The organism is Rhodococcus sp. DMF-1 (assembly GCF_021441945.1).
Classification (GTDB): domain Bacteria; phylum Actinomycetota; class Actinomycetes; order Mycobacteriales; family Mycobacteriaceae; genus Rhodococcus; species Rhodococcus ruber.
This window is the reverse complement of record NZ_CP090442.1, coordinates 910,345-968,015: the sequence shown is the minus strand read 5'-3', so window position 1 is coordinate 968,015 and position 57,671 is coordinate 910,345. Positions and strand designations below refer to the sequence as shown.

Sequence of the window (57,671 nt, the reverse complement as noted above, 5' to 3'; positions counted from 1 at the left end):
GGCGGCGGGTGTGGACCTGGTCGGACAGGTCGGCCCGCGAAGCTGACGGTGGTGCCCAGTACCCTGGCGCGGTGCCCGAACTCCCGAATGTGCCCGACCTGCTGCGCACCGCGGTGCACGCGCTGGGCGGCAAGGAACGGCGCAACCAGCTGACGATGGCGTCGGCCGTGGCGCATTCGCTGGACACCGGTGAGCACCTGGCCGTCCAGGCCGGCACCGGCACCGGTAAGTCGCTGGCCTATCTCGTGCCGGCGGTGCGGTATGCGGTGCAGACGGGCCGGACCGTGGTGGTCTCCACCGCGACGATCGCGCTGCAGCGTCAGCTGGTGGACCGGGACCTGCCGCGATTGGCCGACGCGCTGGCGACGGCGCTGGGTCGGCGTCCCCGGTTCGCGATTCTCAAGGGCCGCGGTAACTACCTGTGCCTGAACAAGATTCACACCGGTCTGGCGGAGGAGCCCCCGGCCGACGACCAGTTGTTCGATGCGTTCGCGCTGTCGCGGATCGGCCGGGAGGTGCGGCGGGTCACGGAGTGGTCGTCGACGACCGACACCGGCGACCGCGACGACCTCGTGCCGGGCGTGTCGGACCAGGCGTGGCGTCAGGTGAGTGTGAGCGCACGCGAGTGCCTGGGCAAGTCGCGGTGCCCGGTCGGTGAGGACTGCTTCGCGGAGATCGCCCGGGCCGAGGCCGGGCAGGTCGACGTTGTCGTCACCAACCACGCCCTGCTGGCGATCGACGCGATCAGCGGGCTGTCGATCCTCCCCGAGCACGACGTGGTGGTGGTCGACGAGGCGCACGAACTCGTGGACCGCGTCACCGGCGTCGCGACGGCCGAATTGTCCGGCGGCACCGTCTCGGCAGCTGCGCGGCGCTGCGTGAAATTGGTCGAGGACGCGGACGTGGACCGTCTCGAGGGGGCCGCGGAGAACTGGGAGGCGCTGCTCGAGGAGCTGCCGCCGGGACGGTGGGACGAGTTGCCCGACGGTGCGGGCGCGGCGCTGGCCGCGATCCGGGACGCGGCGTGGGCCGTGCGCACCGCACTGGGTCCGCCCAAGCCGGGGCTCGACGCCGAGGCCGCCGCCGCCCGCAACCAGGCGCTCGCGGACGTCGACGAGGTGCACGACTGCGCGGTGCGGGTGCTGACCGCCTTCGAGGAGACCGATCCCGCCGCGCGTCGGGACGTCGTCTGGCATGCCGCCGACGAGTTCCGCGGCAACACTCGGCACACGGTGCGGATGGCGCCGCTGTCCGTCGGCGGACTGCTGCGCTCCCGGCTGTTCGCCGAGGCGACGGTCGTGCTGACCTCGGCGACGTTGACGGTCGGCGGTTCGTTCGACGCGCTCGCCGTCAACTGGGGGCTGCCCCCGGAGTCGCCGGCCCGCAGCGACACGGGCGCAGCGTCGGGGACCGAACCGCCGTCCGACGACGGGGACCTGCGGTGGAACTCCCTGGATGTGGGATCACCGTTCGACCACGCCAAGTCCGGCATCCTGTACGTCGCCAGGCACCTGCCGCCGCCGGGCCGCGACGGGCTCTCCCCCGCGTACCTGGACGAGATCGCGGAGCTGGTCGCCGCGGCCGGCGGGCGCACGCTCGGACTCTTCTCGTCGATGCGCGCCGCGAAGGCGGCCGCGGAGGCGATGCGGGAGCGTCTGGACACACCCGTCCTGTGCCAGGGCGAGGACGCAACCGGCGCCTTGGTGGACAAGTTCGCGGCCGACGAACCGACGTCACTGTTCGGGACTCTGTCGCTGTGGCAGGGCGTGGACGTCCCGGGGCCGTCGCTCTCGCTCGTGATCCTGGACCGGATTCCGTTCCCGCGGCCGGACGACCCGCTGCTGGTGGCGCGGCAACGGGCCGTGGAGGCGCGCGGGGGCAACGGCTTCCTGTCGGTGGCGGCCACCCATGCGGCGTTGCTGCTCGCGCAGGGCGTCGGGCGGCTGCTGCGCAGCACGGATGACCGGGGGGTCGTGGCGGTGCTCGATCCCCGCCTGGCGACCGCCCGGTACGGCGGATACCTGCGCGCGTCGCTGCCACCGTTCTGGGAGACCGCGGACCCCGAGGTGGTGCGCAAGGCGCTCACCCGGCTGCGCGGCTGACCGAGCCGCGACGCGTCGGTTCCCCGATTCGTTCCCGGGATTCCCGGAATTTCCGGCTGTTTCGCGGCAGCATCGAAGCAGGCGCAGCGGCCGGATTCGAAGGCCGCAGGGACAGGGGGCTTTCGGATATGCCACAGGGCGTCGTCAAGTGGTTCGACGAGGAGAAGGGGTTCGGGTTCATCGCCCAGGACGGAGGTGGTCCCGACATCTTCGTCCACTACTCGGAGATCGCCGGCACGGGCTTCCGCTCGCTGACGGAGGGCCAGCGCGTGGAGTTCGAGGTCGGGCTGGGCGTGAAGGGACCTCAGGCGGAGAACGTCCGCCCGGTGTGAGAACCGGCGCCGCCGCCGCGGCGCGGCATTCAGACCCGCAGACCTACGTCGACGATGGCTTTGGCGACCGACCGCACGGGCGCCTGATTCCTGCGGGCGTGGCCGCGGATCAGCCGGAACGCCTCGTCCGGGGTGATTTTCCGGGCCTGCGCGATGACGCCCTTCGCCTGTTCGATGACGATGCGCGAATCGAGAGCGGTCTGCAGTTGCGCGTTCAACTGCTCGTGCTGCCGAAGCTTGTTGGCGTTGACGATGTAACCGGTGGCCATGTCGGCACACACCTGCGCCGCCGCGATCTCACGACCCGCCCAGTCGCGTGGTTCGCCCGCGTACATGTCGAGGGCGCCGATCTTCTCGTCCGCGAGCTGCATCGGGATCCCAGCCACCGCCGCGATCCCGTACTCGCGCGCCTTCTCTGCGAACTCCGGCCACAGGTCCTGGCGTTGCCGCACGTCGGCGACCGCGATGGGTTCGCCACGATCGAACGCGTACCGGCACGGTCCCACGCCGGTGTCCTCCTGGCAGCGTTCCATCTTCCCGACCACCTCCGCGGCCGCGGTGACGAACTGCAGCCGGCCCTCGCACTGCAGGCTCACCCCGCAACCGAGGAGGCCCAGAACGCCGGTCACTCCGTCGACGAGTTCGTCGAGCGCTGCCCCGACGTCGTAGGAGGTGGGCAGCCGGCGCGCGAATCGAGACAGTACCGCCATGAATTCGTCCTGGTCGAACACGCTGCGGTCCCTTCATCAGTACCCACAAATAGTGACATACATCACAGTGATCGGCTGGCGCCGTTCGGGTCACATGACATATCCTGATACACAGAGCGTCCGCCCCAGATCCCGGCGACGCTCTAATCGGAGCCGCCCCGACCCCCGGTGCTCCCCCTCTCGCTCTCCACGAATCGTGTGGACAAGTTCTCGGGAGAACACCGCGACACGTCGGCTGCTCGTCGTTCCACGTCGGTGTACCTCCTGGACACGATCCGCGAAGAAGGAACACCCATGGTTCACGTCGCCCCTTCCGCCACCCCCGCCGATGGCTCGCCGCTGCTCTCGGTGCCGGCGATCGTCGCCGGCGCGGGCACCCTCTCGTGCGGGCTCGTCGTCGCAATCAGCCATTCTCTCGCCCTCGGCGCCCTGGCGGCGCTCCTCACGGTCGCGACGGTCGCGGGCGCGGCCCTGATGATCCGCCCCTGACCACCCGATCCGACCGGCTCTGCCGAGCCCACCCGAGCAAGGAACCGATGAACCACCCCGATCACCTCGCCCACCGGAGCACCATCCCGGGTTCGGCGATGAGCACGGCCGAGATCAAGGCTCGTATCGACGCGATGTTCGCGGACGACCACACACGCGTCGACCGCACACCCGCCGCGACCCGGCGGCGCCCGGGATGGGCGTCGAGCCGGCGCGGCCCCAGAAGCTGACCACCGACGTTCTCCCGGCGTCGGTGGTCTCCGACCGGATCGCCGGCTTCCGGACAGCGCCGCAGGGGGGCGCTTCCGGAAGCCGGTGATCCGTCACTGTCGGGTCACGGTGCCGCGCACTCTCGGGTCACGGTGCCGCGCACTCTCGGGTCACGGTGCCGCGCACTCTCGGGTCACGGTGCCGCGCACTCTCGGGTCACGGTGCCGCGACGAGCGCGGGGTGATCCGCCACGTCCCACCTCATCGAGACCGAGGTGCCGTCGGGGACGGAGACGACATCGGTGTGCGACGTCAGAGTCCGGATCAGCGCGAGCCCATGGCCGCGGCAACTGTCGCCGGACGCCGGGGTCCGCCATCGGCCGTGATCGGTGACGACCACCTCGACGGAGTGCTCGTCGGGTCGGTACACGGCCTCCAGGTCGACCGCACCGCGGTGATCTCCGGGTCCGTCGGCGTACGCGTGCTCGACGACGTTGGCCAGCGCTTCGTAGCTGGCGAGCAGCACGTCCTGTCCGAGTTCGGCCTCGAGGTGGAGGCGGTCCAGCCACCGGTCCAGGGCCTGCCGGAGCATCGTCACCTGGCCCGGCTCGGCGCGGACCCCACGGTAGAACATCCCGGTCGATGTGAACGCCTGAGAGGCGTGTCGCGAGTGCATCCTCCTCCTCGAATTTCGATGCGTCCTCGGTCGGACGCATCCGGTGTATACCCACGGCGGCGCGGTCCCATACCTCGAAGCGAGCATGTGCGCACAGCGACGGCGACCGTCCCGGTCAGGCGGCAGGGGCGACCCGCGCCGGATAGACGAATCCGGGCAGTACCCGCCCGGCCACGGTCGCGACGCCGAGGACGACGAGGAGCGCCGGGACCAGCGTGGTTCCCACGTAGCCGATCCCCGGGTCAGTGAGCCCGATCGCGCCGGCACACACGGCGGCGGGCACGTGCGGCGCCCGCAGCAGCGCCATGGCGACGACCGCGAGGCCCGCCGAGACGGCGGCTCCGGCCTGCGACGGACCGGCAACGGCCGCGACGACGAGCGCCGCGGCCGCGGCCGCGGGGTAGGCGCGCACGATCGCTCCGGGCCGGGCGGCCGGGGTGCCGGGTGCGAGAGCGATGAGGGCTGCGGACGCGACGTACGGCAGCCCGAACACCGCCCAGTGTGCGAAATTCTCGAGGGCGGCGAGCGCGCCGGCCGCGCCGAGCGCGACCGCCCCCGGCGCGAGGGCGGCCGCCAGAGCACGGCCGGACCCGTCCGGTGCATCATCGAGCAGCGCGGGCATCCGACCAGGCTCCTTCCGCCTCGGGGGTGCGTCCGGGCAGAGTGCGTCCCAGGAATCCGCGGACGAGGTTCGCGATCTCCGGCCCGTGCGTCTCGAGGGCGAAGTGGCCTGCGTCGAGCAGGTGGATCTCCGCATCGGGGAGGTCGCGGGCGAATGCTTCCGCACCCGCGGGACCGAAGATTTCGTCGCCCCGACCCCACGTCACCAGGGTCGGCGGCCGCCAGGCGCGGAAGTACTCCTGGAACGCCGGGTACGCGTCGAGGTTGAACTGGTAGTCCCAGAACAACTGGAGCTGGATCTCCTTGTTGCCGGGTCGATCGAGGCCCATCTGGTCGAGCAGCCAGGCTTCCGGGGCGACCCGGTCGAGGCGGTCCTCGGGCACGCCGTGGACGTACTGCCACCGGGTCGCCTCCGGCTCGAGGAGGGCACGGACGGCGGGTTCGTGGGCGGTGCGGTCCTGCGCATGGGCGAAGAGGGGCTCCCAGAACGGGGTGAACCCTTCGCGGTAGGCGTTGCCGCTCTGGGTGATCAGCGCGGTGACGCGCTCGGGGTTCCCGGCCGCGATCCGCAGGCCGATCGGGGCGCCGTAGTCGTGGAGGTAGAGGGCGAAGCGGGTCAGCCCGATCCGGTCGAGCAGCGCGGCGGTGACCTGCGCGAGACGGTCGAAGCTGTAGTCGAACTCGTGGACAGGGGGCATCGCCGATCGCCCGAAGCCGATGTGGTCGGGGGCGACGAGGTGATACTCGTCGGCGAGCTCGCCGAGCAGATGCCGGAACATGTGCGAGCTGGACGGGAAGCCGTGCAGCAGAACGAGTGCGGGGGCGCCCGGGTCCCCGGCCTCGCGGTAGGAGACGTCGAGCCCGTCGATGGTTTCGGTGCGGTGACGGACGGCGGAAGCGGACATGAGTCCTCCTCGGATCGGTCGGAGAACGATCGTTCTCCAGTACGGGGTGTAGCGTAGAGAACGATGGTTCTCTACGCAAGAGGAGGGGCTCGATGGACGCGGACACCGCGCAGACCCGGCTGCTCGATGCCGCCGAGGAACTGTTCAACGAGCACGGCATCCAGGCCGTCGGCATGGACACGATCCGGTCCCGCTCCGGGGTGTCGCTCAAGCGGCTCTATCAGCTCTACCCCGCCAAGGACCGGCTCGTGGCGGCCGTACTGACCCGGCGTGATCACACCGTGCTGACGGATCTGCGCCGGTATGTCGACGCCCGCGCCGATCCGCGCGAGCGGGTTCTCGCGGTGTTCGACTTTCTCGAGGAATGGTTCGCCTGCAGCGACTTCCGCGGCTGCACGTTCATCAACACGTTCGGCGAACTCGGCGGCATCTCCGGCGACGTCGCCGAGATCGCCCGCGCGCACAAGGACGCGTTCCGGCGCTACCTGCGCGGACTCGTCGCGGACGCGGGTAGCCCCCCGGCACTGGGCGACCAGCTGGCGATCCTGGCCAACGGGGCCATGGCGACGGCGGCGATCTCCGGTTCCCCCGCCGTCGCCCGGCAGGCCCGCGACGCCGCACGCGTCCTGCTCGACGCGAGCGGCCCCCGAACCCCGAGCTGAGGACCAGCTAGGCGAGCACGACCTTGCCGAGTTCGACGTCCGACGCGAGCAGCTCGTGGTGCGGAAGCACCCGCACCGTGTAGCCGACCGACCCGGCCATCGGCAGCGCGACCTCGACCTCGAAGACCTCGCCCAGCGGATCCGTGCCCGTGTGCCGCATCGGCACCGTCACCACGTCGGACAGGGTGTCGTCGGGTCCGACCCGGCCGACGACCGCCTGCACGACCACGTCGCCGGCACGGAGACCACCGAGGTACACGTGGGCGGTCAGGGCCAGCTTGGACCCGATCTCCGGGATGTCCGGCAGTCCGGCGCTGTCGACCTGGGCCACCCGCACGGCCGGCCATGCGGCCTCGGCGCGGCGCCGGTAGTGGGCGAGCTGCCGCGCCCCGGCGAAGCCGTCGGCGACCGCCTCGCGTGCGGCGGCAGCGGCCGGCGCGTAGTACTGCACGGTGTAGTCCCGGACCATGCGGGAGGCGAGCACCTTCGGACCGAGGTTCTGGAGCGTGTGCCGCACCATTTCGATCCATCGCCTGGGTACACCGCTGCCGTCCCGGTCGTAGAACCGCGGCAGGACCGACCGCTCGAGCAACTCGTACAGGGCGCTGGCCTCGAGATCGTCCCGGCGATGTTCGTCCATCACCCCGTCCGCGGTGGGGATGGCCCAGCCGTTCTCACCGTCGTACATCTCGTCCCACCAGCCGTCGCGGATGGAGAGGTTGAGCCCGCCGTTGAGAGCCGACTTCATCCCGGACGTCCCGCATGCCTCGAGCGGACGCAGCGGATTGTTCAGCCACACGTCGCAGCCCCAGTAGAGATACCGGGCCATGGACATGTCGTAGTCCGGCAGGAAGACGATGCGGTGACGCACGTCGGCCGCATCGGCGAACCGCACCACCTGCTGGATCAGTGCCTTCCCGCCGTCGTCGGCGGGGTGACTCTTGCCGGCGACGACGAGTTGCACGGGACGGTCCTCGTCGAGCAGCAGGGCCCGCAGTCGTTCCGGGTCGCGCAGCATCAGGGTGAGCCGCTTGTAGGTCGGCACCCGGCGCGCGAACCCGACGGTGAGAACGTGCGGGTCGAACACCCCGTCCACCCAGCCGAGTTCGGCCTCGGTGGCGCCGCGCTGGAGCCAGGACCGGCGCAGCCGCCGGCGGATCTCCTCCACCAGTTGCGCACGCAACGTGTTACGGGTGACCCACAGCTCGCGCGGTTCGACCGTCTGCAGCAGTTCCCAGCCCTTGGCTTCCTCCACCCGGTCGGGACCGGCGAGGCGGTTGGCGAACTCGAGCCACTCCCGGGCGGCCCACGTGTGCGCGTGCACGCCGTTGGTCACCGACCCGATCGGGACTTCGCCTGCGTCGAAGCCGGGCCACAGGTCGACGAACATCTCGCGGCTGACCCGGCCGTGCAGCTTCGACACGCCGTTGCAGCGCTGGCCGAGCCGCAGACCGAGATGAGCCATGTTGAACACCCGCGAGTCCGATTCCCGGCCGAGGGCGAGGATGCGGTCCACTCCCAGGCCGGGCAGCAGCGCCGACTCGTTCTCGCCGTTCGGCCCGGAGAAGTAGTGCCGGACGAGTTCCGCCGGGAACCGGTCGATGCCCGCGGGCACCGGGGTGTGGGTGGTGAAGACGGTGCCGGCGCGTACGGCGGCGAGCGCCTCGTCGAAGTCCAGACCGGCGCCCGTGACCAGTTCGCGAATGCGTTCGGCACCCAGGAACCCGGCGTGTCCCTCGTTCATGTGGAACACCTCGGGATCGGGCAGTCCCGCGATGCGGGTGTAGGCCCGGACGGCGCGTACTCCGCCGACCCCGGCCAGGATCTCCTGCTTGATGCGATGGTCCTGGTCGCCGCCGTAGAGACGGTCGGTAACCCCGCGCAGTTCCTCGTCGTTCTCGGCGATGTCCGAGTCGAGCAGCAGCAACGGAACGCGACCGACCTGGGCGATCCACACTCGGGCGGTGAGGGTGCGATGGCCGGGCATCGCGGCCTGGATCAGCGCGGGGGTGCCGTCCGCCTCGGTCAGCAGCCGCAACGGCAGCCCCTGCGGGTCGTAGTTCGGGTAGTGCTCGCTCTGCCATCCGTCGGCGGTCAGGGACTGCCGGAAGTAGCCGGAACGGTAGAGCAGGCCGACACCGATGAGCGGCAGTCCGAGGTCCGAGGCCGCCTTGAGGTGGTCACCGGCCAGGATGCCGAGTCCGCCGGAGTAGTTCGGCAGGACCTCGGAAACACCGAACTCCATGGAGAAGTAGGCGATGCCGGACGGCAGCCGGGTGCCCTCGTTCTGTTCGTGCTGGTACCAGCGCGGTCTCGCGAGATAGTCGTCGAGATCGGCCGACTCGGCGTCGAGCCGTGCGAGGAACTCCTCGTCCGCGGCGAGCGCGTCGAGACGGGCCGGCGGCACTTCGCCGAGCATCCGCACCGGGTCCTGCTCGACGCGACGCCACAGGCCGGGATCGATCGAGGCGAACAGGTCCTGCGTGGGTGTGTGCCACGACCAGCGCAGGTTGACGGCGAGCGGGCCCAGCCCGGCCAGCCGCTGGGGAAGGTGGGCTCGTACGGTGAACCGACGCAAGGCTCTCACCCCGGGAAGACTACCGACAATCCGCCGTCCGCGAAGACCGGCAAATGCGGCAGACGTCCGGCGGCCGGGCCGGGTGTCCGGCGAACAGGCCGGGGACGTTTCCGTGCCGCGCCTCGAAGGGGCGGTTCGTGTCGGCGGCAGGACTCGGACGAGGGCGCCGATGCCCCTCCCGTTTAGTCGCGTCGGCGCCGGGTAACAGCTGTCTGGGAGCTCCGGCGACGTTACGCGTCGCACGAGGGGACGGCGGTGCGCCCCTCCATTACGGTTGGAGACGGGCCGCGTCCGACGGGCTCGTCAGCAGTCCGTGCAAGGGAACGGAGCCAGCGTGACAGACGGAACGGAGCGAGCGTGACAGGTCGAATCGGAGCCAGCGCAACAGGACGGCTCGGCATCGACGATGTCCGTCCCGACATCTCGGGCGGGCGACATCCGGTCAAGGCCGTCGTCGGGGAGGTGCTTCCCGTGTCGGCGGTCGTGTGGCGCGAGGGTCACGACGCCGTCGCCGCCACCCTGGCCGTGCGCGGGCCGGGCTCGGACCCGGAAAGCGAGGGAAAGCTGATCCGGATTCCGATGGTTCCCGGCGAAGCACCCGACACCTTCCACGCCGTATTCACCCCCACCAGTCCGGGACTGTGGACCTACCGCGTCGAGGCCTGGAGCGACCCGGTCACCACGTGGCGGCACGCGGTGGACGCGAAGGTCGCCGCCGGGCAGGGCCCGGAAGACCTGGCGAACGACATCGAGATCGGCGCCCGGCTGTTCGAGAAGGCCGCCAAGACCGCGCCGCGCCCCAACCGGCCGGCCCTGCTCGCCGTCGCCGCGGCGCTGCGTTCGGAGCGGCCGCTGGCCGACCGGATCGCGCCCGCCTTCGCCGCCGACATCACCGAGATCCTGCGGGCCAATCCCCTGCGCGAGCTGGTCACCCGCGGGAAGGCATACACCGCCGTCGTCGACCGGGAACGGGCACTGTTCGGTTCCTGGTACGAATTCTTTCCCCGCTCGACGGGCGGCTGGAACGAGGACGGCACACCCCGGCACGGCACCTTCGCCACCGCCGCGGCGGAGCTGCCGCGGGTCGCCGCGATGGGATTCGACGTGGTGTATCTGCCGCCCATCCATCCCATCGGCAAGATCAACCGGAAGGGACCGAACAACACCCTCACCGCCGGCCCGGACGACGTGGGCTCGCCCTGGGCCATCGGTTCCGACGAGGGCGGCCACGACGCGATCCACCCCCAGCTCGGCACGGAGGACGACTTCCGCGCCTTCGTCGCCCGTGCGCGCGAACTGGATCTCGAGGTCGCTCTCGACCTGGCGTTGCAGTGCGCCCCGGACCACCCGTGGGCGAAGGAGCACCCCGAGTGGTTCACGGTCCTGCCGGACGGCACGATCGCCTATGCGGAGAACCCGCCCAAGAAGTACCAGGACATCTATCCGGTCAACTTCGACAACGATCCGGACGGCATCTACGCCGAGGTACTGCGCGTGGTGCGGCACTGGATCAGCTTCGGCGTCAAGATCTTCCGCGTCGACAACCCGCACACCAAGCCACCGAACTTCTGGGAGTGGCTGATCGCCGAGGTCAAGCGCACCGACCCCGACGTGCTGTTCCTGTCCGAGGCGTTCACCCGGCCCGCCCGCATGTACGGGCTCGCCCGACGCGGGTTCACGCAGTCCTACACGTACTTCACGTGGCGCGTCGCCAAGTGGGAGCTGACCGAGTTCGGCCAGGAGATCGCGGCGAAGGCGGACGAGGCGCGTCCGAACCTGTTCGTCAACACCCCCGACATCCTCCACGAGACCCTGCAGCACGGCGGCCCCGGGATGTTCGCGCTGCGCGCGGCACTGGCCGCCACGCTCGCACCGTCGTGGGGGGTGTACTCCGGTTACGAACTCTACGAGCACATCCCGCTGCGACCGGGCAGCGAGGAGTATCTCGACTCGGAGAAGTACCAGCTACGTCCGCGACGGTTCGACGAGGCCCGCCGTCGCGGTGAATCGCTCGAGCCGTGGATCGCCACGCTCAACCGCATCCGGCGGGCCCACCCGGCTCTGCAGCAGCTGCGCAACATCCACTTCCACCACATCGACAACGACGCCCTGATCGCGTATTCGAAATTCGATCCCCGGACCGGGGATTCGGTCCTCGCCGTGATCAACCTCAATCCCTTCGGGGCCGAGCAGGGCACCATCTGGCTGGACATGCCGGCGCTCGGTCACGAATGGCACGACCAGCTCACGGTGTTCGACGAGGTGTCCGGCGCGCAGTACTCGTGGGGTCAGGCCAACTTCGTCCGGCTCGAACCCTGGCGCGCCGTCGCGCACATTCTGGCGTTGCCGCCGATCGGGGTGCCGACGCGAACCACCCTCGCCTACAGGAGGAACTCGTGACCGTGCCCCCGATTCGTCGCCACTCCCCCAGCCCGCACGACCTGGCCCGGCTGACGGCCGGCGAGCACCACGATCCGCACTCGGTGCTCGGCGCCCATCCACACCCCGAAGGCACGATCATCCGGGCTCTGCGCCCGCAGGCGGAGAAGGTGGCGGTGCGCATCGGCGGCATCGATCATCCCCTCGAGCCCCTCGGTCACGATGTCTTCAGCGCGCTCGTCCCGGTGCACGACCTGTCGGACTACCGCCTCGTGGTGACCTACCCGTTCGAGCACACCGTCGTCGTCGCGGACCCGTACCGCTTCCTGCCCACGCTCGGGGAGTTGGACCTGCACCTGTTCGCCGAGGGCCGGCACGAGCGGCTGTGGGAGATCCTCGGGGCGCATCAGCGTTCGTACGAGACCCCCGACGGCCCGGTCCGGGGCACGTCGTTCGCGGTGTGGGCGCCCGGCGCGCGGGGCGTCACGGTCGTCGGCGACTTCGACGGCTGGGGCGGCCGGCTCGCGCCGATGCGGGTCCTCGGTTCCAGCGGCGTGTGGGAACTGTTCCTGCCCGACGTGGAGCCGGGTGCGCTGTACAAGTTCCGGATCCACGGCCGCGACGGCTCGGTCCAGGACAAGGCCGACCCGATGGCGTTCGCCACCGAGGTACCCCCGGCGACGGCCTCGGTGGTGCACCGGAGCAGCTACGAGTGGGGCGACGACGCCTGGCTCGCCGCCCGGGCCGAATCCCGCCCGTGGCAGGAGCCGATGAGCGTCTACGAGGTGCACCTCGGCTCGTGGCGGCCCGGTCTCGGGTACCGCGAGCTGGCCGACCAGCTCGCCGAGTACGTCGCGGCGGCCGGTTTCACCCATGTCGAGCTGCTGCCGGTCGCCGAGCACCCCTTCGGCGGCTCGTGGGGCTACCAGGTCACGTCGTACTACGCACCCACTGCGCGATTCGGCACGCCCGACGAGTTCCGTGCGTTCGTCGACCGGCTGCACGCCGCCGGCATCGGCGTGATCGTGGACTGGGTGCCCGCCCACTTCCCGAAGGACGAGTGGGCGCTGGCCCGGTTCGACGGCAGCGCCCTCTACGAACATCCGGATCCGCACCGCGGCGAACAGCTGGACTGGGGCACGTACGTGTTCGACTTCGGTCGCCGGGAGGTGCGCAACTTCCTCGTCGCCAACGCGCTGTACTGGATCGACGAGTTCCACATCGACGGCCTGCGCGTCGACGCGGTCGCCTCGATGCTCTACCTCGACTACTCGCGGCCCGAGGGCGGCTGGACCCCCAACGTGTACGGCGGCCGGGAGAATCTCGAAGCGGTGGCCTTCCTGCAGGAGATGAACGCGACCGTGCACAAGCTCCACCCCGGCGTCGTCACGGTCGCCGAGGAGTCCACGGCCTGGCCCGGCGTCACCCGGCCGACCCATGCGGGCGGTCTCGGGTTCTCCATGAAATGGAACATGGGCTGGATGCACGACACTCTCGGATACATCGGCCGGGACCCGGTGCATCGCACGTACCACCACCACGAGATCACCTTCTCCCTGGTGTACGCCTGGAGTGAGAACTTCGTCCTGCCCATCAGCCACGACGAGGTCGTGCACGGCAAGGGCACGCTCTGGACCCGGATGCCGGGCGGCGACCGGGAACAGGCCGCCGGCCTGCGCGGACTGCTCGCATACATGTGGGCGCACCCCGGCAAGCAACTGCTGTTCATGGGACAGGAGTTCGGCCAGACCGCGGAGTGGTCCGAGGAACGGGGCCTGGACTGGTGGCAGCTCGACGATCCGCACAACGGGCCGCTGCACCAGGGCGTCCACCAGCTCGTCACCGACCTCAACCGGATCTACCGGGAACACCCCGCCCTCTGGACGCTGGACACCTCACCGAGCGGGTACTCGTGGATCGACGCCAACGACTCGGCGAACAACGTGCTGAGTTTCCTCCGGCACGGGAGCGACGGTTCGGTCGTGGCGTGCTTGTTCAACTTCTCCGGATCGACCCATTCGGACTATCGTGTCGGACTACCCGAAACAGGACAGTGGTCGGAGATCCTCAACACGGATTCGACGGCTTACCAGGGCAACGGCATCGGCAACCTCGGTGCCGTGACGGCCACGGCACGCTCCTGGCACGGGCGCCCGGCGTCGGCGGAGGTGACGCTGCCTGCTTACGGTGCGATCTGGCTGACGCTGCAGCGGTGACCGCCGTCCTCGGACGACAGGAGAAGACCAGGTGACTCGGACGCGGCTGCCGTTCCGCCTCGCGGTACCGGCGCTGGCCGTGATGGTGCTCGCCGGATGTGCCGCTCGTATCGAGGGCACCGCCGTCTCCATCTACGACAACCCGTTCTCCGTGGCCGGTCTGCCGGTCTCCTCGGGCCCCAGTGGTCCGCGGCCCGGCGCCACGGATGCGCCGGTGACGATCGAGAACTCGGACGGCGGGGACGTCGACGTGCTCGCCGGCAACGCCGTCGCCGACATCGAGGCCTACTGGACCGAGGAGTTCCCCCGCATCGCGCGAGGCGCGTTCGAGGCCGTCGGCACGATCGTCTCGTGGGATCCCGACGAGCGCGGCCCGAGATTCTGCGGGGAATCCACGTTCGAATTCGTCAACGCCGCATACTGCAACCGCGACGACGTCATCGGCTGGGACCGCACCTACCTGATGCCGCAGCTCATCGAGACGTTCGGTCCCATGGCGGCCGTGACGGTGCTCGCCCACGAGTACGGTCACGCCGTGCAGTTCAAGGCCGGAACGGTTGCCGAGGACGATCCGGGCATCGTGTTCGAACAGCAGGCGGACTGCTTCGCGGGCGCCTTCATGCGGCACGTCGCCGCCGGCAACTCGGAGCACTTCCGGCTCAACACCTCGGACGGGCTGAACTCGGTGCTGGCGTCGATGGTGTCCTTCCGCGACAGCGATCCCAACGACCCGGGTGCGATCCACGGGTCGGCATTCGAACGTGTCACCGCGTTCCAGATCGGCTTCACCGACGGTGCGGGATCGTGCACCCGCATCGACGCCGCCGAGATCGAGTCCCGGCGCGCCGATCTACCGCAGTTCTTCGACAGCTCCGACGACGGCGAACTCCCCGTGACCGAGGAGTCGGTGGAGGCGCTGATGGCGTCGTTCCGCCGGGTGTTCGATCTGCCGCGGCAACCGGAACTGGACCTGACCGGGGCCGACCTCGGCTGCCCGGATGCGAAGCCCACGTCCCCGGTGTCGTACTGTCCCGCCACCAACACCATCGGCGTCGACGTCGAGGAACTTGCGGACCGCGGCACTCCGCTGCAGACCGGCGCCGGGGGCATCACGACCGACGTGCGAGGCGACTACGCCGCGTACGTCCTGCTCGCATCGCGCTATGCGCTGGCCGTGCAGAACGCCGCCGGTCAGGCGCTCGTCGAGCCTCGGACGGCGCTGCAGGCGGCCTGTCTCGCCGGTGTGATCAGCGCCGAACTGAGCCCCGACAGCACCGGCTCGCAACCGGCCGAGGACATGGTGTGGCTGTCACCGGGGGACCTGGACGAGGCCGTCTCCGGTCTGCTGGCCGACGGTCTCGCCGCCAGCGATGTCAACGGCAACACCGTGCCGAGCGGGTTCTCCCGGGTCGACGCGTTCCGGACGGGGGTTCTCGGCGGGGAGGCCGCCTGTTCCGGGCGCTACCACTGAGCCGCCACCGCCGAGCCGCCGCCACCGAACAGTGTGCAGTGGGCGATCCGGAAAGCCGGAGCGCCCACCGCACGGGGAGAATTCAGTACAGCGCCGACGCCAGCTTGCGCCGCGCCGCGACAACGAACGGCTCTGCCGGGTCGAACAGCTCGAACAATTCGAGCAGCCGCGCACGGGCCGCGTTCCTCTCGTCACCCGCGCTGCGGGCCACGAACCCGATCAGCCGCGCGAACGCAGCCTCGGGCTGCTGCGCGAACAGTTCCGCGTCGGCCGCAGCGAGCTGTGCATCGAGATCGGCCGGGGCGGCATCCGCCCGGGCGATCGCGTCGGCCGGCACAGTCTGCGCCCGGGCGAGGAACCGGACCTGCCGCAACGCGGCCAGAGCGTCGGCATTGGCGGGCTCGGAATTGAGGATCAGCTCGTACGCCGCTTCGGCACCCGCCAGGTCCCCCGCCTCGAGGGCCTGCTCGGCCGCGACGAATCGCGGGTCCTCCGCCGGTTCCTCCGCGACCTCCCCTCCGGGCGGGCCGGACAGCTTGCCGGCGACCGCGTCCTGGATGGCGGCAAGCCATTGCCGGAGCTGCGGTTCGGGCTGGACGCCCTGGAAGTCGGCGAGGGGTTGTCCCGCGGCGATCGCGACGACGGTCGGCACGGACTGCACGCCGAACGCCTGAGCGATCCGCGGGTTGGCGTCCACGTCGACCTTCGCGAGAACCCAGTTGCCGCCGCCCTCGTGCGCCAGCTTCTCGAGAACCGGTGAGAGCTGCTTGCACGGGCCACACCAGGTGGCCCACAGGTCCACGATGACCGGGACCTGCATCGAGCGCTGCAGCACCTCGGCCTCGAACGTGGCCTCGGTGACGTCGACGACGGGCGCGAGGCCGGTCGCGGCGGCGGCGCCGGAGTCGGACTGCGGCGGAGGTGGGGGGGCGGCGGCCCGCTCTTTGAGGGGCGCGAGATCCACCGCGCCGGACATTGCCGCGGCGGTCGCGGCGGAACGTGCTGACGGACGGGAACCTGGTCGAGTCACGGTGTCCAGTCTGTCACGTTCCGCGCGACAGGTGACAGCAGGTCAGGCGAGTGCGGGCGCGTCGGCCGGACGCGCCTGGGTGGACAACTCGGCGAGACGGCCGGTGCGCGCAGCCCACCACTCGAAGACGATCGTGCCGAACGGCGGGATGGAGGAGATCAGGGCCAGGCCGGTGGTGACCAGGTTCCACTTCAGCGCCCGTGCGGTGAGGAGAGCGACGAGGACGAAGGCGACGAACACGCCGCCGTGCAGCGGCCCGAAGATCTTCACGCCGATCTCGTTGCCGTTCTCCGGCAGGTACTTGAACGCCATACCGACGAGCAGGCCGGCCCAGGTGAAGGCCTCGAGGATTGCGACGAAGCGGAACCGCTTGGCCGGGGTGCTGAGATCGAAGAAGTTCGCCATGCACACCATTGTGCCGATCGCCTACGACGACCCGTCGTTGCTGTGAGAGACGTCACGGCCCCGACGCACTGCGTCGAGGCCGTGACAGGAGTAAGGAGCGGCGGGTTACGCCTTGGGGACGCGGACGATGAGGGCGTCGCCCTGGCCGCCGCCGCCGCACAGGGCCGCGGCCCCGACCCCGCCGCCGCGGCGGGCCAGCTCGAGGGCCAGGTGCAGCACGATCCGGGCCCCGGACATCCCCAGCGGGTGCCCCAGCGCGATCGCCCCGCCGTTGACGTTCACCCTGGCCGGGTCGATGCCCAGCTCACGGGCCGAGGCGATCCCCACCGCGGCGAACGCCTCGTTGATCTCCACCAGGTCCAGCTCGGCCGGCTCGAGGCCCTCCCGCGCGCAGGCCTTCGCGATCGCCCGCGCCGGCTGGGACTGCAGCGTCGAGTCCGGACCGGCGACCACCCCGTGCCGGCCGATCTCCGCGAGCCAGGACAGGCCGAGCTGTTCGGCCTTGGCCTTGGACATCACCACCACCGCGGCCGCGCCGTCGGAGATCTGCGAGGCCGAGCCGGCGGTGACGGTGCCGTCGGGGGCGAACGCCGGCCGCAGCGTCGCCAGGGACTCGGCGGTGGTGTCCGGGCGGATGCCCTCGTCGGCGGTGACCACGACCGGGTCGCCCTTGCGCTGCGGGATCGACACCGGCACGATCTCGTCGTCGAACAGCCCGTCCTTCTGCGCGCGGGCCGCCCGCTGGTGGCTGGCGGCGGCGAACGCGTCCTGCTCGGCGCGGGAGACGGCCGCCGCGCCGGTGTTGGCGGCCTCGGTCAGGGCACCCATGGCCTGGTCGGTGAAGATGTCGTGCAGCCCGTCGAAGGCCAGGTGGTCGCGCAGGGTCACATCGCCGTACTTGAACCCGGCGCGGGACTTCTCGAGCAGGTGCGGGGCCCGGCTCATCGACTCCTGGCCGCCGGCGACGACGACGTCGAACTCGCCGGCGCGGATGAGCTGGTCGGCCAGCGCGATCGCGTCGATGCCGGACAGGCACACCTTGTTCACGGTCAGGGCGGGCACATCCATCGGGATGCCGGCGGCGACGGCGGCCTGGCGGGCCGGGATCTGCCCGGCCCCGGCGGTGAGCACCTGCCCCATGATCACGTACTCGACCTGCTCGGGGGCGACCCCGGCCTTGGCCAGGGCCCCGGCGATGGCGACCCCGCCGAGGTCCGAGCCGGAGAAGTCCTTCAGGGCGCCCTGCAGACGCCCCATCGGGGTCCGGGCTCCGGCAACGATGACAGAACTGGTCACGAGGGTTCCTCCGGTGGTGGGGTCACGGCTCCTGCGCGGGGCTGCGGGCGGACGAGCCCCATCCCGGCGCATACTGATCTAACGTTAGCGCTAACGTCTTTATTCATGACTGAGACCTCCCCCACTTCGACTCCGCTCGCGGCTCTGAGCTCCGGGCTCGTGACCGCCATCGACCACGTCGGTATCGCCGTTCCCGACCTCGACGCCGCCCTCACCTGGTACGCCGAGAACCTCGGACTCGTCTCGACCCACGAGGAGGTCAACGAGGAGCAGGGCGTGCGCGAGGCGATGCTGTCGGTTCCCGGCTCGCCCGAGGGCGCGACCGCGATCCAGCTGCTCGCCCCGCTGAACGAGAACTCGACGATCGCGAAGTTCATCGACCGCAGCGGCCCGGGCCTGCAGCAGCTCGCCTACCGCGTCAGCGACATCGATGCCGTGTCCACCGAGCTCCGTGCCCGGGGGGTGCGCCTGCTGTACGACGCTCCGCGACGTGGCACCGCCGATTCGCGCATCAACTTCCTCCACCCCAAGGACGCCGGCGGCGTGCTCGTCGAACTCGTCGAACCCGCCGCACACGGATCGCACTGACAACCCGCGTCCCGCCCGGTCGACCCGCCCGGTGTGCGCTGCCGCAGCATTAGCACAGGGAGGCGGCACGCGCAGCTCCGGCTGCCGCGAGCAGGTAGATTGGCGCCATGGTCTTCGATCGCGATCGCACCCCCAGCCACCTGCCCTTCTCGATCGTGCGCAAGGGATTCGACCGCGACGAGGTGACCAACTACTTCGCCAGATTCGAAGCCGAGCTGCGCGTGACCGCGACGGACCGGGATGCGGCCGCCGCCCAGGCGCGCGACCTGGCGAGACAGTTGGAGAACGCTCGCAACGAGATCGACGAGTTGCGCAAGGATGTCGATCGTCTCTCGGTGCCGCCCACCACGGCCGAGGGTATGAGCGACCGAATCTCCCGCATGCTGCGCCTCGCCTCCGACGAGGCGTCCGAGCTGCGGGCCCGGGCCGAGGCCGATGCCGCCGAGATGATCTCCCTGGCCGAACAGGAAGGCATCCGGCTGCGCGGCGACTACGAGGCGATGATCGCCGAACTCGCCGAGCGGCGTAAGGCGTTCGAAGCCGAGCACGCCCGGACGATGTCCGAGGCACGTGCCCAGGCCGCCCGGATCGTCGCCGCCGCCGAAGCCGAGCGCGATCGTCTCGCGGCGGAGGCGGAGGCCAAGCGGGACCAGGTTCAGCAGGATTTCGAGATCGCCATGAGCGAGCGCCGCAGCAAGGTCCTCGGCGCTCTCGACGAACTCGAACGATCCAGCAAGGCCGAGGCCGAACAGCGTCTCGAGATCGCATCACGCGAGGCGGCACGCCGGCTCGAGATCGCCACCGAACAGTCCGAACGGAAGATCGCCAACGCCCGCGATCTGACCGAGGAACTGCGGGTGCTGCGTGGCCGCATCCTCAGCCAGCTGGACGGTGTGCGCGGTCAGCTCGAGGCGGTGCCCTCGATGCTGGCTGCTGTGACGCGCGAAGGTGAGCTGCTCGACCGCGACCGGGACGCGTCCACCACCGACGGCGACACCGATGCGACCACGGAGATCGCCACCGAAGAATCCGAGAAGGAACCGGCCACCAAGGAACTGCCGGCGACGGCCGGCACGTCCGAGGACAGCGACCGGAAGAGCGGGCCGGGCGAACAGGGGAAGCGGTCCGGCAACGAAGCACCTGCGACCGACCGGCTCGGCCGGTCACCCGCGGTGGCCAGCAAGGTCCGCAACTGAGCCGACGTCAGGACCGCGACGGCGAGCCGTCAGGACCACGACGGCGAGCCGTCAGGACCACGACGGCGAGCCGTCAGGACCACCGTCGGGTCGGTCCGCGGGTGCCGCGGCCGGACCAGCAGCCGTTGTGCCAGTGCCGGCGTTCGTCTGCTCCCCCTATGTCGTCGGTGGGCCAGGCGACCACGTGCGGCGTTCCCGGCGCGATCTCGTGATCGCATCCGGGGCACCGGTACGCCTTCGTTGCTCGCGAGCCGGGGACGGTGCGCACGGTGTAACGCTCGGATTCCGCACCCCACGGGCCCGATTCGGTGCGGGACGTCGCCCCGGAGAACGCCGACGCGCCGGTCTCGGGCCGGCGCCTGCGCTGTGATCGGGGGGTATTGCGGCGCGGCATCTCAGAACAGCCGGAACTCGTTGCTCTCGGTGCCGCGCAGCGCCTCGTAGTCGAGCACGAGGCAGCGGATACCGCGGTCGGTGGCCAGGGTCTTGGCCTGCGGCTTGATCTGTTGTGCCGCGAAGACACCGCTGACCGGCGCGAGCAGCGGGTCCCGGTTGAGCAGCTCGAGATACCGCGTGAGCTGTTCGACGCCGTCGATCTCGCCTCGCCTCTTGATCTCGACGGCCACCGTGCCGCCGTCCGCGTCCCGGCACAGCAGGTCCACCGGACCGATGGCCGTCGGGTACTCACGCCGGACGAGGGTGTAGCCGCGCCCGAGGGTTTCGACGTGCTCGGCGAGCAGTTCCTGCAAGTGCGCCTCCACACCGTCCTTGATCAGGCCGGGATCCACGCCCAGCTCGTGGCTGGAATCGTGCTCGATCTCCTCGATGGTGATGCGCAGCTGCTCACCCGCCTTGTTGGTCACCACCCACAGAGCGTTCGCACCTTCCGCGGACTCCTCGACCAGCCAACACGGCGGACTCATCCAGTTCAGGGGCTTGTAGGCGCGGTCGTCGGCGTGCACACTGACCGATCCGTCGGCTTTGACCAGGAGCAGCCGACGCGCCATCGGCAGGTGTGCCGTCAGACGTCCGATGTAGTCGACTCGACAGCGGGCAATCACAAGGCGCACGTTGCCACCCTAGAGGATCGCCCCGGACTACTCTCGAACGACCATGCCTCGCACTCGTCGCATCTCGCCACTCGGCTCACCGCTGCTCGGCGCACCCGCGGAATCCGTCCAGCGCCAACGTGTTCGCGTGCAGACGTTGCTCACCCTGCTGTTGCTCGGCACGAACATCGCGGGTGCTGCGATCACGGCGGTACTGATCAATGTCGTCATCCCGGGTCCCTCGGTGCTGCGCCCGGAGTTCGTCGTCGTCACCGGTGTCGTCGCGCCGGTGTACGTCGTGGGGGCGATCGTCCTGGGAACGATCGTCGGGACGCGACGCGGGCTCGCACAACTGCGCTGGATCCTCGAGGACCGGGATCCCTCGCCGGAGGAACGTCGCGCCACGATGCGGTTACCGATGCGGCTCACCGCCCAGCAGGGCGCGTTCTGGGCCCTGGGACTGGTGCTGTTCGCGACCGCCTTCGGGGTGCTCGATCCGCGCACCATCCCGAAGGTCGCGTTCACCATTGCTCTCGCGGGACTGACGGTCTGTGGCTTCGTCTTCCTCTTCAGCGAGTTCGCACTGCGACCGATCGCCGCCCGGGCCCTCGAGGCCGGCGCGACCCCGCGGCGCCGTCTCACCGGCACCAGCGGACGCATCATGGTGGCGTGGGTGCTGGGCAGCGCCGTTCCCGTCATCGGGTTGATGCTCGTCGCGGTCTTCAGCTTCGTCCGTCCCGTGTCGCCCGTCCGCTTCGCGGTGACGATCCTGACGATCGGCGGACTGGCGTTGGTGTTGGGATCGCTGCTGATGTTCCTCACCGCCCGGCGAAGCATCGCGCCGATCGAGTCCGTGCGGGCGGGCATGGCCCGCATCGAGGGGGGCGACCTCGATGCGGAGGTCGTCGTCTACGACGGGACGGAACTGGGCGAATTGCAGGCCGGATTCAATCGCATGGCCGACGGCCTGCGTGAGCGCGAACGGATCCGCGACGTCTTCGGCCGGCACGTCGGGCAGGACGTCGCCCGGGCGGCGCTGGCCTCGTCACCGCGGCTCGGCGGCGAAGAACGTGATGTCGCGGTGCTGTTCATCGACATCATCGGTTCGACGGCAATGGCTGCAGATCGTCCGCCGACCGAGGTCGTACAGTTGCTCAACCGCTTCTTCGAAGTCGTGGTCGAGGAGGTCCACCGCGTCGGCGGTTTCGTCAACAAGTTCGAGGGCGACGCGGCACTGGCCATTTTCGGCGCCCCGGTGGCAATGGACGATCCGCCAGGCAACGCCCTGGTGGCCGCCCGGACGATGGCACATCGACTGCGCACCGACGTCCCCGAGTGCGAGGCGGGGATCGGGGTCGCAGCCGGACTCGCAGTGGCCGGAAACGTAGGGGCTCACGAGAGGTTCGAGTACACGGTCATCGGCGATCCGGTGAACGAAGCTGCGCGACTCTCGGATCTGGCCAAGACGATCCCCGGCCACGTCGTCGCCTCGTCCCGGGCAGTAGAGGCGGCCGCCGATCACGAGCGCACGAGATGGGCGCCGAAAGGTGAAGTGACCCTGCGCGGGCGGTCGGAAGTGACCCGACTGGCGGTGCCGTCGGCGGACTGACCCCGCCGGCATTTCCAGGGCTTTCGGTGGTCCCGGCGGACCCGGAAATGCCGGAAGCCCCCCGACGAGGTCGGGGGGCTTCCGGTAACGGGTGTTCGGCGGTGTCCTACTCTCCCACACCCTGTCGGGTGCAGTACCATCGGCGCAGACAGGCTTAGCTTCCGGGTTCGGAATGGGACCGGGCGTTTCCCTGTCGCTATGGCCGCCGTAACTCTGCGAAACGTCACGCATCAGAGTTCTCGAATACCCTTGTCGGGCTTCGGTATCTGATGTGTGTGCTGTTTCAGATACCGCACAGTGGACGCGTAGCTTCTTCGTGGTAAGTCCTCGGCCTATTAGTACCGGTCACCTGCATGCGTTGCCGCACTTCCAGTTCCGGCCTATCAACCCGGTGGTCTGCCGGGGGCCTTACCCCCTCGAGGGGGTGAGAAACCTCATCTTGGAACAGGCTTCCCGCTTAGATGCTTTCAGCGGTTATCCCTTCCGAACGTAGCCAACCAGCCGTGCCCCTGGCGGGACAACTGGCACACCAGAGGTTCGTCCGTCCCGGTCCTCTCGTACTAGGGACAGCCTTCCTCAAGTTTCTAACGCGCGCGGCGGATAGAGACCGAACTGTCTCACGACGTTCTAAACCCAGCTCGCGTGCCGCTTTAATGGGCGAACAGCCCAACCCTTGGGACCTACTCCAGCCCCAGGATGCGACGAGCCGACATCGAGGTGCCAAACCATCCCGTCGATATGGACTCTTGGGGAAGATCAGCCTGTTATCCCCGGGGTACCTTTTATCCGTTGAGCGACACTGCTTCCACATGCCGGTGCCGGATCACTAGTCCCGACTTTCGTCCCTGCTCGACCTGTCGGTCTCACAGTCAAGCTCCCTTGTGCACTTGCACTCGACACCTGATTGCCAACCAGGCTGAGGGAACCTTTGGGCGCCTCCGTTACATTTTGGGAGGCAACCGCCCCAGTTAAACTACCCACCAGGCACTGTCCCTGAACCCGATCAGGGTCCGAGGTTAGAGGTCCAATACGATCAGAGTGGTATTTCAACAACGACTCCACGGTAACTGGCGTCACCGCTTCACAGTCTCCCACCTATCCTACACAAACCGAACCGAACACCAATACCAAGCTGTAGTGAAGGTCCCGGGGTCTTTTCGTCCTGCCGCGCGTAACGAGCATCTTTACTCGTAATGCAATTTCGCCGAGTCTGTGGTTGAGACAGCAGAGAAGTCGTTACGCCATTCGTGCAGGTCGGAACTTACCCGACAAGGAATTTCGCTACCTTAGGATGGTTATAGTTACCACCGCCGTTTACTGGGGCTTAAATTCTCAGCTTCGCGGATCGCTCCGCTGACCGGTCCTCTTAACCTTCCAGCACCGGGCAGGCGTCAGTCCGTATACCTCGTCTTACGACTTCGCACGGACCTGTGTTTTTAGTAAACAGTCGCTTCTCTCTGGTCTCTGCGACCACCCCCAGCTCCGACCGCGAAGGTCTTCACCAGGGCTGGTCCCCCTTCTCCCGAAGTTACGGGGGCATTTTGCCGAGTTCCTTAACCACAGTTCTCTCGATCGCCTCGGTATTCTCTACCTGACCACCTGTGTCGGTTTGGGGTACGGGCCGTGTGAAAGCTCGCTAGAGGCTTTTCTCGGCAGCATAGGATCATGGAATTCGCCTCATTCGGCTACGCATCACCTCTCAGGCTCGTGCGACACGGATTTGCCTATGTCACGCCCTACAGGCTTACACCGGTACAACCACTGACCGGCCCCACTACCTTCCTGCGTCACCCCATCGCTTGGCTACTACCACCGAAGGTCCCGTGCAGCAGGATCCCGTCTCCCGAAGGAGATCGATCACCCTTTGGACGGTTAGTACCGATGATTCACCAGGGGCGCGTTCACACGGGTACGGGAATATCAACCCGTTGTCCATCGACTACGCCTGTCGGCCTCGCCTTAGGTCCCGACTCACCCTGGGCGGATTAACCTGGCCCAGGAACCCTTGGTCATTCGGCGGACGAGTTTCTCACTCGTCTTTCGCTACTCATGCCTGCATTCTCACTCGCGCCGCCTCCACACCTGGATCACTCCGGCGCTTCCCCGGCGGCACGACGCTCCCCTACCCACCCACACCACTGCACCCGTCTCCGCAGAAACGAGTGGGTGTTGTGTGAGTGCCGCGGCTTCGGCGGTGTACTTGAGCCCCGCTACATTGTCGGCGCAGAACCACTTGACCAGTGAGCTATTACGCACTCTTTCAAGGGTGGCTGCTTCTAAGCCAACCTCCTGGTTGTCTCAGCGATCCCACATCCTTTTCCACTTAGTACACGCTTAGGGGCCTTAGCCGGCGATCTGGGCTGTTTCCCTCTCGACTACGAAGCTTATCCCCCGCAGTCTCACTGCCGCGCTCTCACTCACCGGCATTCGGAGTTTGGCTGATTTCGGTAAGCTTGTGGGCCCCCTAGACCATCCAGTAGCTCTACCTCCGGTGAGAAACACGCGACGCTGCACCTAAATGCATTTCGGGGAGAACCAGCTATCACGGAGTTTGATTGGCCTTTCACCCCTACCCACAGCTCATCCCCTCAGTTTTCAACCTAAGTGGGTTCGGGCCTCCACGACGTCTTACCGTCGCTTCACCCTGGCCATGGGTAGATCACTCCGCTTCGGGTCTAGAACATGCCACTGATACGCCCTGTTCGGACTCGCTTTCGCTACGACTACCCCACACGGGTTAACCTCGCGACATGCCACTAACTCGCAGGCTCATTCTTCAAAAGGCACGCCGTCACCCCCAGCAGACCGAACTGCTCGAAGGCTCCGACGGATTGTAAGCGCACGGTTTCAGGTACTATTTCACTCCCCTCCCGGGGTACTTTTCACCTTTCCCTCACGGTACTAGTCCGCTATCGGTCACCAGGGAGTATTCAGGCTTATCGGGTGGTCCCGACAGATTCACAGCAGATTTCACGGGCCCGCTGCTACTCGGGCACCCTCCACGAGAGCCGGCATGTTTTCGTCTACGGGATTCTCACCCTCTACGACGGGCCGTTCCAGACCACTTCGACTAACACACCGGTTTCTTACTCTCGCCCACCATGACAGTGATGGGAAGAAGGGCCCCACGACCCCACGAGTGCAACGCCTGCCAGCTCTCACACACCCGCGGTTTAGCCTCTTCCGCTTTCGCTCGCCACTACTCACGGAATCACATGTTGTTTTCTCTTCCTGTGGGTACTGAGATGTTTCACTTCCCCACGTTCCCTCCACACGCCCTATATATTCAGGCGCGGGTAACACGACATCACTCGTGCTGGGTTTCCCCATTCGGAAATCCTCGGATCACAGCTCGGTTGACAGCTCCCCGAGGCATATCGCAGCCTCCCACGTCCTTCATCGGCTCCTGGTGCCAAGGCATCCACCGTACGCTCATAAACACTTACAACAAAGATGCTCGCGTCCACTGTGCAGTTCTCAAACAACACACAACACCCACTACTCACCCCACCGACCGGCAGAAGCTTTGACAGGCATCGTCGCTGATCGAACACTCGCGTGTTCTCTCAGGACCCAACAGTGCACCGATATAACCACCGCGACGGGAACATGTGATCCCCGCCGGCGCGGTGATGGTTGTCAGCGTTCCACCCATGAGCACCACCGGATTACGTGTGAATCCGAAATGGCTCTGCCTGCATGCGTTTACCGTCCCCGACTGCTCGGGGTGCACGAGGAGTTGCTCCTTAGAAAGGAGGTGATCCAGCCGCACCTTCCGGTACGGCTACCTTGTTACGACTTCGTCCCAATCGCCGATCCCACCTTCGACGGCTCCCTCCCACGAGGGGTTAGGCCACCGGCTTCGGGTGTTACCGACTTTCATGACGTGACGGGCGGTGTGTACAAGGCCCGGGAACGTATTCACCGCAGCGTTGCTGATCTGCGATTACTAGCGACTCCGACTTCACGGGGTCGAGTTGCAGACCCCGATCCGAACTGAGACCGGCTTTAAGGGATTCGCTCCACCTCGCGGTATCGCAGCCCTCTGTACCGGCCATTGTAGCATGTGTGAAGCCCTGGACATAAGGGGCATGATGACTTGACGTCGTCCCCACCTTCCTCCGAGTTGACCCCGGCAGTCTCCTGCGAGTCCCCACCATTACGTGCTGGCAACACAGGACAAGGGTTGCGCTCGTTGCGGGACTTAACCCAACATCTCACGACACGAGCTGACGACAGCCATGCACCACCTGTACACCGACCACAAGGGAAACCCCATCTCTGGGGCGGTCCGGTGTATGTCAAACCCAGGTAAGGTTCTTCGCGTTGCATCGAATTAATCCACATGCTCCGCCGCTTGTGCGGGCCCCCGTCAATTCCTTTGAGTTTTAGCCTTGCGGCCGTACTCCCCAGGCGGGGCGCTTAATGCGTTAGCTACGGCACGGATCCCGTGGAAGGAAACCCACACCTAGCGCCCACCGTTTACGGCGTGGACTACCAGGGTATCTAATCCTGTTCGCTACCCACGCTTTCGCTCCTCAGCGTCAGTTACTGCCCAGAGACCCGCCTTCGCCACCGGTGTTCCTCCTGATATCTGCGCATTTCACCGCTACACCAGGAATTCCAGTCTCCCCTGCAGTACTCAAGTCTGCCCGTATCGCCTGCAAGCCCGCAGTTGAGCTGCGGGTTTTCACAGACGACGCGACAAACCGCCTACGAGCTCTTTACGCCCAGTAATTCCGGACAACGCTCGCACCCTACGTATTACCGCGGCTGCTGGCACGTAGTTGGCCGGTGCTTCTTCTGTACCTACCGTCACTTGCGCTTCGTCGGTACTGAAAGAGGTTTACAACCCGAAGGCCGTCATCCCTCACGCGGCGTCGCTGCATCAGGCTTGCGCCCATTGTGCAATATTCCCCACTGCTGCCTCCCGTAGGAGTCTGGGCCGTGTCTCAGTCCCAGTGTGGCCGGTCGCCCTCTCAGGCCGGCTACCCGTCGTCGCCTTGGTGGGCCGTTACCCCACCAACAAGCTGATAGGCCGCGGGCCCATCCTGCACCGGAAGACCTTTCCACCCCGGAACATGCATCCCGAGGTCCTATCCGGTATTAGACCCAGTTTCCCAGGCTTATCCCGAAGTGCAGGGCAGATCACCCACGTGTTACTCACCCGTTCGCCACTAATCCACCCAGCAAGCTGGGCTTCATCGTTCGACTTGCATGTGTTAAGCACGCCGCCAGCGTTCGTCCTGAGCCAGGATCAAACTCTCCGTTGAAGACTCTCAATCAAACCCCGAAGGGCCGATCAGCCATAAGCGTAGAGCCGAATCACTAGCAAAAAACTCAAACTAGCAAAAACACTGACCACCACAGACGGAAGAATGCGGCAGCCAGCAACAACCACCCCACAAAAGTGAAGTGGCCGCACCAAAATAATTTGGCACTGACATTCATCGGCACACTGTTGAGTTCTCAAAGAACACGCACACACCATCACCCCGCGAACCAACGTCCGCGGCGCTCCGGGGCAACCGTTCCAGCCTACCCACACCACCCGCCGGGAACAAACCCGACGCACTCGGTGGGATCGGCAACGGCCCAGAACCCTACCAGAAGATTCCGAACCGAACAATCAGGCGCCTGCGTCCAACCTCGTTGTCCCGAGCCCCTGCGGGCCGGGTCGGTGTCCGTGTCGCTCTGACCTGCAATAAGTTACGGGACGAATAACTGGACGCCAAATCCGCTGGTCAAGCTCGTAGGCGGTGCCGTTTCCCCAGGTGGCAGACCGCCTCCGGCACCCTCGCCGCGTTGCCCGTTCCCAGTGATGCGCGGCACACTCGACTCCGGAGGCGGAGCTCGCTCGTTGCGATGCATGAAATGCCTTGGCGCACAACCACTTTCGAGGCATCGAGATCAGGATTCGGAGTTCACCCGTTCGATGACGCCCCCGAGTTCCTCGATGATCTCCACGAACCTCGGGTAGCCGCGATCGATGTGGTACACGTCGTGCACCTCGGTCACGCCGTCGGCGCACAGTCCGGCCAGGACCAATCCGGCGCCGGCCCGGATGTCCGACGACCACACCGGCGCGCTCGACAGTTCCTCGACTCCGCGGACCACGGCGTGATGTCCGTCGGTGCGAGCGTCGGCCCCGAGGCGGATCATCTCCTCGACGAACCGGAACCGCGCCTCGAAGACGTTCTCCGTGATCATCGACGTTCCGTCGGCGACTGCCGCGAGACCGATCGCCATGGGCTGAAGGTCGGTGGGGAATCCCGGATACGGCAGGGTCGCGAAGTTGACCGCTCGGGGACGGTCGTGCTGGACGACCCGGAAGCCGTCGACTTCGGGGGTCACCTCCGCACCGGTGGCACGGAGCTTGTCGAGCACGAGGCTCAGGTGCTTCGGGTTGACACCCCGCACGCGCACGTCGCCGCGCGTCATCGCCGCCGCGATCCCCCATGTCGCCGCGACGATGCGATCGCCGATGACACGGTGGGTGGTGGGTTCGAGACGCGAAACGCCCGTGATCGTCAGTGTCGAGGTGCCGGCCCCGGAGATGCGGGCCCCCATCTGAACGAGCATGTTGCACAGGTCGACGATCTCCGGCTCGCGGGCCGCATTGTCGATCGTGGTCTCGCCGTTCGCCAGGACGGCGGCCATCAGGATGTTCTCGGTGGCCCCGACCGACGGAAACGCCAGCCGGATCGCGTTGCCGTGCAGGGCGTCGGCCTCGGCCACCACACAGCCGCGCTCGATGGTGCTGTGCGCCCCCAGCAGTCGGAGCCCCGTCTGGTGCATGTCGAGGGGGCGTGAACCGATGGCGTCACCGCCCGGCAGCGCGACGACGGCCTTGCGGCATCGGGCCACCAACGGTCCGAGGACACACACCGACGCCCGGAACTGCCGGACGGCGGCGAAATCGGCCTGGTACTTCGGCTGTGCGGGTGTCGTGATGCGCGCCTCGTCGCCCTCGAGCTCGACCTCGCACCCGAGCCCGCGCAGGACCTCGGCCATCAGCGGGACGTCGAGGATGTCCGGGCAATTGGTGATGACGCTCGTCCCCTCCGCCAAGAGGGCGGCTGCCATCAGCTTGAGCACGCTGTTCTTGGCGCCCCCGACGACGACCTCACCGACAAGCCGGTTACCACCGGAGACAAGAAAGCGATCACTCACAACGCCACAGCCTATCGACCACACTGCGGGAATACGGGAGCGGTACCGTGACCTGCATGGCTGTCCATCTCACACGGATCTACACCCGCACCGGCGACGACGGTACGACGGGCCTCAGCGACTTCTCCCGGGTATCGAAGAACGACCCGAGACTGATCGCGTACGCGGACTGCGACGAGACGAACGCGGCGCTCGGTGTGGCGCTGGCCTCGGCCGACGTACCGGAGCGGATCGCACCTGTCCTGCGCCAGATCCAGAACGACCTGTTCGACGCCGGAGCAGACCTGTCGACCCCGGTGGTACCCGAGCCGAAGTATCCGCCGCTGCGGATCACCCAGGCGTACATCGATCGGCTCGAACGCTGGTGCGACGAGTTCAACGAGGGTCTGGCGCCGCTCGATTCCTTCATACTTCCCGGCGGCACCGTGTTGGCGGCCCAGCTGCACACGGCGCGGACGGTGGCACGGCGGGCGGAGCGCTCGGCCTGGGCGGCGGTGGCCGCTCATCCGGACGATACGAATGTGCTGCCGGCGAAGTACCTCAACCGGCTGTCGGATCTGCTCTTCATCCTCGGCCGGGTCGCGAACCCGGGCGGGGATGTGCTCTGGAAGCCGGGCGCGGGCGCGTGAAGAACGGTCGGCCGGGCGTCAGTTCGGCCGACCGCGCACGGACCGGTCCGACGGACGGGATTCGATCCAGGACAGGAAGGCGGTCAGCGCGCCGCTGTCGAGTGCAATCTCGAAACTGCTTGCGCCGTCCTGGACTTCGAGGATCACGATGTCCTCGGTCATGATGTCGTACTCGCTGCCCTCGGGCGCTCGACGATTGCGTACCTCGACGCCCTGCCGGGCCAGCCGCGAGTCCGGACCCGGACGCAGGCTCGAGAGCTTGTAGAAGACGAGCGTGCGCTCGCCGTAACGGATGACGCCGTGCCGCCACCCGGCGCCGGCGCCGTTGGGCAGCCGGCGCAGTATCGCTGCGGTACCCCCGCCCCGCAGGGTGAGGAGGCGATACAGAAAAGCCGCGACGGCAACCGCGAGCAGTATCACCAGAACGATGAGAACAATCATTCCAACTGACACTGCTCGTCGGCTCCGTCGCGGCTTGTCGTATCCGTCAGGCCCGCTCGACGGCCCGGAGTCGGCCCCGGGCTGCCGCGATCTCGGCCTCGTCCTGGCTGTCGCTCAGCACGGCGCGCGCGGACTCGACGTCGATGTTCTCCGTCAGCTCCGCAGCCTCCGCGAGGATCGTCACCGTCGTGGCGGTCACCGAGAGGAAACCGCCGTGCACGGCCGCGACGACCCGATCGCCGTCGGCGGTGGTGATGGAGACGACACCGCCTTCCACGAGCTGGCCGAGGACCGGCTCGTGGCCCGGCATGACACCGATCTCGCCCTCGGTCGTCTGGGCGCTGACCAGCCGGGCGGTGCCCGACCAGAGGCGCTCCTCGACGGCAACGAGGTCCACGGTCATTTCAGCCATCGCGGACTACTTCCCGGCGATCTTCTTGGCAGCGGCCTCGACGTCGTCGAGTCCACCGCAGCTGTTGAACGCCTGCTCGGGCAGGTGGTCGAACTCACCCTTGGTGACGCGGTCGAACGCCTCGATGGTGTCACGCAGCGGCACCACGGAGCCGGGCTCGCCGGTGAACTTCTCAGCGACGATGAAGTTCTGGCCGAGGAACTTCTGGATACGACGGGCGCGGCCGACGAGGACCTTGTCCTCCTCGGAGAGCTCGTCCATGCCGAGGATGGCGATGATGTCCTGCAGCTCCTTGTACTTCTGCAGGATCCGCTTGACCTCGTTGGCGACCCGGAAGTGCTCGGCACCGACGATGCCGGGCTCGAGGATGCGCGAGGTCGACGTCAGCGGGTCCACGGCGGGGTAGATACCCATCTGCGAGATCGGACGCGAGAGCTCGGTGGTCGCATCGAGGTGCGCGAACGTCGTGGCCGGCGCCGGGTCGGTGTAGTCGTCGGCGGGCACGTAGATCGCCTGCAGCGAGGTGATCGAACGACCACGGGTCGAGGTGATGCGCTCCTGGAGCTCACCCATCTCGTCCGCGAGCGTCGGCTGGTAACCCACGGCCGACGGCATGCGGCCGAGCAGCGTCGAGACCTCGGAGCCGGCCTGCGTGAAGCGGAAGATGTTGTCGATGAACAGCAGCACGTCCTGGCCCTGGACATCGCGGAAGTACTCCGCCATGGTCAGCGCGGACAGGGCGACGCGCATACGCGTTCCCGGCGGCTCGTCCATCTGGCCGAAGACGAGGGCGGTGTCCTGGAGGACGCCCATCTCCTCCATCTCGAGGTGGAGGTCGGTGCCCTCACGGGTGCGCTCGCCGACGCCGGCGAACACCGACGTGCCGGAGAACTCACGCGCGATACGGGTGATCATCTCCTGGATCAGAACGGTCTTGCCGACGCCGGCACCACCGAACAGACCGATCTTGCCGCCCTTGACGTACGGGGTCAGCAGGTCGATGACCTTGATGCCGGTCTCGAGGATCTCGGTCTTGCCCTCGAGCTGGTCGAAGGCCGGCGGCTTGCGGTGGATGCCCCACTGCTCGCCGTCGCGTCCGGTGCCCGGGGCGTCCAGGCAGTCACCGAGGGCGTTGAACACGTGGCCCTTGACGACGTCGCCGACCGGCACCGAGATCGGGCGGCCCGTGTCGACGACCGTGGTGCCGCGCACCAGGCCGTCGGTGGGCTGCATGGAGATCGTGCGCACCAGGTTGTCACCCAGGTGCTGCGCGACCTCGAAGGTCAGGGTCTTCGCCACGGACGGCAGAGTGACCTCTGCGTGCAGGGCGTTGAACAGATCGGGAACGGCACCACGCGGGAACTCGACGTCCACGACGGGCCCGATGACCCGAACGACGCGGCCGGCAGTGGCCGAGGCCGCCCCCGCCCCGTAGTTATCGGTTGCTGCTGCGGTCATGTGCTTAGTCACTTCCTGCACTCGAGGCGAGCGCGTTGGCACCGCCGACGATCTCGCTGATTTCCTGGGTGATCTGGGCCTGGCGGGCCTGGTTGGCCTGACGGCTGAGGGTGTTCACCAGTTCCGTGGCGTTGTCGGTGGCCGCCTTCATGGCGGTACGCCGTGCGGCCGACTCCGACGCCGCGGCATCGAGCAGCGACGCGAAGATGCGGGTGCTGATGTACTTCGGCAGCAGGGCCGCGAGCAGCGTCGAGGCCTCCGGCTCGAAGTTGTAGCCGGGCCGCGGACCGCCGTTGCTGCCGACGTGCCGGCCGTCGGTGAGCATGTCCTCGCCGAGGTCGATCTCGTCCTCGGTGACGGTCACCTCGAGCGGCGCCATGCGGCGCACCTCGGGGCTCTGGGTCAGCATCGAGACGAAGCGGGTGTAGACGATGTGCAGTTCGTCGACGCCCTCGATCGTGCCCTCACCGTTCGGCGCGGGAACCTCGTTGCCGGAGCCCGCCATGAACAGCTCCACCAGGTGACGGCTCGCCTTGGCCGCATCGGTGTAGCGCGGCTCCTGGGAGAACCCGGTCCACGCCCCCGCGACCGGCCGGCCGCGGAAGGTGTAGTAGCTCAGGCCCTTGGCACCGAGCACGTAGAGCACCGGCTCCTTGCCCTCGCTGACCAGCAGCTGACGCAGCTCCTCGGCCTCCTTGAGGACGTTGGCGTTGTAGCCACCGGCCATACCGCGGTCGCTGGTGACGACCAGGACCGCAGCACGCCTCGGGTTGGGCCGCTCGTTGAGCAGGGGGTGATCCAGCGACGCGGACGCACTCGCCAGCTCGGAGAGCACCTTGGTGATCTCCTCGGCGTACGGCTTGGACGCTGCCACTCGGGCCTGAGCCTTCGTGATCCGCGACGTCGCGATCAGCTCCTGCGCCTTGGTGATCTTCTTGGTCGAGTTGACCGACTTGATCCGCGAGCGGAGCTCGCGCAGGCTTGCCATTCGTCGATCACACTCCCTTCACAGGACGCTGGGTCATGGTCTCCACGCTCACTTGCGAACAGTGGTGCGCTTGACGGAAACCTGCTCCTGCTCGACCTCGTCGGCGCCCAGGGCCTCGGCCTCGGCCTCGTTCACGACGCGGGTTCCGTCGGAGGCGATGAAGCCCTCCTTGAACTTGTTGGTCGCGGCGAGCAGCGCGGAGGCGGACTCGTCGGTCAGCGCCTTGCCGCCGGCGATCTGCTCGTAGACACCCGACGCGCTGTGGTGCAGGTCCTCGAGCAGCTCGGTCTCGAAGCGGCGCACGTCACCGACGGGCACCGAGTCGTAGACACCCTGACCGGCGAGGTAGATCGACACGATCTGGTCCTCGACGGCGACCGGGGCGTACTGGTCCTGCTTGAGGAGCTCGACCAGACGCTGGCCGCGCTCGAGCTGCGCCTTCGACGCCGCGTCGAGGTCGGAGGCGAAGGCGGCGAACGCTTCGAGCTCGCGGAACTGCGCAAGCTCGAGACGCAGCGAGCCGGAGACCTTCTTCATGCCCTTGGTCTGCGCGGCGCCACCGACTCGGGAAACCGAGATACCGACGTTGATGGCGGGACGGATGCCCTTGTTGAACAGGTCGGACTCGAGGAAGACCTGGCCGTCGGTGATGGAGATGACGTTGGTCGGAATGTAGGCCGAGACGTCGTTGGCCTTGGTCTCGATGATCGGCAGGGCGGTCAGAGAACCGCCGCCGAGCTCGTCGGACAGCTTGGCCGAGCGCTCCAGCAGACGCGAGTGCAGGTAGAACACGTCGCCCGGGTAGGCCTCACGTCCCGGCGGGCGGCGCAGCAGCAGGGAGATGGCGCGGTACGCCTCGGCCTGCTTGGTGAGGTCGTCGAACACGATGAGCACGTGCTTGCCCTGGTACATCCAGTGCTGGCCGATGGCCGAACCGGTGTAGGGGGCGAGCCACTTGAAGCCGGCGGAGTCGGACGCGGGGGCCGCGACGATGGTGGTGTACTCCATCGCGCCGTGCTCCTCGAGGGCAGCCTTGACGCCCGCGATGGTGGAGCCCTTCTGGCCGATCGCGACGTAGATGCAGCGGACCTGCTGCTTCGGGTCGCCGGTGGCCCAGTTGGCCTTCTGGTTCAGGATCGCGTCGACGCAGACGGCGGTCTTGCCCGTCTTGCGGTCACCGATGACCAGCTGGCGCTGGCCGCGGCCGATCGGGGTCATCGCGTCGATGGCCTTGATGCCGGTCTGCAGCGGCTCCTCGACCGGCTGGCGCTGCAGCACGGTCGCGGCCTGCAGCTCCAGGGCCCGGTTCTCGGTCGCCTCGATGTCGCCGAGGCCGTCGATCGGCTGACCCAGGGGGTTCACGACGCGGCCGAGGTAGCCGTCGCCGACCGGCACCGACAGAACGTCGCCGGTCCGCTTGACTTCCTGGCCCTCTTCGAGGTCCTGGTAGTCGCCGAGGATGACAGCACCGATCTCGGTGGCGTCGAGGTTCAGGGCCACGCCCAGCACACCGCCGGGGAACTCCAGCAGCTCGTTGGCCATCGCCGACGGCAGACCGCTGATGTGCGCGATGCCGTCACTGGTGTCGGCGACCACGCCGACCTCCTCGCGGGAGGCCTCCGGGGAGTAGCTCGCGGTGTAGTTGTCGATCGCGCTACGGATCTCGTCGGAGGAGATCGTCAGCTCCGCCATGTTCTTCCTGCTCTCGGTATCTGGTCTTCGAAAAGATCGCAATGTGTGTGTGTTCGGTAGTGGACTACGTGAGGCTCTTGCGCACTGCGGCGAGTCGACCCGCGGCGGTGCCGTCGATGACCTCGTCGCCCACCCGGACGACCAATCCACTGAGAAGCTCGGGAACCACCTCGACGTGCACCGTGACCGGCTTGCCGTACGTTCTGGTCAGGATACCGGTGAGCCGTTCGGTCTGCGCCGCGCTGAGGGGTGCCGCACTGCGCACATGGGCGACGGCGCGGTCCCGCTGGGTGGCGGCGAGGTTCGACAGTTCGTCGAACGCATCGGCCGGGGCCTTGCTCTTCAGCCGTCCGACGGCCTGCACGGCCAGGGCCTCGGTGATCGCGGTGGACTTGCCGTAGAGCAACCGCGAGAGGAACTCGCGCTTGGCCGCCAGCGGCTTGGTGCGATCGGAGAGGGCCTGCTCGAGCTCGGCGTTGCCGGCCACGATGCGACCGAGCCGGAACAGCTCGTCCTCGACGGTGTCGAGCTGGTTCTGGTCGGCCGCTGCCGTCAGGAGGGCTTCGCGACCCAGCTGAACGAGGGAGTTGGTCAGGTCGGACTGGGTCGACCAGTCCTGCCCTGCCGCCGCCTTCAGGGTCGCGAGGGTGACGGGCGAGACCTTGCTCCCGAAGACCCGCTCGGCCAGCGCCTGCCGGCCGGCTGCCGGGGCCGAGGCGTCGGCCAGCGCACTCCGCAGGGTGCGCTGATCGTCGAGCACCTCGACCACCGAGAACAGCTCGGAGCCGGCCTGCGCCGCAGCTGCAGTTGCGGCACCCGCGGCAGCGGATGCGGTGCTCGACGCCAACGCGCCCTGCAGCGCGGAACGCGTCTGAGCGAGTGCCTCACGGCTTGCTGCGTACATGGTGCTCACTTTCGGGATGCAGAGTCAGCGCTGAGGGAGTCGAGCTCGCTGAGGAAGCGGTCGATCGAGCCGGCACGCTTGACGTCGTCGGAGAGGGACTCCCCGATGACCTTCTCGGCCAGATCCACGGCGGTGCGGCCGAGATCACCGCGCAGCTCGGTCACGATCTGCTGGCGCTGGGCCTGCAGCTGGTTGTGACCGGCGGCGACGATGCGGTCGCTCTCCTCCTGGGCCTGAGCCTTCATGTCCGCGATGATCTGCTGGCCCTGGGCGCGGGCCTCCTCACGGATCTGCGCCGCCTCGGTGCGGGCCTCGGCGAGCTGCGCGCGGTACTGCTCGAGCGCGGCCTTTGCCTCGGCCTGAGCTTCCTCGGCCTTCTTGATGCCGCCTTCGATCAGCTCCGAACGCTCGTCGAGCACCTTCTGGAACAGCGGAAGCACGTACTTCCAGAAGACGAGCCCGACGATGATCAGGGCGACCAGCGACCAGACGATGTCGTACGTCGCGGGAAGCAGAGGATTCTGGTCCTCTGCCTCCGCCGCGAGCAACAGGATGCTGTCAGCCATGGTCGTCAGATCAGAAGATGAAGCCGGCGACGATACCGATCAGCGCCAGGGCCTCGGTGAACGCGATACCGAGGAACATGGTGGTGCGCAGCTGGCCGGCCATCTCGGGCTGGCGGGCCATGCCCTCGATCGCCTTGCCGACGACGATGCCGATGCCGATGCCGGGGCCGATGGCCGCGAGGCCGTAGCCGACCGCACCGAGACCGCTGATGGTGCTCTCCGTCTGGGCGAGGACGTCAACTGCCTGAAGCGCAACGCTCATTGGTGTTCCATTCCCTTTCTTGTGGCTCGGCCCCGGGGATCGGCAACCGAGTCAGTCTGTGTGTTGTGTGGGTAGTGCCGGTCGGCGTGCTAGTGCTCTTCGGCGTGCAGCGCGAGGTCGATGTACACCGCAGTCAACAGCGCGAAGATGTACGCCTGCAGGACGATCACCAGCAGCTCGAAGAAGGTGAACGCGATGCCACCGATCAGCGAGCCGATACCGAAGATCTTCATCGCGCCGTCGGCGCTGAAGAAGAAGAACTGGGTTGCGCTGAAGAACAGCACCAGCATGATGTGGCCGGCCAGCATGTTCGCCATGAGACGGATGGTGAGCGTGAACGGGCGCAGCAGGAACGTCGAGATGAACTCGATCGGGATGACCAGCACGTGCAGCGCGGGCGGCAGGTTCGGCACGACGATGCTGCTCTTGACGTAGCGGAAGAACCCGTACTTCTTGATGCCCACGTAGTTGAAGACGACGTAGGCGAGCGCGGCCAGGACGATCGGCATGCCGATACGCGCGTTCGACGAGATGTTCAGGAACGGGATGACCGACGTCAGGTTGAGACCGACCACGAGGAAGAAGATGGTCACGAGAACCGGAAGGAATCGGCGGCCCTGCTGCTTGCCGAGGATGTCCTCGGCGATGTTGATCCGCACGAAGTCGATCATGATCTCGGCGACGTTCTGCACACCGCGGGGCACGATCTTCGGGCTGCGCATCGCGAGCGCGAAGAACAGCGCCACGAGCACGGCCACGACGACGCGGATGAGCATCAGGCGGTCCATTTCGAAGGGGGTGCCTTCGAACAGAACTGCTGGGGGGAAGAAATCGGCTAGTGACGGCGCGTGGAATTCTCCGGCAGCCAAGGTGGTGACGCTCAGCGCTCTCTCCCGTAGTCGGCCGCAGGCATTGCCGTCTGCGGTTCGATCGGACATTGACGATCCAACAAGTCGACCAGGTCGGCTCGCGTATTCGCCAGCTGCTGTCGGCTCCCGATCGGGGCCAGCGTCTGTCGGTGTCGGCGACTCTCGTCGACTCGGCGGCCATTCGAACACGACCGCCTGCGAGGACACAACCGCACTCGACTCCTCGGGAATCGCAGGCAGTCGCACTCGCTTGGGACGACCTTATCAACACTTCTACGACGTTGTGTAGGCGGGTGCCCGTACCGCGAGGTCATTGACAACGACGGTACTACCGTTCGTCGTTGTTCCCCTGCTCAGCGCTACCGGCAGACTCCACGTAGAGCGCGCGCTGCGACAGCACGCCGTAGGTCTCGGCGCCCAGGACGACGAGCAGCGCGAAGACGATCGTGAGCACGAGCACGCCCTTGTCGTAGAAGTCGAGCGGCCTGAGCAGCATCATCACCACGATCGCGAGGATCAGCTTGAGCAGCCAGGTGCCCAGCAGCACCGCACCCGCCGTCGTCGCCGGAAGACGGGCGGTGAGCAGCACGCCGAGCGCGGTGAAGAGGATGAAGCCGCCGCCCACGGCAGCGCCGATCAGCGCACCCCACACGCCCGGCAGACCGGCGACGAGGCCACCGATCACGGTGGCGACGACCGTCAGCACGATGAGCCCGAGCACGCCGTACCGGACGGCGGCGCGCATCGGCGCGGAGGAATCGGGCAGGGCGGGCAAGGGCTGATCCGGGGAGGTCACGGGAGTCAAGCCTAACGGACCGGTCCCCGGCGCCGGCGTCGCCGGGGACGGCCGGCGTCGTCGTGACGCAGCGACGGCACCGCCGTGACGACCAGCGCGAACACCAGTCCACCCGCCATGAGCAGTACGACGGCCCGCCGGTCGAGCAGCGAGGAACCGACGGCCCCGAACGCGAGCACCCCGACCCACAGATAGATCAACAGCACCACCCGGCGGTGCGAGTGCCCGATCTGCAGCAGTCGATGGTGCAGGTGCATCTTGTCCGGGCTGAACGGGCTGACCCCGGCCCGGGTGCGCCGGACGACCGCCAGCAGCAGGTCGAGGATGGGGATGAACATGACCGCCCCCACGAGGATCAGCGGGGAGAGCAGGCCGAGCAGGTCGCGGGTGCCGTAGGCCGCCAAGGGGATGCGTCCCGACGCGCTCGTCGAGATCGCCGCCAGCATCAGGCCGATCAGCATCGATCCGGAGTCGCCCATGAAGATCCGGGCCGGCTGGAAGTTGTGCGGCAGGAAGCCGAGGCAGGCTCCCGCGAGGGCCGCGGCGATCAGGGCGGGCGGATACGCCCCCACATCCCCGCCCTGATCGTGCAGCAGCCCGACGGAGAACACACAGATCGCGACGGCCGCGATCAGCCCGAGACCGGCCGCGAGACCGTCGAGACCGTCGACGAAGTTCATCGCGTTGATCATCACCACCGCAACCAGGACGGTGAACAGTCCCGCCTGCAGCTGGTCGAGGATGAGGGTGCTGCCACCGAAGGGCTCGTAGATGACGATCCAGCTCACGCCCATGACGACGAGCACGCCCGCCGCCGTGACCTGCCCGACGAACTTGGTCAGCGCGTCGAGTCCCCAACGGTCGTCGATGATCCCGACGATCACGATGATGGTGCCCGAGACCAGCGCCGCTCCCATGTCGGGGGTGTACTCGAACCCTCGGGTCAGGGCGGGCAGTTGCTGGGCGAACAGCAGGCCCGCCACCAAGCCGAAGTACATTCCGACGCCGCCCAGCCGCGGTGTCGGCTGCACATGCACGTCCCGGTCCCGGGGCACCGCGACGGCGCCGAACCGGATCGCGGCGATCCGCACGGCCCCCGTCGAGAGGAAGGTGACGACCGCGGCGGTGAGGAGCACGAGCAGCAGCTCGCGGATGGGCACGCCGGCGCCGCGGCCCGATTGGGCCAGCACCAGGGATGCCGTGTCGGCGACAGTCACTTCGTCCGGTCCCCGCCGTCACTCCCCGCCGGTACGCAGCTGCGCCGGATCCTCGCCCAGCACCTCCGCGATGTCCTCGACCGCCACGGCCCCCTCGCGCAGCACGCGCGGACGATCGGCGGTCAGGTCGACGATGGTGGAGGCGACGGCGTGTTCGGCCGGGCCGCCGTCGAGGTACACGCTGGCCGATCCGCCGAGCTGGGCGCGCGCCTCGTCCACCGTGGTGGCCGGCGGCCGGCCGGAGACGTTCGCGCTCGACACCGCCAGGGGGCCCACCTCGCGCAGCAGCTCGAGCACCACGGGGTGCAGTGGCATGCGCAGCATCACGGTGCCGCGCGTGTCCCCGAGGTCCCACGCGAGCGAGGGAGCTTGGTGCACAACAAGACTCAGACCGCCGGGCCAGAATGCGCGGATCAGTTCCCGCGCCTGCGGGCGGACGGTGTTCACCAGGCCGTCGATCGTGTTCCACGACCCGACGAGCACCGGCACCGGCATGTCCCGGCCCCGGCCCTTGGCGCGCAGCAGGCCGGTCACCGCATCGCTGTCGAAGGCATCCGCCGCGAGCCCGTACACCGTGTCGGTGGGGACGACGACGAGCCTGCCGGCCTTCAGCGCGCCCTTGGCGGCCGTCAGGCCGGCGGCCCGGGAATCGGGGCTGTTGCAGTCGTAGACGGTGCTCACGGGTTCATCCTTCCACTGCGGCGAACGAGTCCGGCATCACACACCGGACTCCCCCTGCGCTCGGGCACGTCGCGCCTCCACGTCGGTCGGGACCCGGCGGGCGACGACGAACCGCGGCCGCCCCGCCAGATCCGGGTGCTCGGTCACCTCACCGAACACGCGGCGCTGCGCGAACAGCTCCGCGACCAGGGGCCCGTTGGTGTCGTCGTGCTCGATGCCGACCGCACCGCCGATGCGCAGCCACCGGGCGATGTTCGCGACCATCGGTTTGATCACCGACAGCCCGTCCGGGCCGCCGAACAGCGCCGAGTGCGGATCGTGCTCGATCACCTCGGGCGGGAGGTCGGTGCCCTCGGGGATGTAGGGCGGGTTCGACACCACGACGTCGACCCGGCCCTCGAGGGCGGTGAGCAGGTTGCGGTCCGTCACGTCTCCCTGATGCAGGAGGATCGGCGTGTCTCCTGCCGCCGCGCAGCGTTCCGCGTTCCGCCGCGCCCAGGCGAGGGCATGGGGCTCGAGTTCGACCGCGTGCACGATCGCGTCGGGCCGGGCGTGCGCGATCGCCAGCGCGAGGGCGCCCGAGCCGGTGCACAGGTCGAGCACGACCGGCGGATTCTCCTGCAGGCCCTCGAGGTGCGCCAGGGCCCAGGCCAGCAGTAGTTCGGTTTCGGGTCGCGGGACGAAGACGCCGGGACCCACCTCGATGTCGATCTCCCCCATTCCCGTGCTGCCGGTGATGTACTGCAACGGGATCCGCTTGGCGCGCTGCGCGATCATCGCCCGGTACGCGTCGACCATGGCCGGGTCGACGAGCGGCACGAGCCCGAGACGGGTGCGCTCGATGCCGAGCAGGTGCGCGGCGAGCAGTTCGGCGTCCACACGCGGACTGGGGACACCGGCTTCCTCGAGCACCGACACCGCTTCGAGGATCGCCAGGCGCAGGGGTTGACGAGTCACGGCGTACAGACTGCCATGCCGGTCACGCGACGGAAACGGACAGGTCACTCATCGGGTCGGTGTACGGCATGATCGGAATCGTCCGATTCGGACCAGGACTACGGAACTACGGAGAGGATCTTCCTGTGACGAAGTCGAAATTCACGGTTCGGGCAGCGTCCGTCGTCGCATTCGGTGCCGCCGGCGCCCTCGCGGCGCCCGGACTCGCGTCCGCGTCGCCGATCGACGTCCAACCCACCCCGCTGCTCTGCAGCTACGTCGCGCCGGTCCACAGCGTGACCGAGACGGACAGCGAGGCCCTCGAGGAGGGTCAGCTGTTCTTCGCGGTCGGCGAGCAGAAGGCGCAGAACGGGCAGCTCAACTGGGTCAACACGGCCACCTGGCAGACCGGGGGCGCCTCGTTGACCGCGTCGCCGCAGAGCAGCGAGGTTCCGGTCGCGCTCCTGAACACGGGGCCCGGCACGGTCGTGTCCGCCGTGTGGGGACCGCACCGGAACGCGAAGGGTGAGAACTGCTTCCTGCTTCCCGGCATCGACATCTCGCAGGTGCCCGGGGACGACGACCCGGGTGACGAGCCCGGCGAGCCCGCTCCGTAACGGACCGGTACCCGGCTCACGCGTCATTCCGCCGTGAGCCGGGCCTCCCGGTCGGCCGTGCCCAGTGCATCGAGCAGGGCGTCCATGTCGCCGTCGAGCACCGCGTCGAGGTTGTGGGCCTTGAAGCCGATGCGGTGATCGGTGATCCGGTTCTCGGGGAAGTTGTAGGTGCGGATGCGTTCGGAGCGGTCCACCGTGCGCACCTGGCTGGCCCGTCCCGCAGACGCCTCCGCCTCGGCGGCCTCCTCGGCCGCCGCCTGCAGCCGCGCGGCGAGGACCTGCATCGCCCGCGCCTTGTTCTGCAGCTGGGACCGCTCGTTCTGGCAGGTGACGACGATGCCCGTGGGCAGGTGCGTGATGCGCACCGCCGAGTCGGTGGTGTTGACGCCCTGACCGCCCTTGCCGGAGGAGCGGTACACGTCGATGCGCAGATCCGACTCGTCGATCTGGACTTGCTCCACCTCGTCCGGCTCGGGATAGATGAACACGCCGGCCGCGGAGGTGTGCACGCGGCCCTGGGACTCGGTGACGGGGACGCGCTGGACACGATGCACCCCGCCCTCGAACTTCAGGCGGGACCAGACACCGTCACGCACATCGCTCTTCGACTTGATCGACAGCGTCGCGTCCTTGTAGCCGCCGAGATCGGAGATGGTCGCGCCGAGGACCTCCACGCGCCAGCCGGCGCGTTCCGCGTACCGGATGTACATGCGGGCGAGGTCGGCGGCGAACAGCGCGGATTCCTCCCCGCCCTCCCCCGACTTGACCTCGAGCACGACGTCGTCCCCGTCGTGCGGGTCGCGGGGGGCGAGCAGGTCGGTGAGGGCCTTGTCGAGCTCGCCGACGCGTTCTTCGAGAGCCGGCACCTCGGCGGCGAACGCGGCGTCGTCCGCGGCCAGTTCCCGCGCGGCCTCGAGATCGTCGCGCGCGGCCCGCAGCTTGGTGTAGGTGGCCATGACGGGAGCGAGCTCGGCGAACCGCTTGCCGACCCTGCGCGCCGCCGCCGGGTCGTTGTGCAGCGCCGGGTCGGACAGCTGCTGCTCGAGTCCGGCGTGTTCGGCCAGGATGTCGTCGATGGCCGACGGCTTGGTCTGCCCCGCCATGTGATTCGCTCCACTCGTCCGTCGTGGCGGCCCGTGCCGCGCACGGATCCGGAGAAAAAAAGCCGACGCCCGGCCTGTGACTGAGACAGAACCGGGCGTCGGCGAGACAGCTACTGGTCGGCAGCGGCCTTCTTGGAGGCGCGCTTGCCGTAGCGAGCCTCGAAGCGGGCGACGCGTCCGCCGGTGTCGAGGATCTTCTGCTTGCCCGTGTAGAACGGGTGGCACTGCGAGCAGACCTCGACGGTGATCCGTCCCGACTCCGCGGTGCTGCGCGTCTCGAACGTGTTCCCGCAACCGCAGACGACGGTGGTCGTCCCGTAGTTGGGGTGGATTCCTGCCTTCATGGTGTCCCTTTCGTGGCCGCCGGGTCGCCTCCGCGGATCGAAGACGTGAACCGGGACCGGACTGAGCTGTTCGATTATGCCAAACGCAGGCCCGGGACGAGAAATTCCGTCCCGGGCATGCGCCGCCGCGGCCGCGGCGATCAGTCGTCGAGTGCTCCCGGCGCCGTCTTCGACACCTGCAGGAGGAACTCGATGTTGCTCTTGCTCTTCTTGAGCCGGTCGATGAGCAGATCGATGGCCTGGTGCGAGTCCAGGCCGGAGAGCACGCGGCGCAGCTTGTGCACCACCGCGAACTCGTCGGGGCTCATCAGCAGCTCGTCCTTGCGCGTGCCGGAGGGGTTGACGTCCACCGCCGGGAACACGCGTCGCTCGGCGATCTTGCGATCGAGCTTGAGCTCGGCGTTGCCGGTGCCCTTGAACTCCTCGAAGATCACCGTGTCGCCCGTCGAACCCGTCTCCACCATGGCCGTGGCGATGATGGTGAGCGAGCCGCCGTTCTCGATGTTGCGAGCCGCGCCCAGGAACCGCTTCGGCGGGTACAGGGCGGTCGAGTCGACACCACCGGAGAGGATGCGGCCCGACGCCGGCGACGAGTTGTTGTACGCGCGGCCGAGGCGGGTGATCGAGTCGAGCAGGACGACGACGTCGCGGCCCTGCTCGACGAGCCGCTTGGCACGCTCGATGGCCAGCTCGGCGACGGACGTGTGGTCCGACGGCGGCCGGTCGAAGGTCGAGGCGATGACCTCGCCCTTGACCGAACGCTGCATGTCGGTGACCTCTTCGGGCCGCTCGTCCACCAGCACGACCATCAGGTAGCACTCGGGATTGTTGGTCGTGATCGCGTTCGCGATGTCCTGCATCACCGTCGTCTTGCCGGCCTTCGGCGGCGAGACGATCAGGGCACGCTGGCCCTTGCCGATCGGCATGATCAGGTCGATCACGCGGGTGGTGAGGATGTTCGGGGTGGTCTCGAGCCGCAGCCGCTGGTTCGGGTACAGCGGGGTGAGCTTGTTGAACTCCGGGCGGCGCTTGGCGGCCTCGACGTCGCCGCCGTTGACCGTGTCGAGCCGGACCAGCGGGTTGAACTTCTGCCGCTGGTTGCCCTGCTCCCCCTCACGCGGCACGCGGACCGCGCCGGTGATGGCGTCGCCGCGGCGCAGGCCGTTCTTGCGCACCATGTTCATCGAGACGTACACGTCGTTGGGACCGGCCAGGTACCCGGAGGTCCGGACGAACGCGTAGTTGTCCAGGACGTCGAGGATTCCGGCGACCGGCTGCAGGACGTCGTCCTCGCGGATCTCGGGCTCGCGGGTGTCCCCGCCGGCCTCGCCGCGGTCGCGTCCGCGACGACGCTCCCGGAAGCGCCGGCCGCGGCGTCCGCGGCCGTCCTCGTCGTCGTCGCCACCCCGGCCGTCGCGGCCGTCCTGACGGGGACCCTGACCACGGTCCTCGCGGCGGCGTTCGCCCTGGTCACGCTGGCCGTCGCGCTGACCGCGCTCGCGGCGACCGCCGTCGGACGGTTCGGCCTTCTCCTCGGCGCGCGGCTTCTCGTCGGCTCGTGCCTCGGCGGCGTCCTTGGGTGCCTCGGTGGTGGCCGTCTCGGCGGCCTGGTCGCCACCTCGGCGACCGCGACGCTGACGACCCCGGCGGCCACCCTCGGCCTCGCCCTCGGCGGGCTGTTCCGCCGCGGCAGGCCGTTCGGGCGACGTCGTCGCAGCGGGCTGCGCCTGCGCCGACTCGGCGGCGGGGGCGGCAGTGTCCGCAGAGGCGGCGGTGTCGGCGCCGGCCGCGTCCTGGGCGGCACCACGGGCGCGACGAGTCCGGGCGGTCCGGGCGGGCTGTTCCGGCGCAGGAGCCGGCTCGGCGGCTCCGCCGCTCTGCCGCTCCTTGATCGCGGCGATGAGATCGCCCTTACGCATCCCGGAGGTTCCCTTGATGCCGAGTTCGGCCGCGAGGGTCCGCAGCTCGGCCAGCACCATGCCGGAGAGACCGGCACCACGCCGGCCGGCACGCGGTGCAGTCTGTGCAGGATCGGTGGCCTGCGCTCCCGCGGACGAATCCGTGGTATCGAGAACAGGCGTAGCGATCAGGTCCGTATCTGTCACGGAGATCCTTTCCTTCCCTCACTCGCGCCACGCAGAGTCGAGGGTTCGTTCCGCAGATCTGGCATCGATCTGGGATTGCCGTACGTGTTCACGGATCGAACGGTCGGCACGTCCGCCATCACGCCATCCTCCGGCAGATGCGGTCGGTCCGTCTCCCCGAAACGATGTCAGGAGAGGATCGATCCAGGATCGATCGCCCCGATGAATCTGGAGTGAATGCCCTGGAAAGCCAGCGACGGAAACGCACGACGTGCGGACTAAGCACAGAATAGCGACGAACTGTACGTTGAGCAAGGAGAACCCCCGGCCGTGTCGCCGGGGGTCGGCTCCCGACTCGACAGGCCCTGGGGCTCGGTCATACGACCTGCACGCCGTCCGCGACGTCGAGTTCGAGCACGGTCATGTCGTCCGCCTCCGCGGCCGCCCGCAGGTCCGCGGGGAGCGGCTCGGTCGTCAGGGCGAGCACCGTGGGACCGGCACCGGAGACCGCGGCGGGAATGCCCGCGGCACGCAGGGTGGCGATCCACTTGGTGGTCAGCGGCAGCGCCGGCGCGCGCTGCGCCTGGTGCAGCAGGTCCTCGGTCGCCGGCATCAGCAGGTCCGGCCGCTCGGTGAGGGCGACGACGGCGAGTGCCGCGCGACTGACGTTGAACGCCGCGTCGCGGTGCGGCACGAGATCCGGGAGCAGGCCGCGGGTGTGGGCGGTGGACGAGCGCGAGGACGGCACCAGCACGACGACCCGTATCGCCGGGTGGACCGCGAGCGGCACCGCGCGGTAGGTGCGTTGTTCGTCGCCGACGACCGACTCGCTCCACGACACGACCGCGCCCCCGAGAATGCTGGCGGAGGCATTGTCCGGGTGGCCCTCGAATTCGGAGGCGAGCTGGACGAGCTGCGACTCGTCGAGCACGCGCTCGGGCGCCACCTTGCGCACGAGCCCGTTGGCGGCCGCCAGACCCCCGACGGCGGCCGACGCCGACGAGCCCAGCCCCCGCGAATGCGGAATTACGTTGCGGCACAACACATCCAGGCCGTCCGCCCACACGCCGGCGGCTTCGAGGCCACGTTCGACCGCCCGCACCACCAGGTGCGACGGCCCCCACGGCACCTCTTCGGCGCCCTCGCCCTCGACGCGCACCTCGAGGCCCGATGCGGTTGTGGTGACGGTGATCTCGTCGTACAACCCGACGGCCAGCCCGAGCGAATCGAAACCCGGTCCCAGATTCGCACTCGAGGCCGGGACCCGGGCGGTCACGGAGATCCCGACGGGCAACGTCTGCGTCATGTCGTCTTTCCCAACGGAGGAGGGCGAGGCGGTCACTAGGCCAGCTCGAGCGCTGCGGCCACCGCGACCGGATCGACCGGGATCGGCTCCACCTGCGGCATCCCGAGCAGTGCCGTGTCGGGGTCCTTCAGACCGTTGCCGGTGACGGTGCACACCACCTTCAGCCCGGAATCGAGCCAGCCCTCCTTGCGGGCGGCGAGCAGTCCGGCGATCGAGGCGGCGGACGCCGGTTCGACGAACACGCCCTCGGTGGCGGCGACGAGCCGGTACGCCTCGAGGATCTCCTCGTCGGTGGCCGCCCGGAACGCACCCCCCGACTCCTCCTTGGCGGTCACGGCGCCGTTCCACGACGCCGGGGCGCCGATCCGGATGGCGGTGGCGATCGTCTCCGGGTCCTTGACGGGGGCACCGTGCACCAGCGGCGCCGCGCCCGCGGCCTGGACACCGAGCATGCGGGGCTTGCGGGTCGTGAGACCGTCCGCGAAGTACTCGGTGTAGCCACGCCAGTAGGCGGTGATGTTGCCGGCGTTGCCGACCGGCAGCACGTGCACGTCGGGTGCGTCGCCGAGCGCGTCGGCGATCTCGAACGCCGCGGTCTTCTGCCCCTCGATGCGCACGGGGTTGACGGAGTTCACCAGGCCGATCGTGGGGAACTCGGCGGTGGTCTTGCGGGCGAGCTCGAGGCAGTCGTCGAAGTTGCCCTGGACCTGGATGATCTTTGCGCCGTACATGACCGCCTGGGCCAGCTTGCCCATCGCGATCTTGCCGTCCGGGACCAGCACCGCGCAGCCCATGCCGGCCTTGACGGCGTACGCGGCCGCGGACGCGGAGGTGTTGCCGGTGGAGGCACACAGCACGGCCTGCTGGCCGCGGGCGAGGGCGTCGGTGACGGCCATCGTCATGCCGCGGTCCTTGAACGAACCGGTCGGGTTCAGGCCCTCGACCTTCAGATGGACCTCGCACCCGGTCAGTTCCGAGAGGTGAGCGGCCGGCAGCAGCGGGGTGCCGCCCTCGCGGAGGGTGACGGTCTTCCAGTTGTCACCGATCGGGAGCCGGTCGCGGTACGCCTCGATCAGACCCGGCCACGGGGTGTGCACGGGGGTGGCGGTGTTCTTCTCGGGCGCGCTCATTCGGCGGATCCCTCCAGTCTCAGGACGCTGGTCACAGCGATCACGGATTCGAGTTGGTCGAGCGCTGCGACGGTGTCCGACAGCGCCTTGTCGGTGGCGCAGTGCGTCAGCACCACGAGGCGGGCCCCCTCGCCGGCGCCCTCCTGGCGCACGGCGGCGATACTCACGTCCCGCTTGGCGAACTCGGCGGCCACCGCCGAGAGCACACCCGCCCGGTCCGCGACCTGCAGGTTGACGTAGTAGCGGGTGACGATGTCGCTCATCGGGGCGATCTCGAGGTCCGCGTACCGTGATTCCCGCGGTCCCCGGCCCCCGTGCACCCGGTTGCGGGCAGCCATCACCAGGTCGCCCATCACGGCGGACGCGGTGGGCGAGCCGCCGGCGCCCTGGCCGTAGAACATCAGGCGGCCCGACGCCTCGGCCTCGACGACGACCGCGTTGAAGGCGCCGTTGACGGCGGCGAGGGGATGCTCACGCGGCACCAGCGCCGGGTAGACGCGCGCCGAGACCCGGTCCCGGCCGTCGGTGGTGATCCGCTCACAGATGGCCAGCAGCTTGACGGTGCAGTTCAGTGCCCGAGCGGTGGTCAGGTCGGCGGCGGTGATCTTCGAGATGCCCTCGCGGTAGACGTCGCCGGCGGTGACGCGGGTGTGGAACGCGATCGAGGCCAGGATCGCGGCCTTGGACGCGGCGTCGAAGCCCTCCACGTCCGCGGTCGGGTCGGCCTCGGCGTACCCGAGCCGGACCGCCTCGGCGAGCGTCTCGGCGTAGTCGGCGCCGGTCTCGTCCATGGCCGAGAGGATGTAGTTGGTGGTGCCGTTGACGATGCCGAGGACCCGGTTCACCCTGTCACCGGCGAGGGACTGGGTCAGGGGCCGGATGACCGGGATGGCGCCGGCGACGGCCGCCTCGAAGTACAGGTCCACGCGCTTGGCCTCGGCGGCCTCGGCGAGTTCGCCGGTGTACTCCGCGAGCAGCGCCTTGTTGGCGGTGACCACGGACTTGCCCGAGTCGAGAGCCGCGCGCACGAGCTTGCGCGGCAGCTCGATGCCGCCGATGACCTCCACCACGATGTCCACGTCGTCGCGGGTGATCAGACCCTCGGCGTCCGTGGTGAGCAGGTCCTGCGGGATGCCGCGGTCGTCGCGGACGGTGCGCACGGCCACCCCCCGCAGCTCGAGCGGCGCACCGATGCGCGCCTCGAGATCGGTGGCATCGTCGCGGATGATGCGCACGACCTCGGCTCCGACGGTGCCGTGCCCGAGCACAGCCACACCGATCGGGCGCTGCCCCGGTTCGCTGGTCACCGCTTCGGTCGTCACTCCGTAACCTCCAAGCTGAGCAGATCTTCCACGGTTTCCCGACGCAGGACGACGCGAGCGGCGCCGTCCTTGACCGCCACGACGGCGGGACGGGGCAGCAGGTTGTACCTGCTGGACATCGAGTAGCAGTATGCACCGGTCGCGGCGACGGCCAACAGGTCGCCGGCTTCGAGGTCGGCGGGCATCCAGGCATCGCGGATGACGATGTCGCCGCTCTCACAGTGCTTGCCGACGACGCGGGACACGACCGGCTCCCCGTCGCCGGCCCGCGACACCAGGCGGGCCTCGTACTCGGCCTGGTACAGCGAGGTGCGGATGTTGTCGCTCATGCCGCCGTCGACGCTGATGTAGCGGCGCACCTGGTGCGCGCCCACCGCGACGTCCTTGATGGTGCCCACCTCGTAGAGGGTCACGGTGCCGGGGCCGGCGATGGCGCGTCCGGGCTCGACGGCGAGGGTCGGCTCGGGCAGGCCGGCGAGCGTGGACTCGGTCTGCACGATGTGCCGCAGCTTGGCGGCGAGTTCCTCCACGGGGGGCGGGTCGTCGCTGGGCACGTAGGAGATGCCGAGGCCGCCGCCGAGGTCCACGATGTTCATCTGCGCGGTCTTGTCGACGCCGAATTCGTCGACGACGTCGCGCAGCAGGCCGATGACCCGGTGCGCCGCGAGTTCGAATCCGTCGACGTCGAAGATCTGCGAGCCGATGTGGCTGTGCAGGCCGACCAGGCGCAGGTGATCGCTCGCGAACACCTTGCGGACGGCGGCCATGGCCACTCCGCCGGCCAGGGACAGGCCGAACTTCTGGTCCTCGTGCGCGGTGGAGATGAACTCGTGGGTGTGCGCCTCGACGCCGACGGTGACGCGGATCAGCACGTCCTGCACCACGTCGAGTTCGCCGGCGACCGCGTCGAGCAGGTCGATCTCCGACATGGAGTCCAGCACGATGTGCCCGACGCCCGCGGCGACCGCGGTCCGCAGCTCGGCCACGGACTTGTTGTTGCCGTGCATGGCGATCTTCCCGGCCGGGAAGCCGGAGCGCAGCGCGACGGCGAGCTCACCGCCGGTCGAGACGTCGAGCGACAGGCCCTCCTGGTCGACCCAGCGCGCGATCTCGGTGCACAGGAACGCCTTCGACGCGTAGTGGACCTTCGCGCCCGGCCCGAACGCGGCCGCGATCTCCCGGCACCGGGAGCGGAAGTCGTCCTCGTCGACGACGAAGAGCGGGGTGCCGTACCGCGCGGCGAGCTCGGTCACGGGCACACCGGCGATCGTCATGACACCGTCGTCGCCGCGCCGGGCGTTGCGGGGCCACACGTTCGGGTGCAGCAGGTTCAGTTCGGCGGCGTTCGCCGGCCGCTCGGTCAGGCCCGGTGCGTGCGGGATCTCGGCGTGCCGGGGACCGGCGGGGTGCGCGTTCACATCCGCTCCGGGGCGCTGACGCCGAGCAGTCCGAGTCCGTTGGCGAGCACCTGGCGGGTCGCCGCGCACAGCGCGAGCCGCGCCGTGTGCAGCGGTCCCGGCTCCTCGTCGCCCTGCGGCAGGATGCGGCACGAGTCGTAGAAGCGGTGGTAGGCGCCGGCGAGTTCTTCGAGGTACCGCGCGACGCGGTGCGGTTCCCGCAGTTCGGCGGCCTTGGCGAGGATGCGCGGGTACTCGCCGATCGTGCGGATCAGCTCACCCTCGCGCTCGTGGTCGAGCAGCGACAGGTCGGCGCCCTCGGCGCCGAGACCGAGCTCCGCGGCGCCGCGCCCGATGGACGAGAGCCGGGCGTGCGCGTATTGGACGTAGTAGACCGGGTTCTCGTTGGTGGTGCTGGCCCACAGCTCGAGGTCGATGTCGATGCTCTGATCCACCGACGAGCGCACCAGCGCGTAGCGGGCCGCGTCGACGCCGATCGCCTCGACCAGGTCGTCGAGGGTGATGACCGTGCCGGCGCGTTTGCTCATCTTCACGGCGACGCCGCCGCGCACGAGGTTGACCATCTGCCCGATCATCACCTCGACGGTGTCCGGGTCGTCGCCGAATGCGGCGGCGGCGGCCTTGAGGCGGCCGATGTAGCCGTGGTGGTCCGCGCCGAGCATGTAGATGCACAGGTCGAAGCCGCGCGCCCGCTTGTCCTGGAAGTAGGCGATGTCCCCGGCGATGTAGGCGGCGTTGCCGTCGCTCTTGATGACGACGCGGTCCTTGTCGTCGCCGAAGTCGGTGCTCTTGAGCCACCAGGCGCCGTCCTGGTGGTAGAGGCTCCCGGAGGTCTTGAGCGTCTCGACGGCCTTCTCCACGGCACCCGACTCGAACAGGGAGTTCTCGTGGAAGTACACGTCGAAGTCGACACCGAACTCGTGCAGGGTGCGCTTGATGTGGGCGAACATCAGGTCCACGCCGATCGAGCGGAACACCTCGTGCCGTTCGGTCTCGGGCAGCGCGAGCGCGTCCGGGCGCTGCTGCAGCACGGCCTGCGCGATGTCGACGATGTACGCACCGGCGTACCCGTCCTCCGGCGCGGGCTGCCCCTGCGCCGCGGCGATGAGCGAGCGGGTGAACCGGTCGATCTGGGCGCCGTGGTCGTTGAAGTAGTACTCGCGGGTGACGTCGCCGCCCTGGGTGGTGAGGATCCGGCCGAGCGCGTCCCCGACCGCGGCCCAGCGGGTGCCGCCGAGGTGGATCGGGCCCGTCGGGTTCGCGGAGACGAACTCGAGGTTGATGCGGGTTCCGGCCAGCGTGTCCGCGTTGCCGTACGCGGCCGCGTGGGTGAGCACCTGGGCGACGATCGCGCCCTGGGCGTCGGCGGCGAGACGGATGTTCAGGAAGCCCGGTCCGGCCACCTCGGCCGACTCGATGCCGTCGGCGGCGGTGAGGGCCTCGGCCAGCCAGCCCGCGAGTTCCCGCGGATTCACGCCGGCCTTCTTCGCGACCTGCATCGCGACGTTGGTCGCGTAGTCGCCGTGCTCCGGGTTGCGGGGCCGCTCGACCGTCAGGGTCGCGGGCAGGACGGACACGTCGAGGTCACGCTCGGCGAGCACCCTCGCAGCGGTTCCGTGGAGCAGTTCGGCAAGGTCGGCAGGAGTCACGGGTCTCTATCCTATTGGCTCCGCCTCCCCCGCCGTGACGCCGGTCCGGCCTGTTGTCGCGGTCACCGCCCGGCCGCCGCGGGGACGTCCGCCCACCGTCCGCCCGTAGAGTTGACAGAGCACGCGCGGACCGAGCGTCGTGCGCCCCTCGTTGTCCATCCGTCGAAAGAGCACCCAACGATGCCCAGCGGTTCGGTAAGTGGCGGTCCCGGCAAGAAGTCCGGTGCCAAGTCTGCGAAGGCGATCAAGGCCGCCCAGAAGAAGAGCGGCGGTCGCGGCCTGCCCAAGCAGCGGCAGATCCCGTGGCTGCTGATCGGTGGGGTGGTCGCGGTGATCGCGCTGGTCGCGGTGATCGCCGCCAGCATCATCCCGAAGTACCAGGACTCCCAGGCGCTGGCGGCGTGGACGCCGTCCGAGTCGAATCAGGATCCGTCGACCGCGATCGAGGGGGTCGTGACGGTCGACTACCCCGCGGGCCAGCACATCGGGTCCACGCAGCGCGTGGCGTACGACCAGACCCCGCCGTTCGGTGGGCCGCACGACGCGATCTGGGCCACGTGCACCGGCACCGTGTACCCGGAGGCGATCCGCACCGAGAACGCCGTGCACTCCCTCGAGCACGGCGCGGTGTGGATCACCTACAACCCCGACCTGGTCGATCAGGCCGGCGTCGATGCGCTCGCGGCGAAGGTGGACGGCAAGTCCTACCTGATGATGTCGCCGTACCCTGGGCTCGACTCCCCCATCGCCCTGCAGTCGTGGGGGCATCAGCTGAAGGTGGACGCCGCCGACGACGAGCGGATCGATCACTTCATCGCGTCGCTGCGGCTCAACCGCTACACCTACCCGGAGGTCGGCGCGAGCTGCTCCACCCTGCCCGGCTCGTTCGACTCGAGCAGCCCCCCGCCGTTCGATCCTTCGACGCCGGGCCCGGACGCGGTGCCGATGGACGGCGGCACGGTGGACGGCACCGAGCAGCTGCCCGCCGACATGCAGGCCCCGGCGGGGAGCTGACGTGACGAGCGACACCGCCACCGCCGGCACGGGCCGGCGCACGACCGGCTTGATCCTGGGCCTGGTCGCCGCCGTCGCGATCGGGTTCCTGCTCGGATTCCTGGCCCGCATCCCGCTCGAGGACTCGCAGCCGGCGACGCCGGGCGCCGGCTCCGTCGACGTCGGGTTCGCACAGGACATGACCGTCCACCACAACCAGGCCGTCGAGATGTCCGCCGTGGCGCTGACGACGTCGGACGACCAGCGGGTCCGCAACCTGGCGTACGACATTCTCACCACCCAGCAGAACCAGGTCGGCCAGATGCAGGGCTGGCTGTCGCTGTGGGGGCAGCCGCTGCTGCCGGCCGGGGACTACATGACGTGGATGACCGAGGACTCCGGCCACAGCCACGGCGACGTGGGCCACGCGGACGGCGCCGCGCACACGGACGGGGCGGGGACCGCCCGGATGCCCGGTATGGCGACGTCCGAGGACCTGGCGAGCCTGCGTGGCGCCACGGGTCCGGAACTCGACGTGCTTTTCCTGCAGTTGATGCTGCGCCACCACGAGGGCGGGCTGCCGATGATGGAGTACGGCGCGCAGTACGCGGGCCAGCCGGCGGTGCGCACCCTGGCGCAGACGATGGTCGACACCCAGACCAGCGAGTCGGAGCTCATGACGGCGATGCTCGCGGAGCGCGGTGCGCAGCCGCTGCCCGTGAACTGACCGATCGGACCCGCACGAGGGGGACGGCCCGTCCGGGCCGTCCCCCTCCGCGTCTACCGGCCGGACCGGCCCCACTCCCAGTCGCGGATGTCGGGCATGTCCTCACCGTGGGTGCGGATGTACTGGTGATGCTCGACGAGCCGGTTCTTCAGGTACTCGCGCGCATACGCGGAGATCGGGTGCAGGCGCGGCACCCGGTCGACGACGTCCATGGCGAGGTCGAACCGGTCGATCTGGTTGAGCACGCACATGTCGAACGGGGTGGTGGTGGTGCCCTCCTCCTTGTACCCGCGCACGTGGATGTTGTCGTGGTTGGTACGCCGGTAGGTCAGGCGGTGGATCAGCCACGGATAGCCGTGGTAGGCGAAGATCACCGGCTTGTCGGTGGTGAACAGCGAGTCGAATTCGCGGTCGGACAGCCCGTGCGGGTGTTCGGTGTGGTCCTGCAACCGCATCAGGTCGACGACGTTCACGACGCGGATCCTCAGATCGGGGAACCATTCGAGCAGGATCTCGACGGCGGCGAGGGTTTCCATGGTGGGCACGTCGCCCGCGCAGCCGAGCACCACGTCGGGCTCGACCCCCTGGTCGGTGCCGGCCCAGTCCCAGATCCCGATTCCCTTGGTGCAATGGATGATTGCCGCATCCATGTCGAGGTACTGCAGCTGTGGTTGCTTGCCGGCGACGATCACGTTGACGTACTGCCGGGTGCGCAGGCAGTGGTCGGCCACCGACAGCAGGGTGTTCGCGTCCGGCGGCAGGTACACGCGGATCACGTCGGCCTTCTTGTTGACGACGTGGTCGATGAAGCCCGGGTCCTGGTGCGAGAAGCCGTTGTGGTCCTGCCGCCACACGTGCGAGGTGAGCAGGTAGTTCAGCGACGGTATCGGCCGGCGCCAGTCGATGCCGTTGGTGGTGCGCAGCCACTTGGCGTGCTGGTTGAACATCGAGTCGACGATGTGGACGAAGGCCTCGTAGCAGGAGAAGAAGCCGTGCCGGCCGGTGAGCAGATAGCCCTCGAGCCAGCCCTGGCAGGTGTGCTCGGACAGGATCTCCATGACCCGCCCGTCGGGGGCGAGACGGTCGTCGTCGGGCAGGATGCGGGCGTTCCAGGTGCGTGCGGTGACCTCGAGGACCGGACCGAGCCGGTTGGAGTTGTTCTCGTCCGGGGAGAACACCCGGAAGGTGCTCGTGTTCTCGCGCATGACGTCGCGCAGGAAGGTGCCGAGCACGCGGGTCGATTCGACGCTGCCGGTGCCGGGCGCCGGGACCGGCACGGCGTAGTCGCGGAAGTCCGGTAACGCCAGGTCCCGCACGAGCGGCCCGCCGTTGGCATGGGGGGACGCGCTCATCCGCCGCTCGCCCGCCGGGTGCAGATCGCGGATTGCGGGCACGGGGGCACCGCTGTCGTCGAACAGTTCCTCGGGCCGGTAACTACGCAGCCACTCCTCGAGGATCTTGCGGTGGCCGTCGTCGTCGCGGGCATTGGCGAAGGGCACCTGGTGCGAGCGCCAGTACCCTTCGACCGGCAGACCGTCGACCTCCTTCGGTCCGGTCCAGCCCTTGGGAGAACGCAGCACGATCATCGGCCAGCGCGGTCGCTCGGAGACACCGTCGCGGCGTGCGCGGCGCCGGATCTCGAGGATCGCATCGAGGCAGCGGTCCAGGGCCGCCGCGAACGCCTGGTGCATGTGCTCGGGGTCGGAGCCCTCGACGAACACCGGATCGTGGCCGTAGCCGCGGAGCAGGTGCTCGAGCTCGTCGTGGTCGATGCGGGCGAGGACGGTCGGGTTGGCGATCTTGTACCCGTTCAGGTGCAGGATCGGCAGCACGGCGCCGTCCCGGCGCGGGTCGACGAACTTCGTGGAGTGCCAGCTGGTGGCGAGGGGCCCGGTCTCGGCCTCGCCGTCGCCCACCACGGCAGCGACGATGAGGTCCGGGTTGTCGAAAGCGGCCCCGTAGGCGTGCGACAGGGCGTACCCGAGCTCCCCGCCCTCGTGGATGGATCCGGGTGTCTCGGGGGCGACGTGGCTGGGAATCCCCCCGGGGAACGAGAACTGGGTGAACAGCCGCGCCATGCCGTCCGCATCCCGGGAGATGTCCGGATAGACCTCGCTGTAGGTGCCCTCGAGCCAGGCCGCGGCGACCGGTCCGGGCCCGCCGTGCCCGGGACCCATCACATACATCATCTCGAGGTCGCGGGCGGTGATCGCGCGGTTGAGGTGGGCGTAGACGAAGTTCAGTCCCGGGGTGGTGCCCCAGTGTCCGAGCAGCCGGGGCTTGATGTGCTCGGGACGCAACGGCTCGCGCAAGAGGGGGTTGCCCATCAGGTAGATCTGTCCCACCGACAGGTAGTTCGCGGCTCGCCACCAGGTGTCGAGCGCGGCGAGCTCCTCGCGGCTCAGCGGTCCGGTGCGGGTTGCCGTGTCGGGTCCTGCGTCCACGTACGGTCCTCTCCTGCAGGTGTGTGTCCGGTCTCGTGTCGAGCCTGCCCCGCGCGGATGGCCCGCGCCGGCCGTTCCGGGAAACACTCGCCGAAGAGTTCGTCTCCGGACGGCGCATCCGCGCCTGCCGGATGCCCGGCGAGGCCCCGGAGAAACCCGCTCCGACCAGGCGATGTGGCGTATCGCCGACAATGCGCTACGCTAACTCCCGCCCCACCGCGCAACCGGTGGAGTCCGGAACGCCCTCGTAGCTCAGGGGATAGAGCGCTTGCCTCCGGAGCAAGAAGTCGCAGGTTCGAATCCTGCCGAGGGCACCACGGAAACGGCCCCACGTCGCAGTGCGACGCGGGGCCGTTCCGTTTCCTGCGGTCCGGACTGCCGCAGAGCGGCGTGAGACCATGCGTCACGAAACACAGGTTCCTCACAACGCAGGGTGTGCGCGCCGGCCACGAGCGGAGCTCTCGTGTTCACAGTCCGGTGTCACCGACGGCTGCCCCTCGCGAGGACCCGCACAGCACCAGCGCCGCCGCGCTGAGCAGTGACACCGCGGCGGTGACCACGAGCAGCGGCCCCAGCCCCAGGGCGGGTATCACCGCACCGGCGAGGGCCGGTGCCGCGACCGAGCTGAGCGCTCCCACGACGAGGCAGGCCGTGAACGCCGCGCCGGCGCGCTCGGGTACCAACTCGGCGGTCCAGACCGCGAGCACCGCGGATCCCGTCATGTACCCCATGCCGAAGATGCACGCCGAGGCCGCGGTCGCGGCCACGGAGCCGTCGGCCAGCCCGAGCAGCGCCAGCGCCGCACCGACCGTCGCGAGGCACAGCGCGGCGACCCGGACGCTGCCCAGTCGCTGCGCGAGGGCCCCGGTCGCCACCCCCACCATGCCGGTGAGGCCGACGGCCGCGTAGAGAGCCGGGACGGCGGCCGTCGGGAGGGTGCCGCGGTCCAGGACGTCGGCGGCATAGGTGAAGTAGACGACCACGACC

Annotated in this window: 50 protein-coding genes, 1 tRNA gene and 3 rRNA genes (2 of these 54 only partly in view); 17 read left to right on the top strand and 37 right to left on the bottom strand. The window is 68.6% G+C overall.

Translation table 11 applies throughout. From position 1 onward, the window contains the following. From LZP97_RS04500 to LZP97_RS04490, 3 genes are all read left to right on the top strand, one after another. Positions 1-46, top strand: the 3' end of a protein-coding gene (locus LZP97_RS04500; RefSeq protein WP_017681063.1) for an isochorismatase family protein. It extends 533 nt beyond the left edge of the window; the window shows 46 of its 579 coding nt (coding positions 534-579); its start codon lies off the left edge, out of view; it ends in the stop codon at positions 44-46. A 25-nt stretch (positions 47-71) separates the two neighbouring features. Next, the gene (locus tag LZP97_RS04495; RefSeq protein WP_040271612.1) at positions 72-2,102 is read left to right on the top strand and encodes an ATP-dependent DNA helicase; all 2,031 of its coding nucleotides are present in this window, start codon (positions 72-74) and stop codon (positions 2,100-2,102) included. 128 nt (positions 2,103-2,230) lie between these two features. Continuing rightward, positions 2,231-2,434, top strand: coding sequence for a cold-shock protein (locus LZP97_RS04490; protein ID WP_040271610.1), 204 nt, complete (start codon positions 2,231-2,233; stop codon positions 2,432-2,434). Between the two features lie 29 nt (positions 2,435-2,463). On the opposite strand, the gene LZP97_RS04485 is transcribed toward LZP97_RS04490, so the two are convergent. Further along, on the bottom strand, positions 2,464-3,165 hold the full coding sequence (locus tag LZP97_RS04485; protein ID WP_048773900.1) for a GAF and ANTAR domain-containing protein: 702 nt from the start codon (positions 3,163-3,165) through the stop codon (positions 2,464-2,466). A gap of 273 nt (positions 3,166-3,438) precedes the next feature. Between LZP97_RS04485 and LZP97_RS04480 the strand changes: the two genes are divergently transcribed. Further along, on the top strand, positions 3,439-3,633 hold the full coding sequence (locus tag LZP97_RS04480) for a hypothetical protein (RefSeq protein ID WP_225223441.1): 195 nt from the start codon (positions 3,439-3,441) through the stop codon (positions 3,631-3,633). A gap of 47 nt (positions 3,634-3,680) precedes the next feature. After that, positions 3,681-3,863, top strand: coding sequence for a hypothetical protein (locus tag LZP97_RS04475; RefSeq protein ID WP_040271606.1), 183 nt, complete (start codon positions 3,681-3,683; stop codon positions 3,861-3,863). A 196-nt stretch (positions 3,864-4,059) separates the two neighbouring features. Here the strand turns inward: LZP97_RS04475 and LZP97_RS04470 are convergent, their stop codons facing one another. From LZP97_RS04470 to LZP97_RS04460, 3 genes are all read right to left on the bottom strand, one after another. Next, positions 4,060-4,518, bottom strand: coding sequence for an ATP-binding protein (locus tag LZP97_RS04470; RefSeq protein WP_010596748.1), 459 nt, complete (start codon positions 4,516-4,518; stop codon positions 4,060-4,062). 115 nt (positions 4,519-4,633) lie between these two features. Then, positions 4,634-5,140 carry an HPP family protein gene (locus LZP97_RS04465; RefSeq protein WP_017681057.1) on the bottom strand — a complete coding sequence of 169 codons (507 nt, stop codon included), beginning with the start codon at positions 5,138-5,140 and terminating at the stop codon, positions 4,634-4,636. After that, entirely contained in the window at positions 5,121-6,044 is a 924-nt protein-coding gene (locus LZP97_RS04460; protein WP_040271604.1) for an alpha/beta fold hydrolase, read from the bottom strand. Before LZP97_RS04460 ends, LZP97_RS04465 begins: the two co-directional genes overlap by 20 nt. Before the next feature lie 92 nt (positions 6,045-6,136). On the opposite strand from LZP97_RS04460, the gene LZP97_RS04455 reads away from it, so the two are divergent. Further along, the gene (locus LZP97_RS04455; RefSeq protein WP_010596745.1) at positions 6,137-6,706 is read left to right on the top strand and encodes a TetR/AcrR family transcriptional regulator; all 570 of its coding nucleotides are present in this window, start codon (positions 6,137-6,139) and stop codon (positions 6,704-6,706) included. A 7-nt stretch (positions 6,707-6,713) separates the two neighbouring features. Here the strand turns inward: LZP97_RS04455 and glgP are convergent, their stop codons facing one another. Continuing rightward, positions 6,714-9,293 (bottom strand): alpha-glucan family phosphorylase, encoded by a 2,580-nt coding sequence (gene glgP, locus LZP97_RS04450; RefSeq protein ID WP_026137841.1) that lies wholly within the window; start codon positions 9,291-9,293, stop codon positions 6,714-6,716. Between the two features lie 348 nt (positions 9,294-9,641). On the opposite strand from glgP, the gene LZP97_RS04445 reads away from it, so the two are divergent. Genes LZP97_RS04445 through LZP97_RS04435 form a run of 3 tightly spaced genes read left to right on the top strand, consistent with a single transcriptional unit; the run spans position 9,642 to position 15,350 of the window. Next, positions 9,642-11,684: an alpha-1,4-glucan--maltose-1-phosphate maltosyltransferase gene (locus LZP97_RS04445; protein ID WP_010596742.1), complete on the top strand. Its 2,043-nt coding sequence runs from the start codon at positions 9,642-9,644 to the stop codon at positions 11,682-11,684. Next, a complete protein-coding gene (glgB, locus tag LZP97_RS04440) occupies positions 11,681-13,879 on the top strand; it encodes a 1,4-alpha-glucan branching protein GlgB (protein ID WP_010596741.1) in 2,199 nt (732 codons plus the stop codon). Before LZP97_RS04445 ends, glgB begins: the two co-directional genes overlap by 4 nt. A gap of 31 nt (positions 13,880-13,910) precedes the next feature. Then, positions 13,911-15,350 (top strand): metallopeptidase, encoded by a 1,440-nt coding sequence (locus tag LZP97_RS04435; protein ID WP_017681052.1) that lies wholly within the window; start codon positions 13,911-13,913, stop codon positions 15,348-15,350. An 82-nt stretch (positions 15,351-15,432) separates the two neighbouring features. Here LZP97_RS04435 and LZP97_RS04430 read toward each other — a convergent pair whose 3' ends face one another. From LZP97_RS04430 to LZP97_RS04420, 3 genes are all read right to left on the bottom strand, one after another. Further along, positions 15,433-16,326 (bottom strand): tetratricopeptide repeat protein, encoded by an 894-nt coding sequence (locus LZP97_RS04430; RefSeq protein WP_040271597.1) that lies wholly within the window; start codon positions 16,324-16,326, stop codon positions 15,433-15,435. Positions 16,327-16,422: 96 nt separating this feature from the next. Continuing rightward, entirely contained in the window at positions 16,423-16,794 is a 372-nt protein-coding gene (locus LZP97_RS04425; RefSeq protein WP_017681051.1) for a DUF3817 domain-containing protein, read from the bottom strand. 96 nt (positions 16,795-16,890) lie between these two features. Then, positions 16,891-18,081, bottom strand: coding sequence for an acetyl-CoA C-acetyltransferase (locus LZP97_RS04420; protein WP_040271594.1), 1,191 nt, complete (start codon positions 18,079-18,081; stop codon positions 16,891-16,893). Between the two features lie 105 nt (positions 18,082-18,186). On the opposite strand from LZP97_RS04420, the gene mce reads away from it, so the two are divergent. Both mce and LZP97_RS04410 read left to right on the top strand, forming a co-directional pair. Then, a complete protein-coding gene (gene mce, locus LZP97_RS04415; protein ID WP_026138156.1) occupies positions 18,187-18,669 on the top strand; it encodes a methylmalonyl-CoA epimerase in 483 nt (160 codons plus the stop codon). A gap of 107 nt (positions 18,670-18,776) precedes the next feature. After that, entirely contained in the window at positions 18,777-19,865 is a 1,089-nt protein-coding gene (locus tag LZP97_RS04410; protein ID WP_010596965.1) for a hypothetical protein, read from the top strand. A 73-nt stretch (positions 19,866-19,938) separates the two neighbouring features. Here the strand turns inward: LZP97_RS04410 and LZP97_RS04405 are convergent, their stop codons facing one another. Next, the gene (locus LZP97_RS04405) at positions 19,939-20,259 is read right to left on the bottom strand and encodes a hypothetical protein (protein WP_048773903.1); all 321 of its coding nucleotides are present in this window, start codon (positions 20,257-20,259) and stop codon (positions 19,939-19,941) included. A gap of 1 nt (position 20,260) precedes the next feature. Then, positions 20,261-20,935 carry an endonuclease NucS gene (gene nucS / locus LZP97_RS04400; RefSeq protein ID WP_040271590.1) on the bottom strand — a complete coding sequence of 225 codons (675 nt, stop codon included), beginning with the start codon at positions 20,933-20,935 and terminating at the stop codon, positions 20,261-20,263. 43 nt (positions 20,936-20,978) lie between these two features. Here nucS and LZP97_RS04395 point away from each other — a divergent pair, with 43 nt between their 5' ends. Then, positions 20,979-22,523, top strand: coding sequence for an adenylate/guanylate cyclase domain-containing protein (locus LZP97_RS04395; RefSeq protein ID WP_026138157.1), 1,545 nt, complete (start codon positions 20,979-20,981; stop codon positions 22,521-22,523). Between the two features lie 93 nt (positions 22,524-22,616). Here LZP97_RS04395 and rrf read toward each other — a convergent pair. The 4 genes from rrf to murA form a co-directional block, all read right to left on the bottom strand. Then, positions 22,617-22,733 (bottom strand): 5S ribosomal RNA (gene rrf / locus LZP97_RS04390). A 105-nt stretch (positions 22,734-22,838) separates the two neighbouring features. Then, positions 22,839-25,971 (bottom strand): 23S ribosomal RNA (locus tag LZP97_RS04385). Positions 25,972-26,273: 302 nt separating this feature from the next. Then, positions 26,274-27,796 (bottom strand): 16S ribosomal RNA (locus LZP97_RS04380). Together the 16S, 23S and 5S rRNA genes form the textbook arrangement of a ribosomal RNA operon. Positions 27,797-28,433: 637 nt before the next feature. After that, the gene (murA, locus tag LZP97_RS04375; protein ID WP_048772871.1) at positions 28,434-29,696 is read right to left on the bottom strand and encodes a UDP-N-acetylglucosamine 1-carboxyvinyltransferase; all 1,263 of its coding nucleotides are present in this window, start codon (positions 29,694-29,696) and stop codon (positions 28,434-28,436) included. 56 nt (positions 29,697-29,752) lie between these two features. On the opposite strand from murA, the gene LZP97_RS04370 reads away from it, so the two are divergent. Further along, positions 29,753-30,325: a cob(I)yrinic acid a,c-diamide adenosyltransferase gene (locus LZP97_RS04370; protein ID WP_040275965.1), complete on the top strand. Its 573-nt coding sequence runs from the start codon at positions 29,753-29,755 to the stop codon at positions 30,323-30,325. 18 nt (positions 30,326-30,343) lie between these two features. Here the strand turns inward: LZP97_RS04370 and LZP97_RS04365 are convergent, their stop codons facing one another. The 13 genes from LZP97_RS04365 to prmC form a co-directional block, all read right to left on the bottom strand. Further along, positions 30,344-30,766 (bottom strand): DUF2550 domain-containing protein, encoded by a 423-nt coding sequence (locus LZP97_RS04365; RefSeq protein ID WP_010595887.1) that lies wholly within the window; start codon positions 30,764-30,766, stop codon positions 30,344-30,346. 46 nt (positions 30,767-30,812) lie between these two features. Next, positions 30,813-31,178 carry a F0F1 ATP synthase subunit epsilon gene (locus LZP97_RS04360; protein ID WP_026138061.1) on the bottom strand — a complete coding sequence of 122 codons (366 nt, stop codon included), beginning with the start codon at positions 31,176-31,178 and terminating at the stop codon, positions 30,813-30,815. A gap of 6 nt (positions 31,179-31,184) precedes the next feature. Then, positions 31,185-32,636 (bottom strand): F0F1 ATP synthase subunit beta, encoded by a 1,452-nt coding sequence (gene atpD / locus LZP97_RS04355; protein WP_010595885.1) that lies wholly within the window; start codon positions 32,634-32,636, stop codon positions 31,185-31,187. Positions 32,637-32,640: 4 nt separating this feature from the next. After that, a complete protein-coding gene (locus LZP97_RS04350) occupies positions 32,641-33,624 on the bottom strand; it encodes a F0F1 ATP synthase subunit gamma (protein WP_010595884.1) in 984 nt (327 codons plus the stop codon). A 48-nt stretch (positions 33,625-33,672) separates the two neighbouring features. After that, positions 33,673-35,316 carry a F0F1 ATP synthase subunit alpha gene (gene atpA, locus LZP97_RS04345; protein WP_017682014.1) on the bottom strand — a complete coding sequence of 548 codons (1,644 nt, stop codon included), beginning with the start codon at positions 35,314-35,316 and terminating at the stop codon, positions 33,673-33,675. A 64-nt stretch (positions 35,317-35,380) separates the two neighbouring features. After that, positions 35,381-36,220, bottom strand: a complete 840-nt coding sequence (locus LZP97_RS04340; RefSeq protein WP_010595882.1) for a F0F1 ATP synthase subunit delta — start codon at positions 36,218-36,220, stop codon at positions 35,381-35,383. 5 nt (positions 36,221-36,225) lie between these two features. After that, on the bottom strand, positions 36,226-36,786 hold the full coding sequence (locus LZP97_RS04335; RefSeq protein WP_006944352.1) for a F0F1 ATP synthase subunit B: 561 nt from the start codon (positions 36,784-36,786) through the stop codon (positions 36,226-36,228). Positions 36,787-36,796: 10 nt separating this feature from the next. Next, positions 36,797-37,048, bottom strand: coding sequence for an ATP synthase F0 subunit C (locus LZP97_RS04330; protein WP_003935756.1), 252 nt, complete (start codon positions 37,046-37,048; stop codon positions 36,797-36,799). An 89-nt stretch (positions 37,049-37,137) separates the two neighbouring features. Then, positions 37,138-37,986: a F0F1 ATP synthase subunit A gene (gene atpB / locus LZP97_RS04325; protein ID WP_172603547.1), complete on the bottom strand. Its 849-nt coding sequence runs from the start codon at positions 37,984-37,986 to the stop codon at positions 37,138-37,140. 259 nt (positions 37,987-38,245) lie between these two features. After that, on the bottom strand, positions 38,246-38,662 hold the full coding sequence (locus LZP97_RS04320; protein ID WP_082061380.1) for a hypothetical protein: 417 nt from the start codon (positions 38,660-38,662) through the stop codon (positions 38,246-38,248). Between the two features lie 62 nt (positions 38,663-38,724). Further along, positions 38,725-39,930, bottom strand: coding sequence for an MraY family glycosyltransferase (locus LZP97_RS04315; RefSeq protein ID WP_040275913.1), 1,206 nt, complete (start codon positions 39,928-39,930; stop codon positions 38,725-38,727). An 18-nt stretch (positions 39,931-39,948) separates the two neighbouring features. Then, entirely contained in the window at positions 39,949-40,611 is a 663-nt protein-coding gene (locus LZP97_RS04310) for an L-threonylcarbamoyladenylate synthase (protein WP_010595879.1), read from the bottom strand. A gap of 36 nt (positions 40,612-40,647) precedes the next feature. Then, positions 40,648-41,568, bottom strand: a complete 921-nt coding sequence (gene prmC, locus LZP97_RS04305; RefSeq protein ID WP_026138059.1) for a peptide chain release factor N(5)-glutamine methyltransferase — start codon at positions 41,566-41,568, stop codon at positions 40,648-40,650. Between the two features lie 125 nt (positions 41,569-41,693). Here prmC and LZP97_RS04300 point away from each other — a divergent pair, with 125 nt between their 5' ends. Next, positions 41,694-42,164: a hypothetical protein gene (locus LZP97_RS04300; RefSeq protein WP_010595877.1), complete on the top strand. Its 471-nt coding sequence runs from the start codon at positions 41,694-41,696 to the stop codon at positions 42,162-42,164. A 23-nt stretch (positions 42,165-42,187) separates the two neighbouring features. On the opposite strand, the gene prfA is transcribed toward LZP97_RS04300, so the two are convergent. From prfA to argS, 8 genes are all read right to left on the bottom strand, one after another. Further along, positions 42,188-43,267 (bottom strand): peptide chain release factor 1, encoded by a 1,080-nt coding sequence (prfA, locus tag LZP97_RS04295; RefSeq protein WP_010595876.1) that lies wholly within the window; start codon positions 43,265-43,267, stop codon positions 42,188-42,190. Positions 43,268-43,377: 110 nt separating this feature from the next. Then, the gene (gene rpmE / locus LZP97_RS04290) at positions 43,378-43,611 is read right to left on the bottom strand and encodes a 50S ribosomal protein L31 (RefSeq protein WP_010595875.1); all 234 of its coding nucleotides are present in this window, start codon (positions 43,609-43,611) and stop codon (positions 43,378-43,380) included. A gap of 140 nt (positions 43,612-43,751) precedes the next feature. Then, positions 43,752-45,716: a transcription termination factor Rho gene (rho, locus tag LZP97_RS04285; protein ID WP_082061379.1), complete on the bottom strand. Its 1,965-nt coding sequence runs from the start codon at positions 45,714-45,716 to the stop codon at positions 43,752-43,754. A 355-nt stretch (positions 45,717-46,071) separates the two neighbouring features. Further along, positions 46,072-47,001, bottom strand: a complete 930-nt coding sequence (thrB, locus tag LZP97_RS04280; protein WP_010595873.1) for a homoserine kinase — start codon at positions 46,999-47,001, stop codon at positions 46,072-46,074. Positions 47,002-47,036: 35 nt separating this feature from the next. Next, positions 47,037-48,131, bottom strand: a complete 1,095-nt coding sequence (gene thrC / locus LZP97_RS04275; RefSeq protein ID WP_010595872.1) for a threonine synthase — start codon at positions 48,129-48,131, stop codon at positions 47,037-47,039. After that, positions 48,128-49,438 (bottom strand): homoserine dehydrogenase, encoded by a 1,311-nt coding sequence (locus tag LZP97_RS04270; protein ID WP_026138058.1) that lies wholly within the window; start codon positions 49,436-49,438, stop codon positions 48,128-48,130. The genes thrC and LZP97_RS04270 overlap by 4 nt, the downstream gene beginning before the upstream one ends. An 11-nt stretch (positions 49,439-49,449) precedes the next feature. Beyond that, positions 49,450-50,871, bottom strand: coding sequence for a diaminopimelate decarboxylase (lysA, locus tag LZP97_RS04265; RefSeq protein WP_040275908.1), 1,422 nt, complete (start codon positions 50,869-50,871; stop codon positions 49,450-49,452). After that, entirely contained in the window at positions 50,868-52,520 is a 1,653-nt protein-coding gene (gene argS, locus LZP97_RS04260) for an arginine--tRNA ligase (protein ID WP_010595869.1), read from the bottom strand. Before argS ends, lysA begins: the two co-directional genes overlap by 4 nt. 180 nt (positions 52,521-52,700) lie before the next feature. Between argS and LZP97_RS04255 the strand changes: the two genes are divergently transcribed. Together LZP97_RS04255 and LZP97_RS04250 are read left to right on the top strand one after the other, a co-directional pair. Then, a complete protein-coding gene (locus tag LZP97_RS04255; RefSeq protein WP_048772881.1) occupies positions 52,701-53,534 on the top strand; it encodes a DUF3105 domain-containing protein in 834 nt (277 codons plus the stop codon). A 1-nt stretch (position 53,535) separates the two neighbouring features. Further along, positions 53,536-54,240 carry a DUF305 domain-containing protein gene (locus LZP97_RS04250; protein ID WP_010595867.1) on the top strand — a complete coding sequence of 235 codons (705 nt, stop codon included), beginning with the start codon at positions 53,536-53,538 and terminating at the stop codon, positions 54,238-54,240. 53 nt (positions 54,241-54,293) lie between these two features. Here the strand turns inward: LZP97_RS04250 and LZP97_RS04245 are convergent, their stop codons facing one another. After that, positions 54,294-56,684, bottom strand: coding sequence for a phosphoketolase family protein (locus LZP97_RS04245; protein WP_040275902.1), 2,391 nt, complete (start codon positions 56,682-56,684; stop codon positions 54,294-54,296). A 241-nt stretch (positions 56,685-56,925) separates the two neighbouring features. On the opposite strand from LZP97_RS04245, the gene LZP97_RS04240 reads away from it, so the two are divergent. Next, positions 56,926-57,001: transfer RNA gene (locus tag LZP97_RS04240), tRNA-Arg, on the top strand. Positions 57,002-57,151: 150 nt separating this feature from the next. Here LZP97_RS04240 and LZP97_RS04235 read toward each other — a convergent pair. Next, positions 57,152-57,671: the 3' end of an MFS transporter gene (locus LZP97_RS04235; RefSeq protein WP_048772884.1), read on the bottom strand. Its footprint extends 650 nt past the window's final position; the window shows 520 of its 1,170 coding nt (coding positions 651-1,170); its start codon lies beyond the right edge, outside the window — the gene reads right to left on this strand; the stop codon is at positions 57,152-57,154.

Coding starts and splice junctions, on each gene's coding strand:
- LZP97_RS04430 (WP_040271597.1), bottom strand. CDS start 16,326: ATGTCCGGCGCGGTGGATCTCGCGCCCCTCAAAGAGCGGGCCGCCGCC.
- atpD (WP_010595885.1), bottom strand. CDS start 32,636: ATGACCGCAGCAGCAACCGATAACTACGGGGCGGGGGCGGCCTCGGCC.
- LZP97_RS04335 (WP_006944352.1), bottom strand. CDS start 36,786: ATGGCTGACAGCATCCTGTTGCTCGCGGCGGAGGCAGAGGACCAGAAT.
- LZP97_RS04350 (WP_010595884.1), bottom strand. CDS start 33,624: ATGGCAAGCCTGCGCGAGCTCCGCTCGCGGATCAAGTCGGTCAACTCG.
- LZP97_RS04410 (WP_010596965.1), top strand. CDS start 18,777: ATGGTCTTCGATCGCGATCGCACCCCCAGCCACCTGCCCTTCTCGATC.
- LZP97_RS04405 (WP_048773903.1), bottom strand. CDS start 20,259: ATGCCGCGCCGCAATACCCCCCGATCACAGCGCAGGCGCCGGCCCGAG.
- LZP97_RS04360 (WP_026138061.1), bottom strand. CDS start 31,178: ATGGCTGAAATGACCGTGGACCTCGTTGCCGTCGAGGAGCGCCTCTGG.
- thrB (WP_010595873.1), bottom strand. CDS start 47,001: ATGACGCAGACGTTGCCCGTCGGGATCTCCGTGACCGCCCGGGTCCCG.
- LZP97_RS04370 (WP_040275965.1), top strand. CDS start 29,753: ATGGCTGTCCATCTCACACGGATCTACACCCGCACCGGCGACGACGGT.
- prfA (WP_010595876.1), bottom strand. CDS start 43,267: ATGGCGGGGCAGACCAAGCCGTCGGCCATCGACGACATCCTGGCCGAA.
- LZP97_RS04470 (WP_010596748.1), bottom strand. CDS start 4,518: ATGCACTCGCGACACGCCTCTCAGGCGTTCACATCGACCGGGATGTTC.
- LZP97_RS04365 (WP_010595887.1), bottom strand. CDS start 30,766: ATGATTGTTCTCATCGTTCTGGTGATACTGCTCGCGGTTGCCGTCGCG.
- LZP97_RS04395 (WP_026138157.1), top strand. CDS start 20,979: ATGCCTCGCACTCGTCGCATCTCGCCACTCGGCTCACCGCTGCTCGGC.
- mce (WP_026138156.1), top strand. CDS start 18,187: ATGACTGAGACCTCCCCCACTTCGACTCCGCTCGCGGCTCTGAGCTCC.
- atpB (WP_172603547.1), bottom strand. CDS start 37,986: ATGTCCGATCGAACCGCAGACGGCAATGCCTGCGGCCGACTACGGGAG.
- LZP97_RS04455 (WP_010596745.1), top strand. CDS start 6,137: ATGGACGCGGACACCGCGCAGACCCGGCTGCTCGATGCCGCCGAGGAA.
- LZP97_RS04480 (WP_225223441.1), top strand. CDS start 3,439: ATGGTTCACGTCGCCCCTTCCGCCACCCCCGCCGATGGCTCGCCGCTG.
- atpA (WP_017682014.1), bottom strand. CDS start 35,316: ATGGCGGAGCTGACGATCTCCTCCGACGAGATCCGTAGCGCGATCGAC.
- LZP97_RS04465 (WP_017681057.1), bottom strand. CDS start 5,140: ATGCCCGCGCTGCTCGATGATGCACCGGACGGGTCCGGCCGTGCTCTG.
- LZP97_RS04475 (WP_040271606.1), top strand. CDS start 3,681: ATGAACCACCCCGATCACCTCGCCCACCGGAGCACCATCCCGGGTTCG.
- rpmE (WP_010595875.1), bottom strand. CDS start 43,611: ATGAAGGCAGGAATCCACCCCAACTACGGGACGACCACCGTCGTCTGC.
- LZP97_RS04320 (WP_082061380.1), bottom strand. CDS start 38,662: ATGCGCGCCGCCGTCCGGTACGGCGTGCTCGGGCTCATCGTGCTGACG.
- LZP97_RS04340 (WP_010595882.1), bottom strand. CDS start 36,220: ATGTACGCAGCAAGCCGTGAGGCACTCGCTCAGACGCGTTCCGCGCTG.
- LZP97_RS04490 (WP_040271610.1), top strand. CDS start 2,231: ATGCCACAGGGCGTCGTCAAGTGGTTCGACGAGGAGAAGGGGTTCGGG.
- thrC (WP_010595872.1), bottom strand. CDS start 48,131: ATGAGCGCGCCCGAGAAGAACACCGCCACCCCCGTGCACACCCCGTGG.
- LZP97_RS04255 (WP_048772881.1), top strand. CDS start 52,701: ATGCCCAGCGGTTCGGTAAGTGGCGGTCCCGGCAAGAAGTCCGGTGCC.
- LZP97_RS04425 (WP_017681051.1), bottom strand. CDS start 16,794: ATGGTGTGCATGGCGAACTTCTTCGATCTCAGCACCCCGGCCAAGCGG.
- LZP97_RS04460 (WP_040271604.1), bottom strand. CDS start 6,044: ATGTCCGCTTCCGCCGTCCGTCACCGCACCGAAACCATCGACGGGCTC.
- LZP97_RS04330 (WP_003935756.1), bottom strand. CDS start 37,048: ATGAGCGTTGCGCTTCAGGCAGTTGACGTCCTCGCCCAGACGGAGAGC.